39 protein-coding genes and 1 pseudogene (1 of these 40 cut by a window edge) are annotated in these 42,257 nt (G+C 37.8%); 14 read left to right on the top strand and 26 right to left on the bottom strand.

The genetic code is table 11. The features are described 5' to 3' along the window. Positions 1 to 184: 184 nt before the first annotated feature. On the bottom strand, positions 185 to 1,093 hold the full coding sequence (locus AC3A54_RS20350; protein WP_487655956.1) for a nuclease-related domain-containing protein: 909 nt from the start codon (positions 1,091 to 1,093) through the stop codon (positions 185 to 187). Between the two features lie 119 nt (positions 1,094 to 1,212). On the opposite strand from AC3A54_RS20350, the gene AC3A54_RS20345 reads away from it, so the two are divergent. Both AC3A54_RS20345 and AC3A54_RS20340 read left to right on the top strand, forming a co-directional pair. Further along, entirely contained in the window at positions 1,213 to 1,491 is a 279-nt protein-coding gene (locus tag AC3A54_RS20345; RefSeq protein ID WP_487655955.1) for a hypothetical protein, read from the top strand. A 52-nt stretch (positions 1,492 to 1,543) separates the two neighbouring features. Continuing rightward, a complete protein-coding gene (locus AC3A54_RS20340) occupies positions 1,544 to 3,628 on the top strand; it encodes an SGNH/GDSL hydrolase family protein (RefSeq protein ID WP_487655954.1) in 2,085 nt (694 codons plus the stop codon). Between the two features lie 221 nt (positions 3,629 to 3,849). Here the strand turns inward: AC3A54_RS20340 and AC3A54_RS20335 are convergent, their stop codons facing one another. From AC3A54_RS20335 to AC3A54_RS20320, 4 genes are all read right to left on the bottom strand, one after another. Beyond that, positions 3,850 to 4,068, bottom strand: a complete 219-nt coding sequence (locus AC3A54_RS20335) for a helix-turn-helix domain-containing protein (protein ID WP_487655953.1) — start codon at positions 4,066 to 4,068, stop codon at positions 3,850 to 3,852. A 10-nt stretch (positions 4,069 to 4,078) separates the two neighbouring features. Further along, positions 4,079 to 4,558 (bottom strand): DUF2975 domain-containing protein, encoded by a 480-nt coding sequence (locus AC3A54_RS20330; RefSeq protein ID WP_335548806.1) that lies wholly within the window; start codon positions 4,556 to 4,558, stop codon positions 4,079 to 4,081. 29 nt (positions 4,559 to 4,587) lie between these two features. After that, a complete protein-coding gene (locus tag AC3A54_RS20325) occupies positions 4,588 to 5,070 on the bottom strand; it encodes a DUF2975 domain-containing protein (RefSeq protein WP_487655952.1) in 483 nt (160 codons plus the stop codon). A 306-nt stretch (positions 5,071 to 5,376) separates the two neighbouring features. Beyond that, complete coding sequence (locus AC3A54_RS20320) at positions 5,377 to 6,567, bottom strand: MFS transporter (RefSeq protein WP_487655951.1); 1,191 nt, start codon at positions 6,565 to 6,567, stop codon at positions 5,377 to 5,379. Positions 6,568 to 6,875: 308 nt separating this feature from the next. Here AC3A54_RS20320 and AC3A54_RS20315 point away from each other — a divergent pair, with 308 nt between their 5' ends. Beyond that, positions 6,876 to 8,435, top strand: a complete 1,560-nt coding sequence (locus AC3A54_RS20315; protein WP_487655961.1) for a malate:quinone oxidoreductase — start codon at positions 6,876 to 6,878, stop codon at positions 8,433 to 8,435. Positions 8,436 to 8,574: 139 nt separating this feature from the next. Here the strand turns inward: AC3A54_RS20315 and AC3A54_RS20310 are convergent, their stop codons facing one another. Continuing rightward, positions 8,575 to 10,017 carry a L,D-transpeptidase family protein gene (locus tag AC3A54_RS20310; RefSeq protein ID WP_487655950.1) on the bottom strand — a complete coding sequence of 481 codons (1,443 nt, stop codon included), beginning with the start codon at positions 10,015 to 10,017 and terminating at the stop codon, positions 8,575 to 8,577. Between the two features lie 274 nt (positions 10,018 to 10,291). On the opposite strand from AC3A54_RS20310, the gene AC3A54_RS20305 reads away from it, so the two are divergent. Next, on the top strand, positions 10,292 to 11,122 hold the full coding sequence (locus AC3A54_RS20305; RefSeq protein WP_487655949.1) for a hypothetical protein: 831 nt from the start codon (positions 10,292 to 10,294) through the stop codon (positions 11,120 to 11,122). Between the two features lie 205 nt (positions 11,123 to 11,327). Here AC3A54_RS20305 and AC3A54_RS20300 read toward each other — a convergent pair whose 3' ends face one another. The 7 genes from AC3A54_RS20300 to AC3A54_RS20270 form a co-directional block, all read right to left on the bottom strand. After that, entirely contained in the window at positions 11,328 to 11,771 is a 444-nt protein-coding gene (locus tag AC3A54_RS20300; protein WP_487655948.1) for a GNAT family N-acetyltransferase, read from the bottom strand. An 88-nt stretch (positions 11,772 to 11,859) separates the two neighbouring features. After that, positions 11,860 to 12,084 carry a hypothetical protein gene (locus AC3A54_RS20295; protein WP_335544235.1) on the bottom strand — a complete coding sequence of 75 codons (225 nt, stop codon included), beginning with the start codon at positions 12,082 to 12,084 and terminating at the stop codon, positions 11,860 to 11,862. Positions 12,085 to 12,087: 3 nt separating this feature from the next. After that, the gene (locus AC3A54_RS20290; protein WP_335544234.1) at positions 12,088 to 12,408 is read right to left on the bottom strand and encodes a YbjQ family protein; all 321 of its coding nucleotides are present in this window, start codon (positions 12,406 to 12,408) and stop codon (positions 12,088 to 12,090) included. A gap of 94 nt (positions 12,409 to 12,502) precedes the next feature. Beyond that, positions 12,503 to 13,147, bottom strand: a complete 645-nt coding sequence (locus AC3A54_RS20285; RefSeq protein ID WP_487655947.1) for a DUF2306 domain-containing protein — start codon at positions 13,145 to 13,147, stop codon at positions 12,503 to 12,505. Positions 13,148 to 13,167: 20 nt separating this feature from the next. Continuing rightward, positions 13,168 to 13,674, bottom strand: a complete 507-nt coding sequence (locus tag AC3A54_RS20280; RefSeq protein WP_487655946.1) for a GNAT family N-acetyltransferase — start codon at positions 13,672 to 13,674, stop codon at positions 13,168 to 13,170. A gap of 98 nt (positions 13,675 to 13,772) precedes the next feature. Further along, on the bottom strand, positions 13,773 to 14,369 hold the full coding sequence (locus AC3A54_RS20275) for a TetR/AcrR family transcriptional regulator (protein WP_487655945.1): 597 nt from the start codon (positions 14,367 to 14,369) through the stop codon (positions 13,773 to 13,775). A gap of 34 nt (positions 14,370 to 14,403) precedes the next feature. Then, complete coding sequence (locus tag AC3A54_RS20270; RefSeq protein ID WP_487655944.1) at positions 14,404 to 15,048, bottom strand: VC0807 family protein; 645 nt, start codon at positions 15,046 to 15,048, stop codon at positions 14,404 to 14,406. Between the two features lie 302 nt (positions 15,049 to 15,350). On the opposite strand from AC3A54_RS20270, the pseudogene AC3A54_RS20265 reads away from it, so the two are divergent. The 3 genes and pseudogenes from AC3A54_RS20265 to yjeM all read left to right on the top strand — a co-directional run. Further along, a pseudogene (locus tag AC3A54_RS20265) lies at positions 15,351 to 15,452 on the top strand (YaiI/YqxD family protein); the annotation flags it as partial. A 196-nt stretch (positions 15,453 to 15,648) separates the two neighbouring features. Next, the gene (locus AC3A54_RS20260; RefSeq protein ID WP_335544229.1) at positions 15,649 to 15,840 is read left to right on the top strand and encodes a hypothetical protein; all 192 of its coding nucleotides are present in this window, start codon (positions 15,649 to 15,651) and stop codon (positions 15,838 to 15,840) included. Between the two features lie 823 nt (positions 15,841 to 16,663). After that, positions 16,664 to 18,187 (top strand): glutamate/gamma-aminobutyrate family transporter YjeM, encoded by a 1,524-nt coding sequence (yjeM, locus tag AC3A54_RS20255; RefSeq protein ID WP_487655943.1) that lies wholly within the window; start codon positions 16,664 to 16,666, stop codon positions 18,185 to 18,187. Between the two features lie 348 nt (positions 18,188 to 18,535). Here yjeM and AC3A54_RS20250 read toward each other — a convergent pair whose 3' ends face one another. The 3 genes from AC3A54_RS20250 to AC3A54_RS20240 form a co-directional block, all read right to left on the bottom strand. After that, complete coding sequence (locus AC3A54_RS20250) at positions 18,536 to 19,297, bottom strand: SDR family oxidoreductase (RefSeq protein WP_487655942.1); 762 nt, start codon at positions 19,295 to 19,297, stop codon at positions 18,536 to 18,538. Positions 19,298 to 19,313: 16 nt separating this feature from the next. After that, entirely contained in the window at positions 19,314 to 20,336 is a 1,023-nt protein-coding gene (locus tag AC3A54_RS20245; protein ID WP_487655941.1) for a zinc-dependent alcohol dehydrogenase, read from the bottom strand. Between the two features lie 159 nt (positions 20,337 to 20,495). Beyond that, positions 20,496 to 21,182, bottom strand: coding sequence for a GntR family transcriptional regulator (locus AC3A54_RS20240; RefSeq protein ID WP_335532023.1), 687 nt, complete (start codon positions 21,180 to 21,182; stop codon positions 20,496 to 20,498). Positions 21,183 to 21,491: 309 nt separating this feature from the next. Between AC3A54_RS20240 and AC3A54_RS20235 the strand changes: the two genes are divergently transcribed. From AC3A54_RS20235 to AC3A54_RS20225, 3 genes are all read left to right on the top strand, one after another. Next, positions 21,492 to 22,217, top strand: a complete 726-nt coding sequence (locus AC3A54_RS20235) for a GntR family transcriptional regulator (protein ID WP_487655940.1) — start codon at positions 21,492 to 21,494, stop codon at positions 22,215 to 22,217. Between the two features lie 84 nt (positions 22,218 to 22,301). Further along, positions 22,302 to 23,648 (top strand): GntP family permease, encoded by a 1,347-nt coding sequence (locus AC3A54_RS20230; protein WP_335545133.1) that lies wholly within the window; start codon positions 22,302 to 22,304, stop codon positions 23,646 to 23,648. Between the two features lie 385 nt (positions 23,649 to 24,033). After that, positions 24,034 to 26,532, top strand: coding sequence for a PBP1A family penicillin-binding protein (locus AC3A54_RS20225; protein WP_487655939.1), 2,499 nt, complete (start codon positions 24,034 to 24,036; stop codon positions 26,530 to 26,532). A gap of 164 nt (positions 26,533 to 26,696) precedes the next feature. Here AC3A54_RS20225 and AC3A54_RS20220 read toward each other — a convergent pair whose 3' ends face one another. From AC3A54_RS20220 to AC3A54_RS20210, 3 genes are all read right to left on the bottom strand, one after another. Then, positions 26,697 to 28,001 (bottom strand): alpha/beta hydrolase family protein, encoded by a 1,305-nt coding sequence (locus AC3A54_RS20220; protein WP_487655938.1) that lies wholly within the window; start codon positions 27,999 to 28,001, stop codon positions 26,697 to 26,699. Positions 28,002 to 28,164: 163 nt separating this feature from the next. Further along, the gene (locus AC3A54_RS20215; protein ID WP_487655937.1) at positions 28,165 to 28,599 is read right to left on the bottom strand and encodes a DUF3021 family protein; all 435 of its coding nucleotides are present in this window, start codon (positions 28,597 to 28,599) and stop codon (positions 28,165 to 28,167) included. Between the two features lie 13 nt (positions 28,600 to 28,612). Further along, positions 28,613 to 29,050 carry a LytTR family DNA-binding domain-containing protein gene (locus tag AC3A54_RS20210; protein ID WP_487655936.1) on the bottom strand — a complete coding sequence of 146 codons (438 nt, stop codon included), beginning with the start codon at positions 29,048 to 29,050 and terminating at the stop codon, positions 28,613 to 28,615. Positions 29,051 to 29,281: 231 nt separating this feature from the next. Here AC3A54_RS20210 and AC3A54_RS20205 point away from each other — a divergent pair, with 231 nt between their 5' ends. Next, on the top strand, positions 29,282 to 29,791 hold the full coding sequence (locus AC3A54_RS20205; protein ID WP_487655935.1) for a GNAT family N-acetyltransferase: 510 nt from the start codon (positions 29,282 to 29,284) through the stop codon (positions 29,789 to 29,791). Positions 29,792 to 29,940: 149 nt separating this feature from the next. Here AC3A54_RS20205 and AC3A54_RS20200 read toward each other — a convergent pair whose 3' ends face one another. Further along, entirely contained in the window at positions 29,941 to 31,203 is a 1,263-nt protein-coding gene (locus AC3A54_RS20200; RefSeq protein ID WP_308081188.1) for a benzoate/H(+) symporter BenE family transporter, read from the bottom strand. 122 nt (positions 31,204 to 31,325) lie between these two features. On the opposite strand from AC3A54_RS20200, the gene AC3A54_RS20195 reads away from it, so the two are divergent. Next, complete coding sequence (locus AC3A54_RS20195) at positions 31,326 to 32,195, top strand: LysR family transcriptional regulator (protein WP_308081187.1); 870 nt, start codon at positions 31,326 to 31,328, stop codon at positions 32,193 to 32,195. Between the two features lie 383 nt (positions 32,196 to 32,578). Here AC3A54_RS20195 and AC3A54_RS20190 read toward each other — a convergent pair whose 3' ends face one another. The 3 genes from AC3A54_RS20190 to AC3A54_RS20180 all read right to left on the bottom strand — a co-directional run bounded on the left by AC3A54_RS20190 (position 32,579) and on the right by AC3A54_RS20180 (position 34,013). Beyond that, entirely contained in the window at positions 32,579 to 33,040 is a 462-nt protein-coding gene (locus AC3A54_RS20190) for a CD3072 family TudS-related putative desulfidase (protein WP_487655934.1), read from the bottom strand. Beyond that, positions 33,030 to 33,605, bottom strand: a complete 576-nt coding sequence (locus AC3A54_RS20185) for a CD3073 family putative ECF transporter S component (RefSeq protein ID WP_308081185.1) — start codon at positions 33,603 to 33,605, stop codon at positions 33,030 to 33,032. The genes AC3A54_RS20190 and AC3A54_RS20185 overlap by 11 nt, the downstream gene beginning before the upstream one ends. A 69-nt stretch (positions 33,606 to 33,674) precedes the next feature. Continuing rightward, positions 33,675 to 34,013 (bottom strand): DsrE family protein, encoded by a 339-nt coding sequence (locus AC3A54_RS20180; RefSeq protein ID WP_487655933.1) that lies wholly within the window; start codon positions 34,011 to 34,013, stop codon positions 33,675 to 33,677. A 266-nt stretch (positions 34,014 to 34,279) separates the two neighbouring features. On the opposite strand from AC3A54_RS20180, the gene brnQ reads away from it, so the two are divergent. Beyond that, the gene (gene brnQ / locus AC3A54_RS20175; RefSeq protein ID WP_487655932.1) at positions 34,280 to 35,614 is read left to right on the top strand and encodes a branched-chain amino acid transport system II carrier protein; all 1,335 of its coding nucleotides are present in this window, start codon (positions 34,280 to 34,282) and stop codon (positions 35,612 to 35,614) included. Between the two features lie 138 nt (positions 35,615 to 35,752). Here brnQ and AC3A54_RS20170 read toward each other — a convergent pair whose 3' ends face one another. Both AC3A54_RS20170 and AC3A54_RS20165 read right to left on the bottom strand, forming a co-directional pair. Next, on the bottom strand, positions 35,753 to 37,213 hold the full coding sequence (locus AC3A54_RS20170; protein ID WP_487655931.1) for a DNA/RNA non-specific endonuclease: 1,461 nt from the start codon (positions 37,211 to 37,213) through the stop codon (positions 35,753 to 35,755). Positions 37,214 to 37,985: 772 nt separating this feature from the next. Further along, positions 37,986 to 39,158, bottom strand: coding sequence for a sulfite reductase subunit alpha (locus tag AC3A54_RS20165; RefSeq protein ID WP_487655930.1), 1,173 nt, complete (start codon positions 39,156 to 39,158; stop codon positions 37,986 to 37,988). Positions 39,159 to 39,381: 223 nt separating this feature from the next. On the opposite strand from AC3A54_RS20165, the gene gad reads away from it, so the two are divergent. After that, on the top strand, positions 39,382 to 40,851 hold the full coding sequence (gene gad, locus AC3A54_RS20160; RefSeq protein WP_487655929.1) for a glutamate decarboxylase: 1,470 nt from the start codon (positions 39,382 to 39,384) through the stop codon (positions 40,849 to 40,851). Positions 40,852 to 41,654: 803 nt separating this feature from the next. Here gad and AC3A54_RS20155 read toward each other — a convergent pair. Next, positions 41,655 to 42,257, bottom strand: partial view of an L-dopachrome tautomerase-related protein gene (locus AC3A54_RS20155; protein ID WP_487655928.1) — the 3' portion only. Its footprint extends 495 nt past the window's final position; 603 of the gene's 1,098 nt are visible here — the last part of the coding sequence; the start codon falls outside the window, past its right edge — the gene reads right to left on this strand; the stop codon is at positions 41,655 to 41,657.

Below are 42,257 nucleotides of genomic sequence, written 5' to 3'. Positions count from 1 at the left end.
TTCGTCGCTGATAACATTGTAGCCATGAGGAATTAATTTGACTCATTTTCTTTTTACACAATTATATGGACTTAATCAGGAAAAAACCAATACCTTGTTAAAAAACCAAATAACTTCAGTCAAGGAAGGACCAGAAAACCTTAATAAGTACTATTAAATAAATGTCATCATTCTAGTAGATCATTTATTTATAATAGGTATCGCTTGTACTTCCAACAACCGTTAGGTGCTTCTTCAAAACTCTACTAAAAGTCCGTCTACTTAATTTTCCGTTGCACCACTCATAGATGCTTTGGGTAGTAACCTTTCGTTCTGGAAATAACAGCTGAAACTCCTTTACATTCCTCAAAATAGCTAGTTCAATCTTTTCACGTCCCCCACACTTTCCGCATACAAGTTCATTGTACGATTTAGAAAGCTGAAAGGAATGACAAAAACAACAATACATCCCTTTTTGCTGCTGTTCATAGGTATACTCAGGTAGAACAGTATGTGGATTCTTAGTTTGGTGTAACGAGAGTAATTGCTGGGCTAATTTCTTGTGCCCATCATTCAACTTTGACGGTGTGTTATCTATAGTTTTCAAGAATTTATCCACTTGGGTTGGAAAGATAGCAGGCAGGTCCATGGGTGCTTGGTATAAGGTGAATTCAGGGTTGATGAAGATAACGAGAGGCTCAACAAGGTAGTTTAGCTTGAGGTTTTGTAGCAGTTGGCGGAAAAGAAGCGAACTCCTTTTTAATTGGTCGAAAGGATTCTTCCATTCTCGATCAGTTTTTACTGCAATAAATTTATGATCTTTTATGTAAAAATCCCCTTGAAAATTTTTAATATCTAATAGATGGATACCCCCTTGTGAAATAATCAATTTATCAAGTTGAAAATGGGAGTTACTTACTTTAAGAAGCAAGCTATTGATAATATATTTTTCTTCTTTAAGGAGTTCTGCCATTTGGTCAAACTTCTTTTCCCCTTCAAAACCTTTTTCAAGGTTTAGATATTGGAATTTTTCTTGATCAGTTAACTCCATTCGCGTATTTAAGTACCGCATAGCCAATAATTCATCCGATTCATATAGGTTTTTTAGTATCATATGACACTTCCTTTCATAATTCTTAATGCTAATTTTACAAAAAATTATCGAGATACGATTTAAGGAATATGAATATTCTGTTAACATTTTAACGAGTTAGATTACTAGAGGAGGATTATATGAAACTATATCTAATTATTAGCCAAATCCTATTTGCACTTTCTTTGATTCCCTGGTTTGTCATTTGGGGATTGTCATTTATGAGCTTCGATAGTGGGGTCAATATAGCTAATGGCTCTTTTGTTCTCGCCATTACCTTATATCCGATTGCTGTGATCATCTGTTCCATCTTAGCCTGGGTGTTCCGTGTGAAAAAGAAAAGGTCTTCAATCATAATTAATTTACTTCCAATGCTATGGATATTAGCTTTTATTGGCTTCATGGGATTGAACAATTAAAACGTCGTTAAAAAAAACAACCTGTCTCTAAATTGGGAGACGGGTTATTTGTATGAGTGTAGTAATTACTATTAATATGAATAAAGGTGCAGTATTATATAATATGATTCATAGATTAGCAGGAAAGGATATTGAGATGAAATCTTATAAGAAACTAGTTGCATGTGCCTTGGTAGGAATGGCCATGCTAATGTATGGAAAAGCTCCTGTAAAGGCATCAGCCGTACTAGGATCCGATGTAACCAATTATATTTCTTCTAGAAGTAACACGGTTTCTGTTGGCGTTTACGATGCAAACACAGGAAAAACATATACATACAATCCGTCAAAAACCTACTATACTCAAAGTGTTGTGAAAATTTCAATTATGGCTGACGTACTGTATCAAAAAATCCCTATTACTAGCAATGTAAATTCATTATTAACTAGAATGATAGAAAATAGTGATAACAGTGCGGCAAGTACGCTATGGCGACAGCTTGGAAGCGAAACAAATGTCCAGCCCTTTTTTCAAAAAGTAGGGATGACAAGTACCAGTGCAGGTACTGGCGGTTGGTGGGGTCGTACCACTACAACTGTTTCGGACCAACTTACCATAATGAAATATTTTGCCTATCCCAATGCCTTATTAACGGATTCCCAAAGAGCATATGGTCTAAATCTTATGCGGAACGTAGTGTCAGACCAACGCTGGGGGACAAGCTATGGAATTCCATCAGGGGTTAGTGTAGCGTTAAAAAATGGCTGGGTCACTACTGGAAAAAATGTCAATAGTGTGGGGTACATTAATGGGCAAGGGAAGAATTATGTTATTGCTGTTCTGACAGCGAATAATCCATCCCTATCCTATGGAATCGATACCATTAATAAAATATCAAGTTTGGTTTGGAATGAATTTCAACCGCAGGGTTGGGTATTATCGAATGGAAAATGGTATTATTACACAACAAATGGAAAAGTTACTGGCTGGGTTCCCTATAAGGGGCAATGGTATTACCTTGATTCAGCAGGTGTAATGAAAACTGGCTGGTTAAAGACAGGGAACACATGGTACTACTTAAATAAAGATGGCTCCATGAAGACTGGCTGGCTATATTATGGTAAGGCCTGGTATTTCCTTGATCAATCCGGAGCAATGAAAACCGGCTGGATCCAAACGAATAATAAATGGTACTACCTTCAATCTACCGGTGAAATGAAGACCGGCTGGCTGCTATCAGGCAGTGAGTGGTATTACCTCCAGTCCTCTGGTGAAATGCGTACAGGATGGGCTTTAATTAACAATAAATGGTATTACTTTAATCATTCGGGAGTAATGGAAACCGGCTGGCTCGAAGTATCAGGAAAAAAATATTACCTTTCAGAAAGTGGAGCGATGGTGACCAGCTGGAAGGAAATTGAAGGAAAATGGTATTACTTCAATCAAGAGGGGCAAATGGATGCCGATACGGTCATCCAAGGTTATAAACTAGGTTCAGACGGGGCATGGATTCAGATCAATTATGTTGCTTTAGGGGATTCGTTAGCAGCAGGAATGACTCCACAAGGGCAAGACAGACCTGTGGTAAATGGAGTAGACCCAGACTGGGGTTATCCAAATTACATTGCCAAGGATTTTACAAAATCGTATCAACTGCTCAAATTTGTAAACCTAGGTGTTTCCGGATATAAAACGGATAATATCATAACAGATTTAGAGAAGGACGCTGTTCAACAAGAAATTAAAAGCGCCACTCATCTTACTATTGATATTGGGGCCAATGATTTGCTTCCGGTGGTACAAGAGGATCCACTGGCAGCGATAAATGAAATTCCGGTCATTGCTGGAAAAATCAGCACCATTCTAGGAACCATTGATCAACTTAATCCCAATGTTAAGGTATATGTTATGGGCTATTACAACCCATTCCCATATATAACTGATCCACAACAAAAAGAGCTGGTAAATCAATTAGTTCAGGGTTTTAATGCTCAAATTCAAGCCCAGGCGGTTCAACATGGGGATGCATTTGTTCCAACCGTTCAAGCGATAAATGGTAGTCATTTTGCAGATTATATTCCAAATCCGCAAAACATCCATCTAAGCTTACCAGGTTATGAAGTAGTAGCCGGGGAATTTTGGAAGGTTATGCAGTAACAGAAGTAGTTTTTACTAAAATGAATATTAATTAATGAAAAAAAGCGGTGCTTTAAAGGGTAAAGGGTTCCGTTTTGAGGTGCATATTAAATAATTGACAACAAAAATGGCGTGCGAACTGACAGCAGTTTTGCACGCCATTTTTACGTTAATTAAGTCACAGTTAACATTGAAACTATCTTAACTATTAGATGGGTTAATTAATTAAACTTGTTGTCTATTTATTGAGTGTCTTTATCGCTTTTGTACTCCAAAATATCACCTGGCTGACATTCCAAAGCCTTACATATCGCTTCTAATGTTGAAAAACGAACCGCTTTTGCTTTCCCATTTTTCAGAATGGAAAGATTCGCCATAGTTATTCCAACCTTCTCCGAAAGTTCTGTTACGCTCATTTTTCTTTTTGCTAACATCACATCAATATTAATAATAATTGCCATATCCTCCACCTCAGACCGTCAAATCATTTTCTGATTTTATGTTAATCGCTTCTTGCAAAAGCCTTTGGAGAACAGCAGCAAAAACTGCGATAACCAACGAAGCAAAAGGGATGACCATTCCAACAAATATGAGACCCGGGGCATCGTCTTTATCTGCCACGAGATAATAGAGCGGCAAGCCTAAGACATGCAAACCGCAGATGGAAATAGCGCAGTATTTGATCCTCATTAAAGTTCGAACAGACAATTCAGAGAAAGCAATGTTCTTGTCTATATAACTTAACAGTTTAAAAGCTTGATACAAGGCAATGTAAAAAGGTAATGACCCTCCGTATAAAAGGATGAAAATGATATATTTTATGGAATGAACCCCTAAGAATTTTGCTACCGCATCTGCCAGTTCAGGAACCAGAAATATGCACAAAGCGAGAACAGGAATTCCAATGAGAATAACAGCTATCTTCAAAAATAATGTGGTTGCAATCTTCATAAAAAACACCTCTCGTATATTTCAAAATGTTAATTGTTTTTTGGCTGTGAATCCAAGACATTCTTTATAGGTTTTTGAAGTACGTCCACAATGGCTGCGATAATACTTGTTGCCAAGATGCCCATTAGACCTAGAGATATTGGACCTGCTGCATCATCACCTGTGAAATGAACACGAACCCTTAAATAAACTATTGCTAAAAAAATGAAGGAAATGACAGTAAAAGTGCATTTTTTAATTATCTTTAAAGTTTGAAGAGATAACTCAGAGAAAGCATTATTCTTCTCGATATAGGTTAAAAGTTTAAATATTTGATACAACGCCACAGAAAACGCAATACATATTCCATATGCACAGACCAAAAGTGGATATAGCGAATAATCACCTGGGCGCTCTATCGCATCTCTTCTGGCTGCTTCAGGCAAAAAATATATACACACGGAAAGCATTGCAATTCCAACAAGGAAAATAATGACCTTTAAGAAAATGGTAGAACCTCTTTTAACATTCATTTAAAACACCTCACTTATTTCATGATAATACGAATTTAACACATAGTTTATCGTTTTACAATAAATTTATATTGTATTTAATTGTATTATTATTGTTATTGAAATATTCTTTTGCAAAAATAAAAAGCATTTCTCATTACAAAGAAATGCTCTTACATTAAAAAATTAAATTACAACTTGTTCACTAAAACTGATCTTTTTAATAAATGCATATTTAATTACTATTGATTGAAATGACGTTTAAACTGACACCCCACAACGGAACGGTTTATTTAAAGGGCACCGCTGTTTTTTGCATCAAGCTCCTTAAGCAAGTTTCTTCTCTTGTTGGTCCAAGCGATGGCTGAAGAAAGTGAGCAAACTCGCACAGATCGCTACCAATCCACCGACAAGTGTCACATTGATTAAAGTGCCTTCATGGTAGACAATTCCGCCTAATGCCGAACCCAAAGCAATACCAACATTGCTTGCGACAGGCATCAATGAAGCAGCAAGTCCTGTTGCTTTTGGTTGATAAATACCTGCAAGGTCGATTAAATAAAGCTGCGTAGATGTGGTTAAAAGAATGGCCATTAATGACATCAAGCCGATGTTTACCAAACCAAAGATAAAGTTATCGGTCGTCCAGTATAGAGCAATCAGGACAAATGCTTGTACGAGGAAAACAAACCGCAGGCGTCCGATCGGATTATGGCTGGCAATTTTACCAGCAAGGATGTTGCTAAAAATAGAAATAAATCCGTAACCAAACAAGATCAAACTGATGGAACTACTTGGTGCATCCATCTGCTTTAAAATCGGTACAAGATACGTAAATACCGCGTACGTTCCTCCGAACCCAAGAGATGGGATAAAGAAAGCCATTAAGATTCGTGGGTGTGTCAACAAAGAGAATTGATCCCGCATCGAACTACGGTATTGGCTGAGTTTACTTGGTAAGTTGAAGAAGGAGGCCACAAATGCCACCCCACCGAGAACGGTTGTTAATATAAAAGTGGCATGCCAGGTGTACCATTCAGCTATGACCGTACCAATTGGAACTCCAACCACATTTGCTAGTGTAAACCCACCGAAAACGAAGGAGATTGCAATGCCCCGTTTGGCAACTGGGATGGTTTCACTGGCAACAATCATGGCAAGTGAGATTAATACCCCTGTTACAATCGCTGTCACCATCCGAATGGAAAGGAGCATAAGGTAACTTGTCGAAATGATGCTCAAAGCATTTAAGACAATAAATGTTCCGATTAAAAACAACATCCATTTCCGCTTTGGAAAATGGCTTGTTGCTGACATCACGATGGGAGTAGCAATGGCAAACGTTATGGCAAACGCAGAAACAAGTGTGCCTGCCTTTGCATTTGTTATATGAAGGTTCGAGGAAATATCCGTTAAGATCCCAACGATCACAAACTCGCTTGTCCCGAGAACAAATGTTAATAAGGTAAGTGTGAAAATAAGAAACCAATGTTGCTTAGATAATGCTGTGACTTGCATAAATACCTCTTTTCTTGATGAATGAAAATGTAATAGGATAGGTAAACAATTTACTCATCATACCATAAAACAATTTTACGAAGGAACCCTTGTATTTAAAATAAATGCTTGAATTATTTGGGAGAAAAAGCGGTTTTTGGGTGTACTTAGGATACTGTGGGATGATTTCTCACTTTTTTACTAAGTTTAAATAGTTTATAATTATTAGATAATAGTAGATAATTGAATCTATAAATAATTATAATAGACTAATGAGTGTTTATTAATGAGTCAGATAAGGTGTGTTCTTAGATGGCGCCCTTATTTTTATGATATCTAAGCTAGAGCGACTACTTTTTTTGCAAATATACGGAGTAAGGATGGTTGTCATGAGCAACGTACAGAAAACAGCAGACGTTATCTTAATTGGTGCCGGGGTCATGAGCGCAACTTTGGGTTCATTACTGAAAGAGTTAGCACCTGAATGGGAAATCAAAGTGTTCGAGAAACTTGAAAATGCTGGAGAAGAAAGCTCAAACGAATGGAATAATGCGGGGACGGGTCATGCTGCACTGTGTGAGCTTAACTATACTTCCGAAAAACCGGACGGATCTATAGATATTAGCAAAGCAATAAATATTAATGAACAGTTTCAGCTTTCTAGACAGTTTTGGTCTTATCTTGTAAACAAAGATCTCATTCGTGATCCACAGGATTTTATCATGCCAATTCCTCATATGAGTTTAGTACTAGGGGAACAAAATGTATCGTTTTTGAAGAAAAGATTTAAAGCGCTATCAAACAATCCTCTGTTTCAAGGGATGGAATTTTCCGATGACCCTGAAAAACTGAAAGAATGGATTCCGCTGATCATGGAAGGCCGTACATCGAATGAACCAATAGCGGCTACAAAAATCGACTCTGGAACAGACGTTAACTTTGGTGCGTTAACACGCATGTTGTTTGACCACTTAAAGACTCAAAACGTTGAAATCAAATACAATCATCAAGTGGACGATATTAAACGGACTAGTGACGGCTTATGGGAATTGAAAGTGTGGAATATGGCTACCGGTAACATCGAACGCCATACAGCCAAATTCATCTTTATCGGAGGTGGGGGTGGAAGTCTGCCTCTATTACAAAAAACCGGTATTCCTGAGTCAAAGCATATCGGAGGGTTCCCGGTAAGCGGACTATTTATGGTATGTAACAATCCGGAAGTTGTGGAGCAACATCATGCAAAAGTATACGGTAAAGCCAAGGTTGGCGCTCCTCCAATGTCCGTGCCACATCTTGATACAAGATTTATCGATAACAAAAAATCATTACTGTTTGGACCGTTTGCCGGTTTCTCACCAAAGTTCTTAAAAACTGGTTCGAACTTGGATTTGTTAGGTTCTGTAAAACCAGATAATCTTCTCACAATGCTAGCAGCAGGTGCAAAAGAGATGTCTCTGACAAAATATCTGATCCAGCAAGTTTTGTTATCGAATGAAAAGCGTATGGAAGAATTACGTGAATTTATTCCGAATGCCAAAATGGAGGATTGGGATATTGTGGTGGCGGGCCAACGTGTGCAGGTAATCAAGGATACTGAGGCTGGTAAAGGAACACTTCAATTTGGTACGGAAGTTATTAGTGCCGCTGATGGCTCGGTTGCTGCGTTGCTCGGAGCTTCTCCGGGTGCATCTACTGCCGTTCACGTAATGCTTGAGGTATTAGAAAAATGCTTCCCACAACATTTTGAACAGTGGGAATCGAAAATAGTAGAAATGATCCCTTCTTATGGCATGTCACTAATGGACAATCCAGAGATGTTCAAAAAAATTGATACATCCACAGCGCAGACGTTGGGTCTGAGTGTGAAAGAAATGGTTCATAGTTAATTCTTTAGATGTATCATTCAAAATAAAACATAGAATCCTTAATCTAGCTATAGATTGAAGGTTCTTAATGGGTTATTACAAAAGAACAAAAAAATCAGGAAATCAATAACGATTTCCTGATTTTTTTGATTGAGATTTCTTAATAGATAACTACCGGCTCGTAGGTACTGAGGTTTTCATACACGATTTTCATGACATTTGGCGGTGTATTGACGCAGCCATGCGATCCTGCATTTAGATAGGCACTGCTTGACCAATTTGATCGCCAGCTGGCATCGTGGAACCCTTGTCCGTCGTTTGTAAAAGGAGCCCAATAATTAACTTTTACAGAATAACTTTCATCTCCACCCAGCTCTCTGCCTGTTAGTGTGGAAGGTGATCGTTTATAGAGGACATACCACACGCCTTTTGATGTATCATTACCGGTGTTGTGTTTGCCGGTAACTACATTTGTTGTGACTACTAATTTACCTTTTTTGTAAATCCAAATCCGCTGTTCAGCAATAGACACTTCAGCATATGTATCGCCAATACCACTGTTCATAGTCGTTTCATAGCCGTATCCTTCATTTTTCCAGCCATGCCCGATAATATTAGAAGCAGCAATGGATTTCTCTCTATTTTCAAACGCTGCCTGAATCTGTGCGGTTTCTTTTTCCACATCTAATGCCCAGCCGTACCCTTGTCCTTTTACTGGAACAACTGAACCTGAATGGGTTTTAAAATTGAAATTTTTATTTAAAGTGGATTGAGTATGATTAATTTCAGCAATCTTATTCTTAATATCACCCGCGTCAATCGTTACCTTCATGTCTTTTGACACTGAGGCATTTTTAATTAGTTCGCTGGCATTTAGTGAATAAACTTTATCCTGTACCTTATAATCTACAGTTTGCTGAAGGAGTTCCTGCAGCTTTTTCTCTTCATTTTTTACAATTTCACTGTCTTCCATTATTGGTTGTATGAAAGCAGAATTCAGACGGATTTCACTTGTATATTTATGATTCTCATAGTCTTTTAATAGATTAGCCACATCATATTGTTCTCCGCTAATGCTTTTAGAGACGACAATTTTACCTTGTTCTAAAGTAACCGCTGCATCTTTAGGCACTTTTAATTTCTTATTAAGGGAGACCAACTTTTCTTCCACTTGGTTTTTCAGCGTATGGCTTCGATACTGATCCGTTTGGTCAGGCTGTATTGAAAAGTTCTTTGCTTTTGATGATGGAAAAAATGTCCGTTGGTTGCTTAATAGTTTTTTTACAGCAGGCAAATCTTTATCTGAAAATACCATCTTCGTATCTTTTCCATCTAAGATTTGTTGATCACCGACATAAACAATGTTTTTTAAATCAGTTGTTTTTAATTTTTTCAGAGCTTGATCAGCGGTTAGACCCTTAACTTTTATACCATTTATCTTAATCTGGGCATTAAAGTGGGTTGCCTGATAATAGCTGATTGCACCCAATATGACTGCAAAAATAATGATTATGCTGGTTGTGATAACCTTCCAGTTCGAAAACCGCTGTGATGATTGTCTCCGTGGTATATTACTTTCTTCCGTATTTAATGAACTTTCCATATAAAATTCCCCCCGCAAAATGGTGGACTTGTTTCAATGTTCACCAACTTTAAACTGCATCCTAAGATTACAATTATATTACATTATTATAACTTTTGATTACTATTGTACAAGATGTTTTAGTCGAAGTTTGTCATTATTTGTTTGGTTGGAAAAATTTAATATTTTTTTGTTGGTTTCACAATTATATTTCCGATTTTATAAATAAATCAGAAAGACTTTATAAATACTACTAATTAGAATAAAAACTACCTTGAAACTGGGGATTATATCGATGCCCAATTATATTGTTTACTTAGTTTTACTATTAATTAGTACTATTCTTTTTGTGCTCTCATGGAGAAAAGCAGCAAATAAAAAATTGATTATTTTATATTTGTGTATGGCTGGTTCCATTTACTACTTTGAATTTGTCATCCTTGTCATCCTAAAAAGTTATGAGTATGTACCGGGAATATTTAAAGATCCCTATTTTGACAATGTTTTTGGAGCTAATGTATCAGATGGATTTATTGTTCCGTTAGCAACCGTTTTTATAGCTGTTTTTGATTTAAGCATAGGCTGGATTGTATTTATCGTCTTATGCTTTATAGGGATTGAAGAACTATTTTTGGAATTGAACGTTTATAAACAATTTTGGTGGAAAACAATCTATACAGCACTTAGCTTGCCCATTCAATTTGCATTGGGAAAATGGGTTTGGTATCTCATTCGGTTTCACTCTAATCGGTTTATTGTACGTTTAGGGACTCTTTACTTTGCTAACATAACGATTCAAGCTTCTTTTTTATATTACTTTTCAGCTGTTTTTGGTGTGATCTACTACAGGGTAAATTGGTTTGACGAACCGACAAGAGGGCATATTGCTTTTGCAGCAATGTTTGCTTTTGTAGCTTCCATTTTTTTCGCCTTACTGGTTGTAACTAAAGCTAGCCATCTGTGGAAAATGGTATTGATTGTGTGTGGTGCAGCACTAAACGTGATGCTTTACAAATGGGACATTCTTTATGTATCTGGATATTGGGTGTTAGTTATATTAACACTGGCTCAAACAAGCTATCTTTTCATATTGATTTATTTCCAGAAAGTTCTTGAAGAGGCATAATTAGAGTTTCTGAGGCCCTACTTAAGGTGAAAAAAATTGATGTAGCTGTTTTGGAAAAGGCTAGTATGGAAAAATATTAAAGTCAGGCATGAAGGGAAAATTGGAGGTCTTGGCGGAAATTTTTGTCCTTCAAGCATTCCTCCTATTAAACTTGAATCTTCCCAAAAAGAAAAAGCTGACATATACCTTTGTCAGCTTTTCCAAGTTAAAACATAAATCGGGATACCTGTTCATCTCCGATAATTAAACCATCAATTTCTTGGAAACCTGCTTTTTCATATACGCGTTTTGCGTGTTCATTAGTCGGGACATAAGATAGCGTGATGGTTTGATGGCGATCCTCTTTTATATTCCGAATATCGTCTATCACGAGTTTAATCGCCTTAATACCATAGCCTTTGCCTTGATGCTTTTGATCAATCATCATGCGATAAATCCAGTACTCATGGTCGTCTTCGTCAATTCCAAAAAGCGTGAAGCCAATCATTTCCTCGCCATGATAGATTCCTTTTGCATAGAAATTTTTGAGAAAATTTAACTGGGCAAGGGATACCGCATTGGATGCCACAAACTTTACTTGATCCTCCCGAACGCGTAGTGAAATCGCCTTCCACCAATTGTCTTTTGTAATCATCTTTAAATGCAGCATACTTTTCCTTCCTTTCTAAAATACAAAATCCAAATGAAAAGGAGCCTGGCTAGGTACAAACATGCCACGGCTCCTTTTTAAGTCATTCTTATTCTTCTTTATAAAAACGCTCTCCGGTTTCCGCGTTGAAGTAGACTACTAATCTTTTACTTGTAGTTGGATCGATAGATACCTCATTTGTTCGGACAAAGCCTTTAGGCACCTGTTGACCATGTTTTGTTTTGAAGCGGCGGTCCCAAATGAGCCACGATCCGACGATAAGAATAATCAGAACTAACAGTTGGATACCGTAAAAGCTAATAACCCATTTCATTGGTTATACCTTTTCCACAATAACAGCTGTTCCGTAAGCTACAATTTCACTCATATTTTGGCCAATTTCACCAGAGTCAAAGCGCATCATAATAATCGCGTTTGCCCCCATTGACGTAGCGTTTTTCACCATACGGTCGATTGCTTGTTTTCTGGCATCTTCAAGCATTTCTGTATACTGACTGATTTCTCCGCCGATCAGCCCCTTAAAAGAAGCAACGATATCTTTCCCAATTCCTCTTGCCCTAACGGTTAATCCAAATACTGGACCTAATACTTCTGTGACTTTATGATTAGCAATATTTTCGGTTGTTACAATAATCATATGAATCCGCCCCCTAACAAAAATAAATACTACACATTTATTTTACTTGGCTTTGGATATAAATACCATTAATTATTATGTCACTTAGTTAAGCCTAAATTATGGTATCTTTAAAGATTCTTTTAGAGTTACTTGGTCTTTTCCATTCAACAAAAAGAAGATTTAAAGCAATAGCAAGGTAAACGGCTATCGGAAAACTGATGGATGCATCCCAAAAAATGGAGAAGGGGATGACAATAATTCGAAAGGAAACAAAAACCCATGTGATGGCATAACTTCTGAGAATCCACGTTTTATGTGAGGGTATTCTTTTTTGGAATCCTCGAAGGACGCCCATAGCTGTTGTTCCAAGCCAAAAGGCATTCAACACGAGGAAGGCAATCATAGTTGACCGGCCACCTGTAGAAAAGAGAGAAATGTATGGAACCAATAATACATTAATAAAAATGGTAAACCCATAAATTTTCCCTAAATACCGATGTAGCTTTGGGTTTTTACGGCTCATTTTCGTTAATTGAAACGGACCGATTGCCAGTGCAATCGTACCGAGAATAATATGAGGATAGAAAAAGGCTTCCCAAACGGGCAAATTAAAGTTTGCGTCTTCCATCTTTCCTTTCACCATTGGTGCGTTTTCGGTCCCAATTATAAAAAACATCACGATTATATAAGCGCTGAATAGTAGAACAGTAAAATAAAGTCCGATTACAGCCAGATTTAACTTTTTGCTTTTTTTCACAAACAGATCCTCCTATTAATCTATATTTGAATGATTTTTTCAAAACATAAGTACGGCACTTTTCTTAATGGAAACCTGACAGGCCCTTTTATTTGATAACCAGCTCTTTCATACATCCCAATGGCAGCCGGGTTTTGGGAGTACACATCCATACGAATGCTGGTATGGCCCTTTTCCAAGGCATATTCTTCAGCAAAGTTTAGTAGTTTTTTTCCTATACCCTTACCTTGATGGAAGGGATGGACAGCTAATCGATGAATGATTAATGGCCTGCCTGTTTGATCCTCCCAATGAAGTTTCAAATACTGTTTACTTTGGTTTGTATCGAGAACAATGGCACCAATAAGGTGATTTTCCTCTTTGACTCCAAAAAGGGTTCCATTTTTTAAATCATTTTTCATAACAAAACGGTTCGGATAAAAACGGTCCCATTGATCGATACCCTTTTTTCTTAAATCAGAAGTGATTGCAGCGTAAAATTGCTTTACTTCGGATAATTCTTGTAATCCAATTGATACGAATTCCATGCCCGTCACCTCTAGTTTCAAAGAAATAAACCGACAGTCGGTATGTTAAAGTGTTGGGAGAATCCCTTTATGGATTTGCCCAACATACTTCATTTTTTCTATGACAATGTCTGAATGAGTATTTTAAAAATATCACTTGTTGCTACTTGTTCCTCTTCTGAAGAGGAAAGGATTTGCGTTACCCTAAGGCCATATGAAAAAGTCATAAATAAGGTGGCCATTTTCTCAGCATCGATAGTTGGGGGGATCACACCATTTTGTTGCCCCAGCTCAATCCATTGAACACCAGTTGCCTTACTATATTGGTATACACTTTTTAAAATACTTTTAACCTTTTCATTATCCTGGCTTAACAGATAAACAAATATTAGATTCCCTACATCATTTGGATTTTGTCTACTATGGAAAAATTGAGTGGCCATCCCAAACCGTCCAGCATCAGGGGCAGCCCCCATCGAATGGCTGATCAACTGATTAAATTTTTCATTCACTTGTTCTATTTTGGTTTTTAAAATAAGCCCAAACAATTCATCTTTGCTAGCAACGTAATGATAAATGGCCCCTTTAGAAAGCCCTGTTCTTTCAATAATGTCTTTGAGTGTCGTATTCCTGCAGCCTTTTTCCAGAATAAGTTCCTCAGTTGCTAATAAGATATTCTGAAAGCTTGGGTTATCATGAGAAGTTGGATTAGACATTTTCTGTACCTTCCTTATTCAATTTCTGGATGTATCATTTTACATTCATTATTAAATCTAAGCGAGTTTTTGCGTATCGGCGATAGATGACCGTCCATAAAATCGTTACCCCGAGCACACTGTAGAAGATGATTTGTGAAATAGCTAAGAAAGCAGAAATCGAGAGTTCATACACAAGAATTGTTTTGATAACTGCTTCTGCTAAGAGGGCAATGCCCCACACAGCAGTCATTAATCGGATGACAAAGCGGAAATAGGAGTACTCCCAGTTATTCGCAAATTTGCCCTTCTGTTCTGACTCATCATTTGAACTGAATCTAATGGCAAAATGATAAATGAGCGGTTTTGAATAGAAGAGGGAACCTATAAAGATTAGTCCTAATATTCCCGTTACTAGTGATTCTCTCATTAAAATCAATTTCTCATTACCGCCTAGTAAAAACGCCAATAAGCTAAGAACGAAAGCTGTCAGCATAAACAGTCCAAAAGCATCAGCTTTCCTATGTTTCACAATGTGATAAAGATTATCCAGCAATGGAACCATCGTTGCAAGTAGCAATGAAACAAAACTTGAGAAATGACCCAAGAGTAAATTATATAGGGCAACAGGTACGAGTCCATTTATTAAGATACTGACGATAACAGATTGAATAACCTTTCTTTTAGAACTTATGTTCATTTTATCTCTCCTTACTTTCCTGTATTTATATTCCAATCATACAAACCGACCGTCGGTTTGTCAAATTATTTTTTATAAAAATTACATAAGGTGATTCTTGTGGCCGCCTTAATGAAATCTGTAAAGAGAGGGATGGTCTATTGAAGCGAACGGCAGAAACTCTTGTTTATTTTTAAACAAGAGCACCGTTCCTCTGCTTACATGGTTTGACAGAAGCTCAATTTATTAATAGTATCACTATTAATTCGAACTTCTTTACAGGAGAGATTTAGATGAAAATTTATGTTGATGCATATGCTTGTCGAAAAAGCGGAAAGTGAACAAAGGGACCCAAGGCTTTTACAGCAGAAGATCGGGAGCAATTTAGGAGGTTTTTTAAACAAGTTATTTCTCGTTATGAATAACCAAGGTTTAGTCTCCTTATTTAAATGTTTCAAGGGACACTTGGACGGGGGAGTATAACTAGCTATTAGATTACATACCTTACTTTAAAATGAGGGTTGGATGATTTTTATAAAAATTACATATGATTCGGATCAAATAAAGTTTATTAATGCTATACTTTGGGAACGGATTGGGTTCTGAAAGGAGATAAATATTTTGAAGTATATAAAATCGCAAATGCAACAGCTAATCAAGGATAATAAAGAATTGCATGCACGCTTTAAAGAGATGAAGGCAGAACACGGCCTTGAAAAAAACAATGCCCTCAAGGCTTTGTACCATTCAGAAGTTGCTGACGGAGGAAAGTACCAGTTAGCCTACCAAGCACTTGACCACCCCAAAAAGTAGACTCAATTAAGGCTTTGAGGGGAAAATCAATCCGTCTTTTTCCTTTTTCTGATTGAGAAGCAATTTTCAAAATTTCTCCTGTCCCTGTATTGTGAACAGGCTCAGGATTGACCAAGGTGTTAAGAGCATTAGATGGATTTTGCATATCCTTAGGTTTATTTTATACCTTAAATAAGGGTTTCCTGATTGTTGATTCCAATGGATTTGAAGGTTGGTTCCAGTTCCAATATCCATGATATTTCTAAAGGAAACTGTTTTTGCGGGATGGTTAGAGTTCACTTCCCAGTCGTATCCATAGCTTCCCAGTCCCTCAATCAATTTTTCGGAAGGGATATCGAGCTGGTTTAAGCTCTCCCTTACCCAATCAGATGGAGCAACAGGCCCAGGTCTACTCAACGAGTTATGCTGGTCATATAGCATGACAATCATGCGATCAACGTTAGCTGCTAAAGAACATAATTAAAACTATTGTTCTTCAAGGGGGCTTGGCACCGGGTGAACAGTATCATATATAGGTAATACAGTTTATTTGCGGATTAATCGGGCTAAACCGTATCATAAGTAAATGAGGTTAGGGTGAGAATCTGCACTCCTAAATTGCATGAAATTATCCAATATATTTTTTTTAGATAGCCCCTTCCTCTCGGTTGGGGCATTTAAAATGTTCATATGATTGTAACAGTGGATTAGAGTAGCTATAAAACAATTCCTTTATAATAAAAAAGTAAGGAAAGAAAGCGTTTTCATTGTTTGTTTACGTTGGCTGGGAAGGCTTCTCTATTTTAAAAAAGTAGTATTAAGAAGTATTAAAGGAGGAATGTATATGTCAAACGCAAACATAACCAAAAAGTTAACTTTAATTTCCCTAGTATTAATGATTTTTACGTCTGTTTATGGATTCAACAACATTCCAAGATCGTTTTATAAGATGGGCTATGCCGCTATTCCATGGTACATATTTGCTGCTATAACCTTTTTTGTTCCTTTTGCATTAATGGTGGCTGAATTTGGTGCCGCCTTTAAAGAGGAAAAGGGTGGAATCTACTCATGGATGGAAAAATCCATCGGTCCCAAATTTGCCTTTATAGGAACGTTCATGTGGTATTTTTCTTATGTAACTTGGATGGTTAATGTCGCATCAGGTATGTGGGTTCCGGTGTCAAATGCTATCTTTGGAGAAGATACAACACAAAGCTGGACCTTATTTAATCTTCAAGGTCCTCAGGTACTGGGGGTTTTAGGCATTGTATGGATTCTTATCGTAACCTATATATCAACAAAGGGTCTGGATAAGATTAAGAAAGTAACTTCAGTAGGTGGTACTGCAGTCTTGTTAGTGAATGTATTTCTTTGGGTTGGTGCAATTGCCGTCTTTATAGGGAATCATGGACAATTGGCACAACCGATTACAGGATGGGAGTCATTCGCTCAAACACCAAATCCTATATATGCAGGAGATATTATCGCTTCGCTAGCATTTGTCGTATATGCCATCTTCGCTTATGGAGGGCTTGAAGCAGTAGGCGGTTTAGTGGATGTAACAGAAAAGCCAGAAAAAACGTTTCCAAAAGGAATTCTTATATCTGCAATCATTATCTCAGTAGGATATTCTTTAGGAATCCTATTAATCGGAATATTCACGAACTGGTCATCTGTAATGGGTATTGAGAATGTGAACCTTGGAAATGCAAGTTATATCGTTATGTCCAATTTAGGCTTCTCACTAGGTACCGCTTTTGGAGCAAGCCATGCTACAGCTACGGCTTTAGGATTATGGGTTGCAAGATACATTGGACTTTCCATGTTCCTAGCACTGTCGGGTGCGTTCTTTACCTTGATGTTTTCACCTTTAAAGCAGATGATTGAAGGAACACCTAAGATATTGTGGCCGGGAAAAATTGGTGAAACAAAGAATGGGCTACCTGTTAATGCTATGTGGATTCAAGCTGCTATAGTTTGTGTCATGATCGCACTAATCGCGTTCGGTGGAAGCACAATGGCCACATTCTTTAACATACTCGTTTCAATGACAAACGTCGCTATGACTTTACCCTATGTATTTATAGCACTTGCATTCCCGTACTTTAAGAAAAAAGTGGAAATCAATAAGCCTTTTATTGTTTATAAATCACAATGGAGTGCAAATATTTGGGCTTGGATTGTTATACTGACCGTTGGACTAGCAAATTTCTTTAGTATCATACAGCCAGCTATAGAAGGCGATATTCAAACAACCATCTGGAGTGTAGCTGGACCTGTTATCTTCTCAGTTATTGCATGGCTAATGTATAGGAATTATGAAAAATTAGAGGGTACTGAAAAGCAGAAACTAAAGAAAATTAGTTAGTTATAAATTAAAGTGGAGCATATTAATACGGCTTCGCTTTTTTCTTGTCTAAAGCACCTCATTTAGATCTGTTATGGTGAACCACACCACAATAAAAAGCATGCAACTGGCACAATTTATGCGCTAATCTGCATGCTTCACTTGATGGTTAGGAAATTATAAAAAGGTCCGATTGTGGATAACAGAACTAGTAGTCTGAATCTAGCTCCAGCGCCTAGCCCCTCGGGTCAAATAACCTTCGGCAAGAAAAGTCAAAAGGCGGACTTTTCCCGCCGAAGAACATTTGCCTGTCGGGGCTGAACGAGGCGCTTCCGCCTTTTGTTCATGATGCCAACACTATTAATTTATTTATCTACCTAGCCATCCACCATCGACAGCCAATAAATGCCCATGTACATAATTCGATGCATCTGATGCAAGGTACACAACAGTTCCATTAAAATCTTCAGGATTTCCCCAACGGCCAGAGGGGATTCGCTCGAGAATTTGTCGATTACGTGTGTCATCATTTATGAGTGCCGTATTCATGTCTGTGGCAATATATCCAGGGACAATCGCATTGACATTCACATTATGCTTGGCCCATTCATTTGATAATGCTTTCGTTAACTGAGCCACTCCACCTTTGGCTGCAGCATAAGCAGGAACCGTCAATCCGCCTTGATAGGAAAGTAAGGATGCCATATTAATGATTTTTCCTTTTCCATTAGGAACCATATAGCGACCAGCCTGCTGACAAAGGAGCCAGACTGTCTTTAGATTGACATTTATCACATCATCCCAATCTTGTTCTGAGAAATCTACTGAAGGCGAACGGCGTTGGATGCCTGCATTATTGACTAAAATATCAATATTGCCAAAATGCGAAAACACATTAGGAATGGCTGCTTTTACTTGATCGACATCCTCCAAATCACAAGGAACAATCAAGCATTTTCTACCTAATGATTCAATTTCTTCCTTAACGTCAGATTGTTCAGGTGAACGTTGAAGTAGGGCAATATCAGCCCCCGCTTCCGCTAAAGAGAGAGCAATTGAACGTCCAATTCCTCTAGTAGCTCCCGTTACTGCTGCAACTTTTCCATCTAATTTAAATAATTCGAGTACCATCTTTGCTCCCCCTCAATCAATTAGGTTGAAATAATATTTTTAAAGAAACATCAGGATTTTCCATTAACTTAAATCCTTCCGCAATTTGCTCTAGCGGTAACTCATGAGAAATAAATGGAGAAACATCAATCTTTCCACTTGCCATTAGTTCAATAGCTGTTTTAAAATCACTTCCACTGTAGCATCTTGTAGTTGCCATCGATATTTCTTTAAAGTGCATTCCTGCTAAATTTACAGCTGGTGCTTGTTTGTATACGCTAACGACCATGATTTGTCCTTGAATCTTGCTTACTTCAACCATTTGCTTAGCCGTGATTTGTGTACCAGCCACTTCAAAAACAATATCTGCACCAATTCCATTGGTTAGTGATAAAACTTCATTCGTAACATCTACTACTTTCGCATCTAATACGGTAAAACCAAGTTTTCTTGCCTTTTCCAAGCGGTAAGGACTAATATCGGAAACGATGATTTGATTCGCCCCCGCCTGTCTCGCCATTAAGCCAATGAGCAAACCAATTGGTCCTGCGCCTAAAATGACAACATTATCGCCTACCTTAAGGTTAGAGCGTCTTACAGTGTGAACAGCCACTGCCACTGGTTCTGCCAAAGCCGCATGGGCATCTGATAATCCATCAGGAATCACATGAAGTCGATGGAGGGGAACTGCCGTGTATTCTGCAAATCCACCATGCATATCGATCCCAATGAGCTTTAATGTTTTACAAACATGAAATTGTCCAGACCTACAGGCTTCACACGTTCCACAGCTAAGAGTGGGTTCAATAACCACTCGGTCTCCAACTGAAAATGCTGATTCCCCGTTCAATTCTTCAATGACACCGCTAAACTCATGCCCCATTGCTAGAGGTGCTTTTGCACGAGGGTGCTTTCCTGAATAAATCATCATATCGGTTCCACAAATTCCAGCATAGGTTACTCGAATAAGGGCTTCCCCTTGTTTTAATGTTGGTTTATCAAGCTCACCAACCATTACCTTTTTTTCAGATAGAAACAAGCCCGCCTTCATAACTGCCATTTTCATAACCTCCAATTATTTATGTTGTCTACTTGTCGACAAGTCAATTAATAAAGAAACATCTCTTTATTAAAAAAAGATGTTAACCTCCTTGTCTACTTGTCGACAAGTTAATCAATAAAGGATCATCTTTTTTTTTAAAAAGATGTTAACCTTCAATTAATCCTGGTTCATTTTTAACAGGGTTTCACTAACAGTTTTACGAGTATCTTTAAAATGTTCTTGAATAATTTCTTCAATTAGATGAAAATCTTTGGAAACTAAAGCTTTCACGATTAATCGGTGCTTTTCAATAAGAGGTTCTATTTCATGCGTTTTTCCTACAAATCGTTTTCCAGTTGCCACTAATAGAGCGGTTAGGACGATTTCCCGTATACTATTCCATAAATGCGAAATCCTTGTATGGTTGATCCCCAGAATCATTTCTTCATGGAAACATAGGTCCTGATAAGAAAATTCAATAAAGTCCTGGTGCTTACCTGCCAATTCCATCTTGTCAATGATTTTATTAAGGGTCTCCACTAATGGTTCATGGTCAATCTGGGAAAGACGTTGCAATACAAAGCTTTCAATCATAAAACGAACATCGTTTAGTTCGTCGATATCTTTTGACGTTAAGCCTAATACCACAGCACCCATCCTTTCTAAACGGATTAACCCTTCCACAGAAAGCGTTCTCAAAGCCTCTCTAACGGGTGATCGACTCGTCCCAAATTCAGTTGCGATCTGATTTTCAGATAATAATGAGCCTGGATGAATACTGCCGCTAATAATTCGTAATCTTAATTCACTTACGATCTTTTCCCCAAGTGAAGCCCTTTGTAGCCATGATGATGGATACTGCATACTTTTCAACTCTCCCTATAAGTCTTCGCGAAAAGATTTCTTTCTTATAAGGTAAATATAGAGGAAAAAATCCAGAATGGAAATTAAACCTCAAAACACATAAGAATAGGGCATTTCGCCGTGTACTTGTATACAAGTTAAAGTTTACGGATTATTGATAATCCTGTCAACAAAAAAATGTAAGCGTTCTTATAACACCATAAGCAGGAGGGAGGTAAAATCCAAATAAAATAAAAGCGCTTGCATTTTGAAAAATCTGTTTTATAATACTTGTATACATGTATAACTGTTCAACAAGGAGGTGAGATCTTGATCGAAACGAAGGAATTTCTATATCCCACAAAATGGCTTTCAAAAGCTTCCACTGGTGAGCGTGTAACATGCGAACTTAGAATGCAAATTATTTCTGGTTTAATTGAAAGCGGTACCATCCTATCGGAAAATAAATTAGCAGAAGAATATAATGTAAGTCGTTCACCCATTCGTGAAGCATTAAAAATGCTAGCCTCTGAAAATATGATTCGGTTAGAAAGAATGGGCGCAGTTGTCATTGGTTTAACAAGGAAAGAGATAGAAGAAATCTATGATGTACGTATCCTAATAGAAACGTTTGTTTTTGAACGGCTTGTAAAAATAGATACGAATGGCTTAGTGAGAGAACTTAGTAAAATACTTGAAATGATGAAAATTGCCATAAAATATAAAGATGCTGATGAGTTTTCATTTCAAGATGTCTTATTTCATGAAACGATTATTCGTTCAATTGGTCATTCATACATTTTGCTGATATGGAATAATGCAAAACCTGTTATGGAAAGTTTAATTCTATTATCGATGCGAGCCCGTCTCGAAGAAAAATATGATGATTTTGAACGGATTGTGGAAAATCACCAGCTTTATATCGATGCCATAAATACAAAAAATAGAGATCTTATGATCAAGTCATTACATCAAAACTTTGATGATGTTCAAGGTAAAGTTGAAGACTTTTGGATGTCACAACAAATGCTATCTAGAGAGCAAAAAGTTGACTAGCTATATATAGGTTTAGGTATTTTAGGCCTCTATGCAACAAGGATAAAAATAATAAAATATAGAAATATTTTTGGGGGAAATAACATGCCATTAGTAATAGTAGCAATAGGGATTTTAGCTTTACTCGTATTGATCATGGGCTTTAAATTAAACACCTTCGTTTCACTGATCGTTGTCTCATTCGGTGTGGCTATAGCACTTGGAATGAAATTAGATGAAATCATCGCAACTATTGAGGCTGGATTAGGCGGAACACTCGGACATATAGCATTAATCTTCGGACTTGGTGCTATGTTGGGAAAATTAATTGCAGATTCAGGAGGCGCGCAGCGAATTGCGATGACTCTCGTAAATAAATTTGGAGAAAAGAATATTCAGTGGGCTGTAGTAGCTGCTTCTTTCATTATCGGTATTGCTTTATTCTTTGAAGTAGGATTAGTTTTATTAATCCCAATCGTATTTGCGATTTCTAAACAATTAAAAGTTTCTATTCTATACCTTGGTATTCCAATGGGAGCAGCATTATCTGTCACACACGGATTTTTACCGCCGCATCCAGGACCAACTACCATTGCAGGTGAATTTGGTGCCGATCTTGGACAAGTCTTACTTTACGGTTTTATTATTGCTATTCCAACTGTCATTATCGCTGGACCTTTATTTACAAAGCTAGCTAAAAAATTGGTTCCTGCATCATTTACAAAAACGGGTGATATCGCCTCTTTAGGTGAACTAAAAACATTCAAACTTGAAGACACACCTGGATTTGGTATCAGTGTATTTACGGCAATGCTTCCTGTTATTTTAATGTCGATTGCTACTATTATTACGTTACTTCAAAAAACAATGGGGTTTGCAGATAATAGTTTACTTGCTATTATCCGTTTTGTTGGCGGTGCATCTCCTGCAATGGTGATTTCTTTATTAGTTGCCATTTATACAATGGGATTAGCGAGAAAGATACCGATCAAAACGGTAATGGATTCTTGTACTGAAGCGATTTCACACATCGGCATGATGCTCTTAATCATCGGAGGCGGCGGTGCCTTCAAACAAGTATTAATTAATGGACATGTAGGTGATTATGTAGCTGAATTATTTAAAGGAACTAATATTTCACCAATTCTACTAGCATGGATTATTGCAGCAATTTTACGTATCTCATTAGGTTCTGCTACAGTTGCAGCCTTAACCACTGCTGGCTTAGTTATTCCTATGTTGGGTCAAACCGATGTAAACCTTGCTTTAGTTGTACTTGCAACCGGTGCAGGTAGCTTAATCGCTTCACACGTGAACGACGCTGGTTTCTGGATGTTTAAAGAGTATTTTGGTTTAAGTATGAAGGAAACATTTGCAACATGGACACTACTTGAGACCATTATCTCTGTGTGTGGACTAGGATTTGTTCTACTACTAAGTTTATTTGTATAAACTTTACGGGCAAAACCCTCACTTCTTTTGAAGTGGGGGTTTTTGTTGAACAGGGCGTACAAGGAACTTTTTCCAAATCTATGTTCTTTTATATGAATTAATCATATCTATTACTAATAGAATGTAAGACTCCTATCTTAAAGATATCGGAGTCTTCTTTTATAGTAGTTTATAAACCTCTATTTTCCAACTAATGTGTTTGGGGTAGAATAGAAGTGTGAAAGGATTTCGAAAGGTAGGAACAAGTAACATGTCAGAAAATAATCAGTCTCGTATAGAGCGAAAAAAAATACAACAAAGAAATTCGAATCAGAAAAAAAGCAAGAAGACACAAAAAAGATCGTGGAGAAAATTTCTCTATATTTGTCTCATGCTAGGAGTAGTTATGCTTCTAGCTGGAGTAGGCGCTTTCTTATGGATCATCAAGGATGCTCCTAAATTCGACGAAACACTATTAAAAGACCCTTTATCATCCCAACTATATGCTAGTGATGAGAAAACCGTCATTGCTGAGGTGGGTAAAGAAAAACGGGATGACATTCAAATTAATCAAATACCAGATGTCCTAAAAAATGCTGTTTTAGCAACAGAGGATGCCCGTTTTTACCAGCATCATGGAATTGATGTTAAACGTACACTTGTTGCCATTTGGACGAATATCACGACAGGTTCTTCGCAAGGTGGTAGTACGATCACACAGCAAATTGTGAAAAATTCCTTCCTGACCATCGATAAGACGCCAAAAAGGAAGATTCAAGAATGGTATTTAGCTATTCAATTTGAAAGAAAGTATAGTAAAGATCAAATTCTCGAAATGTATTTTAATAAAAATTTATATGGTAGTGACGTCTATGGAGTAGCAAAAGCAGCGGAACGATTCTTCGGATTAGGACCAGATGAGTTAGATAAATTAACACTAGAACAAGCAGCATTACTTGCAGGTATACCACAAAGTCCAAATAACTATATTCCTACTGTTGAAGAGAATCTTGAGCAGGCAGAAAAACGCAGAAATATGGTTCTTTACTATATGAATAGACATGACTATATTTCTAAAACGGAAATGGAAAGAGCACAAAAGACACCGATAGAAGAAACTTTACATATTCAACAAAAATCAACAAATAAATACCAGGCATTTGTTGATACGGTGATAAAAGAAGTTCAAGCAAAAACAAATAGGAATATTTTTGAAGATGGACTGAAAATCTATACTACTCTTGATCCAGATATCCAACAAATAACAGAGGATGTCCTTTCAACAAATAAATATATTAGCTATCCAAATAATAATAAATTGCAGTCAGCGGTTGTCATTTTAGATACACAAACGGGTGCGATCAAAGCCCTTGGCGGCGGAAGAAATTATCAAACAGGTGGATATAACTATGCAACATCAATTAAACGCCATCCGGGTTCTACGATTAAACCAATACTTGACTATGGTCCAGCTATTGAAAAATTCAAATGGTCTACAGGTCATATTTTAAAAGACGAAAAGTATCAATACTCAAATGGCACCGCCATTCGAAATGCAAATCGTTCTTATGCAGGAGATAAGACCATAAGAGAGCACCTGACCTGGTCACGAAATATACCAGCATTAAAAGCCTATCAAGAAGTTGGGGCAGATTATGCGACAGAGTTTGCTAATAGCCTTGGGTTTCCTATTACAGATACACAAAAAGCCAATGAATCCAATGCGATTGGGGCCATCGATGCTGCGTCGCCACTGATTATGGCGGGCGCATATGCGGCATTTGGAAATGGCGGTTATTATACTGAACCCTATACTGTCACAAAGATAGTATCTTCTGATGGAATAGAAGAAGAATTAGCGCCTGGTAAAAAGAAAGTAATGGAGGATTACACGGCGTTTTTAATCACAGATATGTTACGTACTGTGGTGGACTCAGGAACAGGTGTCAAGGCTAATCTATCGAACATTGATTTAGCTGGAAAAACAGGAACAACAAGCTTTGATCAGTCTGCCATCAAGAAATATGGCCTGCCGGAAAATGCGACAAGAGATGCTTGGTTTGTAGGCTATACACCACAATATACGGGGGCGGTTTGGACCGGTTACCCGGAAACTAAATCGTCAGATGACTATTTAGGAAGTAAAAGTGCGGATATTTCTAAGTTAGTGTTTAAAGCCATCTTGTCACGATCAGCTACAAGCACTGAGAAATTTAAACAACCAAGCAGTGTTGCAAAATCGGGCAAGGAATACTATGTGAAAAGTGGGGAAAAGCCAACACCACCTAAGCCTAATAGCCCGACCAATGTTCAAGCAAACTATGATGATGCTTCAGATAGTATTCAATTATCATGGGACTACTCTAACGAAAGTAGTTCAGAAACCACATTCGAAGTTTCATATACAGTAGATGGGAAAACAACTAATTTACCAGCTGCGACTGACATGCAAGCCCTTCTTCAAAGCCCTGAGAAAGGGAAAGCTTATACATTTACTATTGTTGCGATCACTGAGGGAGCTAAAAGTGATGCAGCTACTGCTTCAATAACCGTTAAGGAAACAAAAGAGATGCCAAGCAGTCCAAGTGATTTAAAAGCTCGATATGATAAAAAATCTAATAGCATTGAGATTACTTGGAAAAAATCCAAGAGTCAAAATGTTAATTATACAATCACATATACGGTGAATGGTAGTAAACAAACACTAACAACCCTACCTGAATCAACGGCCACGTTGAGCAACCCTCAACCAGGTCAAACCTATGTCATTACGGTAGTCGCATTTAACGAAGCGGGAAGTAGCGAACCAGCATCAGTTTCTGTTACGGTTGATACTGCTGACCCTGGTGACGACAATCGAGATGACCATGATGGAGCAAAGGATACGAATAAAGGAAAACCTTAGGTTGTGAGTATTGATAATAATATATAAGTTGATTTACTTTAAGCAGTCTTTATGGCTGCTTTTTTGTGTTCAAATTGGAACATAAAACAATACAAAAACTCAATCAGGAGTGACTGCCACATCCGTTTTTAAACAAGTAAATGAGGTTTCGGATGCTAAAAAAGTCAATATGTCTCTTTAGGATTGAAATGGCCAATACCCTTTAATTCATAATCAAAGTATTTAAGTATAAGGTCATTTTCCGTTTCAATACAGTAATATGGATCAATGTCGGCTTTTCCACCTTGCAGCATATTTGCGAGAATAGGTGAGAAAAGCGGTAAATCGGTAAAGCTTAAATGCTTAGCCCCTTTGAAATGAGTCGTATAGGCATCTTTAAATTGGTTATTATTTAGTTGGTTCGCTACATAAATCGGCGTGCTATCAAGCTGCCCCCACACATCATCAGAATATATGTTAAAAATTGGGGTTGTGTAAGCTTTGCTATTTGCTACAAAACTATCGTTTTCTTTTTTATAAACCAGCTCACTAAAGAATGGAGCATCAATATTAACGACTGCATCTATATCATCACGTTCTCTGCCCAGCCACACACTTGCAGCGCCGCCCATGGAGTGCCCGAACACACCAACTTTCTCTGTATTGATCAGTTTGTAAACGGTGTTCGTATCACTTTTTACTTTTTCAAGAATCGTATCCATGACAAAATTCATATCGTCTGTTCGCAGCTTCATCCATTTTTGGATAAGCTCATTAATTTGTTCATTTGTATATACGCCTTCCGTGTTGAGATTGGTGATTTCACGGTTATAGTCCGAATTAATTGTAGCTACTGTTCCATCATCTGACCTCGTATAAAAGGAGTGGTACGGATGGTCAATCGAAACCACTACGTACCCGTGGCTTGCAAGCTCTGTATAGGTAGAGGAATTACTTGCTTTGATCCCAGTGGCACCATGTGAAAACACCAATAGAGGGTATTTTCCATCAGCATTTTTGGGATACCAAAATTCCACATTCACAAAACGGTTGTCTCCTTTGTCAGTAAATTCCTCTACGCGATTTTTATCAACGTATGTGTAAGTAGCGGTCGCGACACTATATTTGCCTGTCACTTTTGGTGATGGATGCTGCGGGAAAACAACGGCAGGTATAAATGCAATGACCGTTACCACAATCATAAAAATGGTTTTCCATACTACTTTAGAAGTTTTGTGCTTTTTAGGAATAGTATTTTTTCGGATCAGAGAAATCGTTCCCTTTACGGCTAAAAGGAAAAGTAGGATGGCAAGCAAGATCCAGCGTAAGCTCCACACAATCACCGATGAAATCGTGAGAATGATAAAGCCCAAAAATATAGCAATTCTAATCCCATTCTTTAGTTTTTTATGGTTTTGTTTCGTTATGATCGAGTAGATGGCAAAAGAAATTTCAAACACCAATGCAATCAATAAAAATAAAGTTCCCATAGTGGTAACCCCTCCACTTTCGAATATTTTTTCATGAACTCATCATAAAAAAATCCTGAAAGGAAGTATATAGAAAAACAGTAAGTTGTATCCACGGTCCAATAAGATGCAAAAAAAGCGGTAAGCTTTTTTGCTTACCGCATAATTATGTGTTGCAATTTGATTATTGAGGAATGTCTTTCTTCCATGCGTTTAGTTTTTCGTTGATTTCTTGGGCCTCTTTTTGATCCTTTTTCCATGACAGGAAACGAACGAAGAAATAGATGACGGCAATTTGCACTGCCAAAATGATTCCATCTGATGGACTTTCAACAATCCCAAAAACACTGCTAAGGGCAATCAATAAAATCTCCAACGTGAAAAAATGAAGGATCATTCTAATACGCATATTTTTTTCGCTTAAGTCATTGGGAGAATACAAAATAAATCCTATTGATGCACTTAAAAAGGCGAATGCCATAATGATATAAATGGACTTCAAATCAAAGGCTTCATCAGGGTAATACATTTGTCGCAAAATAGTAATGATAATAATGATGAGTGCGAAGATGAGCAGGAAATCCTTGATGATCTTTTTTACAAATTCGGACAGCTTCATATGTATCCCTCCGTTATAATCCAAGCATCTTTTTAAGGACAGGCACATATTGTCTTGATACAACCGCGCGCTCCCCGTTATCAAGCACCGCTTCGAGTCGGCCGCTTATGGACGGATGGATAGAAGAGATTTTAGCTATGTTCAAAATTGTAGATTTGGATGCACGAAAGCAGTTCCTTCCGTTACATAATTCCTCTAACTCATACAGCTTTTGTTTGACCTCATAAACGTTGTCTTTGCAGTAGCTAAAAACCTTTCCGTCAACGGCTTCGAAATAATAGATTTCACTCAGCTTAATACGGAGAACTTTATCATTGTGGTAACCGAGTAAAATGAGGTCTTCCGTCTTTAGCTTGTTTACAATTTCATAGACTTCGTCATCTACCTCATGACACCTAATGAGGATTTCTTCTGCAAGTTCTTTATTTACTTCTTCGATTGAAATTTTCATATTATCACCCACAAAAATTCAAATTGTTCGTGCTTCTACTAGCACAATTTGATTTGGATATTTTTACATCTTTCAGACAATTCCATTATAACACATCCATATACAATCCTTTTTGCAGTACTCAACCTTTAAAAAAAATTACACTTGATACATAGAAAAACTATGTATATAATATTGATAACTACATAGAATTATGATGTATATAAATATAGGTGGATGGGTGAGACCAAAATGTTAATGACAGAACGATGCGCTTTACTGGCTGTTTCTGAAAAGGACTATGAATCGATATTGATGTTGTATGTGGACGAAGATGTGCGCAAGTATCTTGATGGAACAGTTGATGAGATATCGTTTGGTATAAGATTTCAAATGATGTTGGAATCCAATCATTATTGGACAGTAAGACTGAAAGAGACGAACGAATTTATTGGGTTAGTGTGTTTAGATACAGGCTATGACAGAATCAACACAGAGATTGGCTATCAGTTTTTACCTGCTTACTGGGGAAAGGGGTATGCGAAAGAAGTCATCGAGAAGGTAATTGAATATGGCTTTCATTCCCTAAAGTTAACAACCATCATCGCTGAAACCCCAACTCTAAATGAACGGGCCTGCAGGTTGTTAAAAAGAGTGGGGATGAAATTTGAAAAAACAATGAAGAGGTTTGGCAGTGATCAGTCTATGTTTAGTATTCAGAAGGGGGCTTGGCACCGGGTGAACAGACTTGTATATAAGTAATATTACTTTTCGGATCAATCGGAGTGAACCGTATCATAAGTAAATGAGGTTTTTATTCTATACAAAGAAATAAATGACACCTAGACTGCACTATGTCTAGGTGTCATTTATTTTGTCATGAGATGTATCCGAGGTCTAAAGAAACGGTGTTAGGAAATTTTGTCCTGGCAAAGAGCTTCACTCAAGTTAGTTTCATTGTTTTGGTCACTTGATTCGGATTTATAAAAATCTTGTTTATCCAAGAATACAGTGGCCAAGGTACCCCCAACTAGACCCCAGAATGGAGCTCCGATATGGAGAATAGAGATCCCAGAGATTGTGATTATAAATGAAAAGAGGGCGCCTGATTTGAATGGACCAGAGAAACTCATTTTCAAAGAGTCAACCAGTACACTAATCATGGCGACGCCACCTAGTAATTGAATTAATGAGGCAGGAATGACATGTGGAATTTGCGAAGCTATTGGAGAGAATAGAGCTAATAGACAGGATAATACTCCTAATACAATAGCAGCGACATACCTATGTTCATGTTTGCCTGATTCTTTATTAACAAGTAAGCCGGTCATGGGACCTGCAATACAGGCTGGGTGGCCCCCAAAAAAAGCATTTATAATGGTACCGATTCCGCTCCAATTGGTCATGGCATTGATCGGTGGACGATAGCCATGGGTCTCTAACATAGCAATCCCTTGGGCATTTTGAATGGCAATAACCGTTAAGACTAATGGAATGACAAGTTCCCCTACAACGGAAAAACTAAATGATGGGATGATAAAATGGGGAATGCCCATTGTTATATGGAGAGGCTGTACAGAAACGTTCGGCAAAAATTTAAGACAAAGAATTGCTGCAATGATCGCCCCTAATATAGGCGGAAACTTTTTTGAAAATCGTAAGAAAAAAGAAAGAGCAAGAAAGACAAGTAACGGGATTCCGTTGAGTAAAGGGTTTTTTACAACCGAGCCGATCATTTCAGTTCCGAAAGGGAGTAAGACGCCTGACACCATCCCCATCATAACTGGCATAGGCAAAACCTTCATCAATTTTGTAACAAGGCCAGATAATCCTAAAAGAAAAATAAGGATCCCGGTTATAATATAGGCACCAACCACTTGGTTGAAAGAATAATGGGTTAAGCTTGAGCCGACAAGAATGGCTCCAGGTATTGAAAAGGCATAGCCTATGGGTTGCCCATAATATAAGGAGACGATGAGCGTTAGGAGTCCCCCCATTCCATAAATGGCGAAAATCCATGAGCTGGTTATGCTACCAGACAAATGACCTTTTGCAGCAGCTTGTAAAACAATTAATAATGGTCCTGCTGAACCAAAAAGCCAGGCCACAAATCCATTCGATATATTCCCAACCGATAAAAGCTTTGGAAATTGTATGGTATTTTTTTTGAACAACAAAGTCACTCTCCTTCAACTTATGAATTACACTACATCTTAGTGTATACTTAATTTATCGATACTTAAAATATCTGTTTTATCTTTTTACTATATCTTTTGGGTATGATGGGGGTTTCATCTTGGATATTCGACAGTTAAAATACTTTGTCACTATAGCAGAAGAAGGTAAGATCACGACCGCTGCAAAGAAATTAAATATTGCTCAACCCCCTTTGAGCAGACAACTCAAACAAATGGAAGAAGAGCTAGGCGTCACTTTATTTGATCGAGATAACAAAAGTCTTAATTTAACCTTGGAGGGGGAAAGATTACTTCTTCGAGCAAAAGAACTTTTAAATAAACTTGATGAAACAATGGTTGAAGTTCAAGAATTGAGGAAAGACGCCAGTGGGATTTTATCTGTTGGATCCAATCTTTATTGTGCATCTTTAATTCTTTCTAAGGTGGTAGATATTCGTGAGAAAAATCCTGGTCTTACTTTCAAAGTATGGGAAGGTGAAACGATTCATCTCATAAAAATGTTATCTAAACGTCAGATTGAGATTGCGATAACAAATAGTCCAATAACAGAAAATAGTATCTCACAAATAACATTGGAAAGTGACCCATATGTGCTTGTTTTGCCTGAAAAATGGACGTGGAGTGGATCAGAACAATGCAGGTTAGAGGAAATCATCAATTTGCCATTGATTCTTCTGCGACCAAACTATGGTTTAGGTGCGTATGGACAAATTGTCAATGAATTTCAACGGTTAGATTTAGAACCAAATATACTGTGCGAATGTCAGGATTTAATTATGTTACTTGGTCTCGTTTCATCGGGGTTTGGTGCAACGATCTTACCGCTCTCGTTATTATCCCTCCATTCATTGGGAGGATTGAGAGTCATTCAGCTAAAGGATCAGACCTTAATATCTGAACCCAAAGTAATTTGGAGGAAGAATAGTTACTTATCAAAAGCAGCAAAAGAATTTTTAAAACTTTTTTAGACACAAAAAATTATTTACTCAAAAGTAAAAAACTTCAACGTTGAAAAATGGAAAATAAAATGAAACAGGTATTAGTTTTGACTGTGTTAAAGTAGATCTTTAAATGGAAAATAAAATATATTCATGGTTTTATAACCTCATTTAGATTCGTTACGGAGAGCCTTATCATAAATAGAGGTAGTTTTTGGAAATTAGTGCCTGCCACCACCAGTTTTTTGTCGATAACTTCGACATTATTTGGGGGTAACAGGCATTGTTTTTTATTTTGCGTGCCCAGCAAGCCGTTAATTGCATATTGGTGAAAGGGCTGTATAAGAAACTATAAGGTTTCAAGAACTATTACCAAATATCAACCTTAGAAACAGCTTCTTACTATACAAAAATTATAAGTGATGTAAGCCTGCTTTAAATATCGGTTCACTTGTATTTGGTAGAAACCAAAGTGTTTTCAATTCAATATCCTTTTCAAAAAACATATCCTTCAGTTCTTCAATAAAGATCCCGCGTGTCGGGTCACATGATGGGCTGCTTTGAATGCCAAGAAATCCAACAATTTCATAGCCGTTTTTGAGATATTCTTCTGCTTGCTGCAAAACGGGCCGTAAAATTACCCGGCAAAGTTTCCGATATTCAGGGGTATTATATTCCTCATAGGTCATCGAAGGACGATTTAATCCAAGAAATGTAAATTCTGGGCATGGCAATTGTAAAAAACCATAGCCTTCCCTCATGGCCCAATCCACAGCGGAAAGGACAGCACCCGCTGCCCTTGCCTCATCATCTATAACCGTATTTTGATTTAAAATACAATGGGAAACTAGTAAAATCTTTTTACTACGCTGCATGGTTTTTTTCCCTCTTAATAATCCTTGATAAGAATGGCATACGACCAATCATAAACAGGACAAGGAAGCAGGTAATAATTTTATCCACCAAGTTTCCTGTTATGCGTGATATGAATGTCGACGCAAATACACTTTCACCTGAAGATCTTAACCATAAAACAACTAAATCCATCCCGCTGCCGTTTAAACCACCATAAACGGCAACGGCAATCGGAGTACCGATTAACGGCGCAACAATTGAAATAATGAGTCCTGTGATTAGGGCAACATACCATTTGGTAAAATCGAACTTCCTTGCGATGAAACCTGCAACCAAAGCAATGGCAATATTGACAAGTCCAAAGAATATGGCCGAAGCACCCGTCGTCGCACCGAGGACAACATTTGTAAGTCCTCCTGTCAAAACGCCCCACCATGGGCCAAACAATACTGAAATTAATACTGTTCCAATCGTATCAAGGAACAAAAGGGGAATTTTCATTGTCGATACAACAGTACCCAAAACCACATTTAGAGCAATCCCCATTGCAGAATAAGTTAATATCATTGTTTTGCCTGTTTTCATTTTTTCTCCTCCGACCTTAAAGATAAATAATGTCTAAACTAACATTACAACCGTCCCCATGGTTCCCAATCAAGGTAATGTAATTACTTCATATTTTGCAGCTAATTCAATAAAACGGGCCATCCCGCTAATTTTTCCCGCTGCAAGCTTATCGTTTAGCTCATAAAAGTCTACGCATGTTTTACAAGCAAGAACGTCAACACCCTTTTCTTCCAATTCCCTTAATTGGAGAGAAACAAGCCAGCTTTCCGTTAGTGCGAACACACCGCGGTTCAGGCAAAAAACAGCCGCAGGCAGTTCTTCCTTTTGCTTAAGAATAGTAAAAAAAGTTTCCAAAATGCCTTCACCAAGTTCTGTTTCTCCTTTTCCAAGCTGATCTGAAGCAAGTAAAATTACCTTGTTTTTCAATTTCTCCACCTCACTGAATTAATAATACTAACAAATGCCCGGAGAGACCCAGGGCATTCTATGGACTGTATTTATTCACTAATATAATGGTTAATTTATCCATAATGCAATTCTAATTATCGATTAGATAGATTAATATAAATCGGAGTATTGGATACATGGACGCGTGTTACATAATTGTATTTTTTCATATTCAATACTCAATATAGCGGATATTTGATAGAATAAGTATTTTCATATAAAAATATTCAATTGAGGTGAATTGCTTGAATAAATTAACCAGTAAAGAAATCCTGTTTATTGGCTTCATGTTATTTTCAATGTTATTTGGTGCAGGGAATTTAATTTTTCCAGCCTATTTGGGACAGGCTGCTGGAGAAAATGTATGGCAAGCAGTTATTGGGTTTATTATTTCTGATGTGGGTCTTACAGTATTAGCTTTTATAGCGATTGCAAAATCAGGAACATTCGATGCATTAACTAATAGAGTTCATCCTATTTTTGCTTTACTATTCCCCATGGCAATTTATTTGTCAATAGGACCTGGACTTGCCATTCCACGTGCCGGCAGTCTTGCTTATGAAATGGGAGTGAAACCCTTTTTACCAAATGCAATCGAGTCTTCACCGATCGCACTTTTGATTTATACAACTGTATTTTTTAGTATTGTTTTTTGGTTTGCAAAATCTCCAACTAAATTAGTAGACAGATTTGGAAAGATTTTAACACCTTCTTTATTAGTTTTAATCATGATCGTTTTTATCAAGGCTGTATTTACTGATTTATCTAACTTTAACGAAGCTACATTATCTTATAAAGAGAATCCTATCTCTCAAGGATTTTTAGATGGATATCAAACCATGGATTCCATTGGTGCGTTAATTTACGGAATTATATTTACCAATATTTTTAAGAGTAAAAAAATAACTAAGCAATCATTACAAGTAAAATATTTAGCGATATTTGGACTTATTTGCGGCCTGCTTTTATCTATTTGTTATTTTATTATTGGATACTTAGGAGCTTCCGCTTCAATACCAGGAAAAGTTGATAATGGAGCGATTGTTTTAAGTACGGTATTACAGCAATTGTTCGGACAGAGTGGAACAATTGTTTTAGGATTAATTTTTACACTTGCATGTTTATGTGTTTGTATAGGATTAATTACATCATGTGCTCAATATTTTTCGAATATTTTCCCGAAATTATCCTATATAAAATGTGCAATCTTTTTATGTGTGATCAGTGGTTTTGTAGCAAATCTTGGTCTCTCTCAAATATTAAAAGTATCAGTCCCAGTGCTCGGCTTAGTGTATCCAATGGCAATTACATTAATCATTTTAGGTCTATTACATGAGAGCTTACCTTTTAATAATCGCCCCGTATATTTCATGACAATCGGCCTTGTCGGTCTATTTAGCTTAACTGAAATAATCAATTCCACATTTTTAAATGGTTCATTTTCAGATATATTATCAAATGTTCCTTTGCAAAATGAGGGCTACGGCTGGGTGATTCCTGGTTTACTTGGTTTAATAATAGGAAGCATTTTTGAAAAATTAAGGGTTAATGAGGAACCGACTGTTAAGAAAGCAGCATAAATACGAAATAAATAGATGTACGTTTATGTACCCAAGGAATCAAACAAAAAAGCTAGGTTAGTCTTGAGACCTACCTAGCTTTTTAAACAAATCTACTTCCATTATTTCTCTCTATAAACCTACAGTAGCTTCCTATGGTTAATTCGTAGGACCATTGTCAACATTGGCTTCGATGGTACTTTGGATGTTTGTTGATACCGAGGAAAGGAAGTTATAACCAGTCAAAGACTCAATCGTATCTACACTTACTCTGTAGTAGCCCCAAGGTTGACTGGAAACTGTTTGGTCATTCGGCAACAACACAGCTATTACTCTAGTAGAAGTTGTTACACGGCTAACATCATTATTCCCATTAGGCAATACGACGATCACCTTCCATGTTTTAGCTGGCACGACAACTCCATTCCCAACAGTCGTCATATATCCATTTGCCCCGGTACCCCCACTTCCGTAACCTCCGGAAATAGTATATAGTTCGTTTCCGGCTGAAACCAGTTTACGGGAATAGGATTCTAGACTTGCCCAAGTCACCTCGTTATTTTTTGGAGCTTGAGGAATCATATTGGTCATCAGAAATGTTGCGGAATTGTCATCAACAGAAGCTGTTCGATCTTCTGACGGACACATGTGTCCCCTGTCGAATCCGCTGCCTGAAAATTCAGTGGATGTAACCCGATACCATCCTGTCGGAAGTAATGTATCCGCACGAAAATTATCTTGACGCGGTGTGCTTCCAAGATCAGATGAACCTAAATGCCAGCTTACCCAGTTAGGCTCGTGTTTGCTATTATTGTAAGAAAGAGTATATTGCAGCTTGGTCATTAAATAATTATTGGAATTGGCGGTATCAGCTGTAGCACCACTTGGATTCCCTAATCCCATATTATCATTATCAACGCCTAATGCTGGCTCAGCAGGAGAAGATGAATTTTGAGGGTCCAAGCTGCTTGTGATCACCAAGTCGTTAGCATTATTGTTTGTGTCCCAACCATTCCCTTGACCTTGTACTGTGCCACTGTTATTGTCTTTACGTTCTGCACTTGTCGTATTGGAAAGAGTCCCAACTGGAGTAGTTTCTGAATCATTGGCAGAACCAACGCCTACAAAATCCACAACATTTGAATCAGTTGAACCTGAAACCGAGGTAGTGACTTTGGCCAAAGCAACTTTTCCACTACTTGCACTTAAGTTGATGGTTCCTGTTACATCAGCAGTCGGTAAATCAACCGTTCCTCCACCGCCGCTTGCTTCTTTAATTAAATAGTATTGATGTGCACCAATGCTTCCTGTTAAATTTGTAATGCTACTGAATGTACCCGTTCCAGAGGCATATTGGACCGTCCACCCGGTTAAGGTAACACTGGAATTAGTAGGGTTGTAGAGTTCAATATAATCATTTTTGTAGGAAGCACCACTATTTCCGCCACCACCATAAATTTCACTAATCACAATATTTGTTCCTACAGCTGCTTGTGAATGTGGAATAAATACATTCCCTAAAGCAGCTACAAACACCAAGCATATACTTACAAGGTAGGCTAACTTTCTCTTTCCTCTTTTAGTTAAAATGGCTTTTTGTACCGATTCACTTTCAAACATATAGCAATAACCTCCTACTGAATTTTAGGAAACATATTGGTAGAAAAATTTGTAAGTCAAGACGAGATTAATAAAATAATCGTGATTCTCAGAAGAGAAATCTTGCTGAAAAGGTATATTGCACAAGGTAAGAGTAAAAAGATAATAGCCAGTGTACATTTTATGAATATGAGCAAAAAAAATATAATTACATTCATTTAAAATAAAATGGATTTACACATAGGATTTCAGTTAGAGGTCTATCTTAAGTGTAAAAAGCCTTGCAAGAATTCTGAGCACCTCCTAAAATTATTTTTAAACTTGAATCCGTTCGCTGAAAGAACATAAACCATCCTCTCGACAATACGAATGAATCCAAAAGTCATTCAGTCAGCTATTACCTTTCCCTATTTTCACACCACACTCCACATGGTTTGGATACGAGCCACAGGTATGTATTGTGTTCACCTTGCTTAATTTGACAATAGCATAAATTGTATCTAAATAGATTTAATTTTTAGCAAATTAAATCTATTTCTAATGGTAAATATAAAACTATGTAATAATTGTGAGATTCTAATTCTGCAATTGCATGAAATATTTCTTTTTATTCATATAGAAAAAGCATAAAAAGCAAAGAGACACTTCGTAAAAAAAGAATGAAGTGTCTCTTTGCTTTTTAATTAATCAAAATAATGAGTTACTGTTAAAGTTGGCATTTAATGAATGGGAAAATTTCATTAATCAAAAAGGTTTTTTGGGAGTGAAATGGCCAATGCCCTTTCATTCATAGTTAATACACATCACGTTGATAACGTCCTTGCTTCTGCATATCTTTAAGATACGCTTCGGCTGCTTCACGATCCATTGTACCTTCCTGTTCAATAATGGTAATAAGCGTGTCGTTGACGTCTTTCGCCATATGTTCCTTATCCCCACAAACGTAGAATATAGCTCCTTTTTCAATCCATGCAAATAATTCTTTGCTATGTTCGATCAGTTTATGTTGGACATAAACTTTTTGAACCGCATCGCGGGAAAATGCCGTATCAAGTCTTGTTAATACCCCATCTTGTTGGTATTGTTCCAGCTCGTTTTGATAAAGAAAATCCGAAGCAGCATGCTGATCCCCAAAAAACAGCCATGACCGGCCGGTTGCTTTATTAACTGCACGTTCCTGGATAAAAGAACGGAATGGTGCAATGCCCGTCCCAGGACCAACCATGATAATATCTGTATCTTGGGAATCTGGCAAATGGAAGTGTTTATTAGCTTGAACAAAGACTGGAAGCGTATCCCCTTCCTGAAGACGTTCAGCACATAAAACAGAACAAACGCCTTTTCGGTCACGTCCATGCGCGGTGTAGCGTACAGCACCTATCGTTAGATGAACTTCATCAGGATTTGCTGTAAGGCTGCTTGCAATTGAATAGAGACGTGGCGTCATTTTTCTTAATAAGGAAACGATGTCCTGGGCAGAAGCTTTCCATGGACCAAAATCACGTAACATATCAAGCAAATCACGCCCATAGCAATATTCCTTTAGTTGGGTTGAATTCTCAACTAACACGAGGTTTTGAAGCACTTCATTTTCTGTAAATGCTGCTGCTTGTTGTAAGATCTTCTTAGTCAGTAGTGTAATTTCAAAGTAAGAAGTCAGCGCTTCCTTTAACGGCAGTGTCTCACCTAGCTTACTAACAATTACAACCGATTCTTCATCCCAGCCCATTACCTCAAGAAGAGAAGCCACAAGTTCCGGATCATTTGCCGGCACAACGCCAAGTGCATCACCCGGGTTGTAAGAAAGACCTGAATCTTTTAATGATAACTCAATGTGCCTAGTTTCCTTGCTAGAGCCAGTTCCATTTAAATTACTATTTTTTAGAACCTTTGCTCGAAATGGATTAGTCCGTGAAAATGGTTTTTCACTTTTGGTGCTTTTCGGATTTTCCAATGTAAGTTGCATATCATAACCTCCAAAAGTAGTCTATAACTAGAATACCACAGAGTTGGGAAATCAGATGTGGAGTTTGACACACAATGGACAATCATTTTTAATCCGGCTTTAAATAATAAGAATCATTAGAGTGCCTGGCACCGGGTGAACAGTATCGTATATAGGTAATGGTTTACCAAATGCTTTTTTGTAAATAATAGGATGGTTAAACAATAAATAAAGGAGGACTTGTATGCCACAGGATCGAAAAGAAGAAGTTCAAAACGATGCATACAAAGGAAAAGGAGGCATGTCAGATAATCCACAATGTCTACCGCGTCACGTGCAAAGGGAGCTGCCTCACGAATTTTCTGTGAATCCTCTGTTTGCCCGCGAAGGAGAATTAGTCGTTCCGCGCTTTCACATTTCTGATGAAGGCATGTTACCCGAAACAGCGTATCAAATCGTCCACGATGAAATTGCTCTTGATGGCAATGCCCGCCTGAATCTTGCAACATTCGTTAGCACATGGATGGAGCCTGCTGCAAAAGACTTGTATGCCAAATCATTCAACAAGAACATGATTGACAAGGATGAATATCCGCAGACAGCCGCAATTGAGGAGCGCTGTGTCCGAATTCTAGCCAACCTCTGGCATTCGCCTAACCCCCTTACGACGATGGGCGTTTCAACAACTGGTTCTTCAGAGGCATGTATGCTCGGGGGGCTTGCGTTAAAGAGACGATGGCAAAATGCACGGAAAAGAGAAGGGAAGCCGGCGGATCGGCCCAATATCGTGTTCAGTTCCGCAGTTCAGGTTGTTTGGGAAAAATTCGCAAACTATTGGGAGGTCGAACCGCGTTATGTGAAGATTAGCCCAGAACATCCTCATTTGGATCCCCAGGGGGTCCTATCAGCTGTGGATGAAAATACGATAGGTGTAGTCCCGATTCTCGGGGAGACGTATACCGGGCTCTACGAACCGATTGCTGAAATTGCGAAAGCGTTAGACGATTTACAAGAGAGGACGGGCCTTGACATTCCTATGCATGTGGATGCAGCTTCGGGAGGATTTATTGCACCGTTTCTTCAACCAGACTTGGTCTGGGATTTTCAATTACCGAGGGTGAAGTCCATCAATGTATCTGGACATAAATATGGACTAGTCTATCCTGGGCTGGGTTGGATTATTTGGCGGGAAGCGGAAGATCTTCCTGAGGATCTCATCTTCCGCGTGTCCTATTTGGGTGGGAACATGCCGACTTTTGCCCTGAATTTCTCGCGTCCTGGTGCGCAAGTGCTCCTGCAATATTACAATTACCTGCGTTTGGGGAAAAGTGGGTACCATGATGTGCAAAGGGCTTCTCAGAAAGTCGCTCAATTTCTTAGCACGGCGATTCGGGAGATGGAACCGTTTGAACTTTTGTCCGATGGTTCGGATATTCCGGTTTTCGCTTGGCGCCTGAAAGAGGGTTACACAGTAAACTGGAATCTTTTTGATTTGTCTCGGCAATTGCGTGTGTTCGGCTGGCAAGTGCCCGCCTATCCATTGCCGCCAGATATGGAAGAGGTGACGATTATGCGCGTGGTGGTTCGAAATGGTTTTTCCATGGATCTCGCCCATATGTTTTTGATGCACCTCAAACAGGCAGTCTCCTTTCTGGATTCCCTGGACGGGCCTATGCCACATGATACGAAATGTGATAATGGGTTTCATCACTAAGTGGGGGCTAGACCCCATAGCCATTAAGTTAAGCTTACCACCTTGCAATTAAGTAACTTAGTCGTATCCCTCCATTAAGAAACTTATTGGAGGGATTTTTTATGGAGATTAAGCCGACCAATAAGGATATGCTTTAAGCACCCGATCTGATAATAAACGGAGTAATTTCTCTTAATTAGTAAATAGGATTAATAATAGCTTAAATAGACGGAAGGATTCCGCCTATTGACTCGAAAAATATGAAAATGGGCAATTTTGCTTTGCATAGTCGGAAAAACTCCCCTTAAATACCCCGGAAAGAGCTCTATTTTGCATTTAACCGAAAAAACTCCGCTTATTTTACTATCGCTGGTTACTTAATTATGGACAAGACTTCATATTTAAAGTAAGTAAGAGGGGTAGGGGTGCTTTGATTAAGCATTTTTTTGATCCAAGAGAACCTCATTTAGTTTAGATACGTCACAGTGAACCGTATCATAAAGGATATCCTTGCAAAAAAACAGCACCCCCAAATTTGATGGTAGAAAAGGGATGGTACCACGCTTGGGATATGAACGAGCAAATCAATTTGGATCTCAATTATATTAATACAGCATTAAACTTCTCTAATCTATAGAAAATTTTTAGGAACAGTTTAACATTGACCAATAAAACTGTTCCTAAAAACCATTTTTTTGTGAAATGGTCGGTAATATATCAGTTTTAATATTGAAGGTAGAATCGTCATCTAATTCCCGGATAAAAACTAATAACCGATTAAACCTCTCCTGACGTAATGTAAAAATTATTCAACTATTTCTTTATTACGAAAAGGTAGGAGCAGGGAATTCGTCAATTTTCATACGAAGTAAACTATAAGGTTTCTGTCGCAGGTCTTTTCCATAATGAAACCTTGCCTGCCGATGTAATTGGTTCACAATGACATATAAGTATTGATCCGGCCCAATTGAAAAAGTATCTGGCCATAAAATTCTCGGATCATGAGCGATTGTTTTCATTGTGCCATTCGGCAATATCTTTCGAATACTGTTGTTTTCATAGTCTCCGGCATAAATGGTTCCTTTTGAACCAGTGATCATTCCATCAGACGCACCTTTTTCTCCCCAGTACTTCACCTGATAAAGTAAATCCATGTCCGGTATCGTTCTGTCTCTTAGAGCTTCTGTTGAGATGGAAAACAAATGACGACTGGTAAGTGGACAAAAAAATAAAATCTTTCCATCGGGAGAAATCGCTATACCATCAGACGCCAATCTAAATGGAGATGTTGAACCATCTTTGTTTCGGTTCATCAAAATTTCACCTTCTACTTTCGGTAAAAAATAAGGATCGGGTGAAGTTGAATTTGCTCCATTTAACCGTCTAAACGCGTTTCCATTTTCTAAATCTACAACGATAATAGCTCC

The sequence above is a fragment of the Neobacillus sp. Soil_C_43 genome (assembly GCF_057656715.1).
The sequence above is the reverse complement of the archived record's forward strand: the minus strand, read 5'-3'. Positions and strand labels throughout refer to the sequence as shown.

What these genes read in the sequence shown, in the direction of transcription:
- AC3A54_RS20240 (WP_335532023.1), bottom strand. Translation starts at nt 21,182, where the DNA reads ATGCAGTATCCATCATCATGGCTACAAAGGGCTTCACTTGGGGAAAAG.
- AC3A54_RS20250 (WP_487655942.1), bottom strand. Translation starts at nt 19,297, where the DNA reads ATGGTACTCGAATTATTTAAATTAGATGGAAAAGTTGCAGCAGTAACG.
- AC3A54_RS20310 (WP_487655950.1), bottom strand. Translation starts at nt 10,017, where the DNA reads ATGGAAAGTTCATTAAATACGGAAGAAAGTAATATACCACGGAGACAA.
- AC3A54_RS20320 (WP_487655951.1), bottom strand. Translation starts at nt 6,567, where the DNA reads ATGCAAGTCACAGCATTATCTAAGCAACATTGGTTTCTTATTTTCACA.
- AC3A54_RS20190 (WP_487655934.1), bottom strand. Translation starts at nt 33,040, where the DNA reads ATGCAGCGTAGTAAAAAGATTTTACTAGTTTCCCATTGTATTTTAAAT.
- AC3A54_RS20220 (WP_487655938.1), bottom strand. Translation starts at nt 28,001, where the DNA reads ATGGGAACTTTATTTTTATTGATTGCATTGGTGTTTGAAATTTCTTTT.
- AC3A54_RS20210 (WP_487655936.1), bottom strand. Translation starts at nt 29,050, where the DNA reads ATGAAAATTTCAATCGAAGAAGTAAATAAAGAACTTGCAGAAGAAATC.
- AC3A54_RS20305 (WP_487655949.1), top strand. Translation starts at nt 10,292, where the DNA reads ATGCCCAATTATATTGTTTACTTAGTTTTACTATTAATTAGTACTATT.
- AC3A54_RS20245 (WP_487655941.1), bottom strand. Translation starts at nt 20,336, where the DNA reads ATGGCAGTTATGAAGGCGGGCTTGTTTCTATCTGAAAAAAAGGTAATG.
- AC3A54_RS20330 (WP_335548806.1), bottom strand. Translation starts at nt 4,558, where the DNA reads ATGAAGATTGCAACCACATTATTTTTGAAGATAGCTGTTATTCTCATT.
- AC3A54_RS20215 (WP_487655937.1), bottom strand. Translation starts at nt 28,599, where the DNA reads ATGAAGCTGTCCGAATTTGTAAAAAAGATCATCAAGGATTTCCTGCTC.
- AC3A54_RS20300 (WP_487655948.1), bottom strand. Translation starts at nt 11,771, where the DNA reads ATGCTGCATTTAAAGATGATTACAAAAGACAATTGGTGGAAGGCGATT.
- AC3A54_RS20325 (WP_487655952.1), bottom strand. Translation starts at nt 5,070, where the DNA reads ATGAATGTTAAAAGAGGTTCTACCATTTTCTTAAAGGTCATTATTTTC.
- AC3A54_RS20185 (WP_308081185.1), bottom strand. Translation starts at nt 33,605, where the DNA reads ATGAAAACAGGCAAAACAATGATATTAACTTATTCTGCAATGGGGATT.
- AC3A54_RS20290 (WP_335544234.1), bottom strand. Translation starts at nt 12,408, where the DNA reads ATGATTATTGTAACAACCGAAAATATTGCTAATCATAAAGTCACAGAA.
- AC3A54_RS20340 (WP_487655954.1), top strand. Translation starts at nt 1,544, where the DNA reads ATGAGTGTAGTAATTACTATTAATATGAATAAAGGTGCAGTATTATAT.
- AC3A54_RS20225 (WP_487655939.1), top strand. Translation starts at nt 24,034, where the DNA reads ATGCTTCTAGCTGGAGTAGGCGCTTTCTTATGGATCATCAAGGATGCT.
- AC3A54_RS20295 (WP_335544235.1), bottom strand. Translation starts at nt 12,084, where the DNA reads ATGAAATGGGTTATTAGCTTTTACGGTATCCAACTGTTAGTTCTGATT.
- AC3A54_RS20270 (WP_487655944.1), bottom strand. Translation starts at nt 15,048, where the DNA reads ATGAACATAAGTTCTAAAAGAAAGGTTATTCAATCTGTTATCGTCAGT.
- yjeM (WP_487655943.1), top strand. Translation starts at nt 16,664, where the DNA reads ATGTCAAACGCAAACATAACCAAAAAGTTAACTTTAATTTCCCTAGTA.
- AC3A54_RS20345 (WP_487655955.1), top strand. Translation starts at nt 1,213, where the DNA reads ATGAAACTATATCTAATTATTAGCCAAATCCTATTTGCACTTTCTTTG.
- AC3A54_RS20280 (WP_487655946.1), bottom strand. Translation starts at nt 13,674, where the DNA reads ATGGAATTCGTATCAATTGGATTACAAGAATTATCCGAAGTAAAGCAA.
- AC3A54_RS20315 (WP_487655961.1), top strand. Translation starts at nt 6,876, where the DNA reads ATGATATCTAAGCTAGAGCGACTACTTTTTTTGCAAATATACGGAGTA.
- AC3A54_RS20165 (WP_487655930.1), bottom strand. Translation starts at nt 39,158, where the DNA reads ATGCAACTTACATTGGAAAATCCGAAAAGCACCAAAAGTGAAAAACCA.
- AC3A54_RS20350 (WP_487655956.1), bottom strand. Translation starts at nt 1,093, where the DNA reads ATGATACTAAAAAACCTATATGAATCGGATGAATTATTGGCTATGCGG.
- AC3A54_RS20230 (WP_335545133.1), top strand. Translation starts at nt 22,302, where the DNA reads ATGCCATTAGTAATAGTAGCAATAGGGATTTTAGCTTTACTCGTATTG.
- AC3A54_RS20335 (WP_487655953.1), bottom strand. Translation starts at nt 4,068, where the DNA reads ATGGCAATTATTATTAATATTGATGTGATGTTAGCAAAAAGAAAAATG.
- AC3A54_RS20170 (WP_487655931.1), bottom strand. Translation starts at nt 37,213, where the DNA reads ATGTTTGAAAGTGAATCGGTACAAAAAGCCATTTTAACTAAAAGAGGA.
- gad (WP_487655929.1), top strand. Translation starts at nt 39,382, where the DNA reads ATGCCACAGGATCGAAAAGAAGAAGTTCAAAACGATGCATACAAAGGA.
- AC3A54_RS20275 (WP_487655945.1), bottom strand. Translation starts at nt 14,369, where the DNA reads ATGTCTAATCCAACTTCTCATGATAACCCAAGCTTTCAGAATATCTTA.
- AC3A54_RS20205 (WP_487655935.1), top strand. Translation starts at nt 29,282, where the DNA reads ATGTTAATGACAGAACGATGCGCTTTACTGGCTGTTTCTGAAAAGGAC.